Genomic DNA, 57,008 nt, shown 5'->3' with positions numbered 1-57,008 from the left:
TCGCCCACGCCAACCGGCTGGCGCATGCCAAAATCGACCAGCGGGCGGCTGATATGCCAGGCTTCACGCGCCGTGACCAGCAGCATCTCAAAGCTCTCCATGCTTTTGGCCGCACGGGCCAGGTGCTTGATCAGTACAATCTCTGGTCCCTGAGCAATCAGCTCGCGGGCAGCGGCAACCGCCTCGCTGATGTTATTAACCGGATGACCACACAGCATCTCCAGTTCAATCAGATTCGGGGCGATGATGTCGCTGGCAGGCAGCGCATAGCGAGCGTGAAACTCCGCAACGCCGGGTGCAACGATGCACCCCTTTTCAGGATGGCCCATGACTGGATCGCAGAAGTACTTCGCCTGCGGATTTGCCGCTTTAACCTGGCGCACAATGCCCAGAATATGCTCGCCCTGCTCGGCAGAGCCAAGATAGCCTGTCAGGATCGCATCGCACGTCTTGAGCTTATCGATATCAGCAATGCCCTGCACGATCTCCGTCAGGTGCGCGGGCGGCATTACGCAGCCGGTCCACTTACCATACTGGGTATGATTAGAGAACTGAACCGTATTGAGCGGCCAGACGTTTGCGCCAAGGCGGCGCATTGGGAACTCAGCGGCGCTGTTGCCAGCATGACCAAAGACGACGTGAGACTGGATGGCGAGGATATTCTTCATTTTCTTACCCGGACATAAAAATAAGGGAGTGATTTCTCACTCCCTGTGCTTAGTGCATTACTTCCAGCAGATCAGACAGTAATTTTTCTTACCACGACGCAGCAGCGTATAGCGACCAAACAGACGATCGCTGTCGGCAAAGGTGTATTCCGCATCAGACTGTTTTTCACCGTTGATGGTGACCGCATTAGAGGCGATGGTCTTGCGCGCCTGGCCACGGGATGGCTGTAGCTCAGAGTCCACCAGCGCCTGCATCAGATCCGCGCCCTTCTCCATTTCAACCATCGGAACACCGTCCTGCGCCAGCTGCTCAAAGTCAGCTTCGCTCAGATCGCTCAGGGTACCGTTAAACAGGCTGGCGGTAATGCGTTTCGCCGCTTCCAGCCCCTCTTCACCGTGCACCAGACGGGTTACCTGCTCGGCCAGTACGTACTGGGCGCGCGGCGCTTTACCACTGTTCTTGTCTTCCTCTTCCAGCGCGTTGATCTCCGCGATATCCATAAAGGTGAAGAACTTCAGGAAGCGGTAAACGTCAGCATCGGCAGTGTTGATCCAGAACTGGTAGAACTTATACGGGCTGGTTTTCTTCGGATCGAGCCATACTGCGCCGCCCTCGGTTTTACCAAACTTGGTGCCGTCGGCTTTGGTGATCAGCGGAACGGTCAGGCCGAAGACCTGGTTCTGGTGCAGGCGGCGGGTCAGGTCGATACCGGAGGTGATATTACCCCACTGATCGGAGCCGCCAATCTGCAACGCCACGCCGTGCAGCTTGTTCAGGCAGGCGAAATCGTAGCCCTGCAGCAGGTTATAGGAGAACTCGGTAAAGGAGATGCCCTGATCGTCACGGTTCAGACGCTGCTTCACCGCCTCTTTGTTGATCATCTGGTTTACAGAGAAGTGTTTCCCGATATCGCGCAGGAAGGTCAGCACGTTCATGCCACCAAACCAGTCGTAGTTATTCGCCGCAATCGCTGAGTTGTCACCGCAGTCAAAGTCGAGGAAAGGCGCAACCTGCTTGCGGATCTTATCCACCCACTCCTGGACGGTATCTTCAGTGTTCAGTTTACGCTCAGCGGCTTTAAAGCTCGGATCGCCAATCAGGCCCGTTGCGCCACCCACCAGCGCCACAGGCTTGTGGCCTGCCTGCTGGAAGCGTTTCAGGCATAACAATGGAACCAGATGCCCCAAATGCAAGCTGTCAGCGGTGGGATCGAAGCCGCAATAGAGCGCGATCGGGCCTTGCGCCAGTCGCTCTGCTAACGCATTTTCGTCCGTCACCTGGGCAACGAGGCCCCGCTCTTGCAATTGTTTAATCAAGTTACCGCTTGCCATCAAATTCTCCATGTATCAAACGCTGCACCTTTGCCGGTACACGACTTTTCGCTCGTTACGAAAGAGGGATAGAATAAAGCGCTGGAACAAGGAGTACCAGCGCTTAAATCAACATTTTTCAGCGATTAAGGCGCGAGCCGATCGATTTTCCAGTCGCTATTTTCACGCTGGTATAAAAAACGGTCATGGAGACGGTGCTCACCCCCCTGCCAGAACTCCATTTGCTCAATGCTGACGCGGAATCCGCCCCAGAAGCTGGGCAGCGGCACTTCGCCCTGCTGAAATTTCTGCTTAAGCTCAAGAAACTTGCTTTCGAGAATGCCGCGGGCGGAGATGCGGCTGGACTGCTGGGAGACCCAGGCGCCGATCTGGCTGTCGCGCGGGCGGCTGTGGAAGTACTTCACCACCTCCAGGGTAGAGAGGCGTTCTGCTTTGCCGATGACCATCACCTGGCGCTCAAGCATATGCCAGGGAAACAGCAGGCTGATTTGCGGATTGTTTTCAATATGATGCGCTTTGCGGCTGCCAAGGTTAGTGTAGAACACCATTCCTTTTTCATCGTAGTGCTTGAGCAAGACGATACGCTGGTAAGGCTGGCCTTTCTCATCAACCGTGGCGACAACCATCGCCGTCGGATCGGCAAGGCGGGCTTCACAGGCCTGGCTAAGCCAGCGCTCAAAAAGATCTAACGGCCGGGCGGGGAGATCGGCGCGACGCAGGCCGCCTTTCGTATACTCCCGGCGCAGGTGCGCGATGTGCTGCAGATCGCTATTATTTGCATCATTGTTGTCTGACATGGCGTTCGCTACGTAAAGATTCAGGTGGCGCTATTGTGCGCCGCCCAGGTAAAAATCTCAACGCTGCGGGTTTTGCAGCTGGCAGTTATTCAGGATAATGCGATCGTGCTTGTAAACTGTGGCGTTATCCCCTTTAGACCAGAAGACATAGATACCGTCAGTATAGCGTGCCCCGGAGGCGGAAAGACCCTGCTGCAGCGTCAGCGGCGTATCGTCCAGCATGAAATGCACCTCCTGACGGGTCTGGTTCAGCTTCACCTCCAGCGGTTTCTCATCGTCGCACTGGTACTCGAGCGTATCGGTGTGCATTCGCTCCACCAACTGGTTGTAGGTGGTACATCCGGCAAGCATCACTGGTAATAAGGCAATCAATAATCTTTTCATGATCCATCCTAAAACGTGTCCCGGGGCGAGGCGTAACACGCGCCTGCCCCTGCATCGTTTTAGTCTAACGTCTCGTTAAAAAAGAAAATTTAGGTTATATCTGATTATGGCGCGGATTGGCCGGGAATATGGCTCCCAGCACGCTAGCCTGCGAAGCACCGGTGACGGAGGGCAGATTACCCGGCAGACCGGCAACGGTGCGCCATGCCAGCCAGGCAAAGGCCAGTGCCTCCATGTCGTCCCCGCTAATGCCAGCCTCATCGGTGGTGCCGACTTCAATACCCGGCAGCAGGCCGGCCAGGCGCGCCATCACCAGCGGATTGCGTCCCCCGCCGCCGCAGACCAGCAGACGCTCGCAGCCGCCGCTCAACAGCACCTGCTCAGCCACGCTGACTGCCGTCAGCTCCGCCAGGGTGGCCTGGACATCACTTCCCGAGAGGCCCGGGAAGTGGGCGAGCTGGCGCTCAAGCCAGCCATAGTTAAAGTACTCCCGTCCGGTGCTTTTCGGCGCGGGCCGGGCAAACCACGGATCGCTAAGCATCTGCTGGAGCAGCGGGATAATGACTTTACCCGCGCTTGCCCACCGAGCATCTTTATCATAGGGCTGGCCCTTCTGCCGCCAGATCCACGCGTCCATCAGCATGTTACCTGGACCGGTGTCATAGCCTCTGACCGGCTGGTCCGGGAAGAGCAGCGAGAGGTTGGCGATACCGCCAATATTGAGCACCATACGCCGCTCTACCGGATGCGCAAGCAGCGCCTGATGAAAGGCGGGTACCAGCGGCGCACCCTGGCCGCCGAGGGCGATATCCCGGCGGCGGAAATCCCCCACTACCGTAATCCCCGTGCGGGCGACGATCTGGTTGTTATCGCCTATTTGCAGCGTATGCGGCGCGTCACCAACCGGCTCATGCCAGACGGTCTGCCCGTGACAACCAATGGCGACGATATCCTGCGGGCGCAGGTTCTCCTGTTTGAGCAGCGCCAGGACCGCATCGGCAAACAGTTTACCCAGCCGGCTATCAAGCTGCCCGAGCTGGGAGAGGGTAAGCTGCTGACCCTGACAGATATTGAGAATGGCCTCTTTTAGCGACACGGGTATCGGCCAGCTCAGACTGGCCTGCTGCGCCACCATGCGATCGTCAATCGCCGCGAGAACAACGTCTACCCCATCAAGACTGGTGCCTGACATGACGCCAATATAGCGACCCGATTTCATATGCCGTCCTTATCTGTCTGCGTGGCTGAAGATCTCTACCCAACCCTAAAGTGATGACCAGGGGATGTATAGCGCTATTGTGATCTTTCGGTCTGGATTTGCACAGGTAAACTTGTCCATTTTTGGCTGGTTTAGGTAAAGTTAAGCTCTGCAATCGTACTATTTTCGCATTGTTTTGGCGGAAGGTATGACCTGATATCTTTAAATGCCATATAATTTAGAGATGACGGATGCCCGTCCGAACGTATTTAGGTGAACAGGAGATTCATAGATGATTTTACGTACACTGGCAGTTTCCCTGGTTGGCTTTACTCTGGCAGGCTGCGTGAATGACAGCAGCCTCTCCGGCGACGTTTACAGCGCATCCGAAGCGAAACAGGTACAAAATGTCACTTACGGTACGATTGTTAACGCACGTCCGGTACAGATTCAGGGCGGTGATGAGAACAACGTGATTGGTGCGTTGGGTGGTGCGGTGCTGGGTGGCTTCCTCGGTAATACCGTCGGTGGTGGTTCGGGTCAATCATTGGCAACAGCCGCAGGCGCTGTGGCAGGTGGCGTGGCCGGTCAGGGCGTACAGGGTCGTTTTAATAAGAGCCAGGGTGTAGAGCTGGAGATCCGTAAAGACGACGGCAACACCATTATGGTTGTGCAGAAACAGGGCGATACCCGCTTCGCTGCGGGCCAGCGCGTCGTACTGGCCAGCAATGGCAGCCAGGTCACCGTTTCCCCGCGTTAATCATTATCGTGGCCGCCGCAGCGGCGGCCATTTGCCCTCTCCGCCATTAAAAAAGCCCTGCTTTCGCAAGGCCTTTGTCAGCGTTAGTCACGCGATTGTAACTCAATAATATTATGCTCTAGTCGGCCAATCAGGCTGATGAGCTGCTCCAGCTCGCTGGCAGAGATACCGGCGAGGATCTCACCCCGCGTTTTATTGATAACGGATTCCATCTCATCAATGATCGGGGCGGCTTTCTCAGTGAGCTTGATACGTTTCGCACGTCGGTCGCTGGCACAGGTTTGCCGGGAGATAAGCCCCTTCTCCTCCAGCTGATCGAGCGTACGCACCAGCGATGGCTGTTCAATGCCGATCGCTTTTGCCAGTTGAATTTGCGACTGTTCAGGCGGCAGCTGATGAATGTTATGCAGCGTTACCCAGTGCGTCTGCGTCAATTCCAGAGGTTTTAGGCGATGGTCAATCAGTGCACGCCAGATACGTACTAAACGTGCCAGATCAGAACCCAATGGCGATTCCAATTTCATCTCCTTATAATTAGCTTGCTAAGTTATTATGCTGATTTTAGAATAGTGTGCAATATTTATATTTCCAAAACAAACGTATTACTTATTTTTACCTAATGCTGACTCAATCAGCGTAGAGCAGAAAAAGAGTGTGTTTACGTGGTTTTTGCTAAACCTATAAACAATGATAGTTAATGCCAAGGATTACGATTTGTGACGCTTACGCTTAATACGGCAGGATTGCCCTTACGGGATCTCGTGGTCGGTGCCTCTCTCTATTTTCCTCCATTTTTCAGCGCGTTCGCCTGCGGATTCGTTCTCTGGCTGGTGGCGCATCGACTTTTGCGCGACTGGATCTATTCGGGGGAAATATGGCATCCCCAGCTGATGGATCTATCGATCTTTACGCTTTGCGTCTGCCTGAGTTTCGTATTGCTGATTGCGTGGTGAGTATGTCGCTTAAAACAGTTAAATATTTTTCTACGATTGCGATCGCCGTTGTCGCGGTGCTGGCGGGATGGTGGTTATGGAACTACTACATGCAATCCCCGTGGACCCGCGATGGCAAAATCCGCGCCGAGCAGGTGAGTATTACGCCCCAGGTTTCCGGCAGCATTACCCGGCTCACTATTAAAGACAACCAGTTCGTTAACGCTGGCGACCTGCTGCTGACCGTGGATAAAACGCCTTTTAACATAGCGATACTTGATGCGCAAGCCGGGCTGGCTAAAGCGCGATCGGATCTGGCAAAAGCGACTAACGAAGCAAGCCGCCGCCAGCATTTATCACGCAATTATATCTCCGCAGAAGATATGGATACCGCAAACCTCAACGTTAAAGCGGCCCAGGCCAGCGTCGAGGCAGCCGAAGCGGCGTTAAAACATGCGCAATGGCAGCTTGAGCAGACCGACGTTCGCGCGCCGGTCGCGGGCTGGGTAACCAATCTTTCGACCCGAACAGGGGATTACGCCACCACCGGCAAGCCACTGTTCGCTCTTGTCGACAGTCACTCTTTTTATGTCATGGGTTATTTCGAAGAGACAAAACTGCGCCATATTCGCGAAGGCGCGCCAGCCGTTATTACCCTTTATAGCGGCAACGTAAAGTTACAGGGTCACGTTTCCAGCGTGGGTCGCGCTATCTACGATCAGAGCGTAGAGAGTGATTCTGGTTTAGTGCCCGACATTAAGCCAAATGTTCCCTGGGTGCGCCTGGCTCAGCGCGTGCCGGTACGGATAGAGTTCGATTCGCTTCCCCGTGACATTACGCTGATCTCCGGTACGACATGCAGCGTTGCAATTGGTCAGCGCTGATGAATGTTTCGTGGTTAAGCTGGCGCAATATGCCCTGGTTTAAGGCGACGAGCGGTCAATGGCGATATGCATTACGTAACGCCATCGCCATGTGCCTCGCCTTAACGCTCGCCTACGGCTTTCAACTGGACGAGCCGTACTGGGCGATGACCTCCGCTGCGGTGGTAAGCTTTCCAACGGTGGGCGGCGTTATCAGTAAAAGCCTCGGTCGTATTGCTGGCAGTATGTTGGGCGCTACGGCGGCCCTGATCATCGCAGGCCACACCTTAAATGAGCCGTGGCTTTTTTTAGTCAGCATGGCAGCCTGGCTCGGCCTGTGTACCTGGGCCTGCGCATATTTTACCAATAACGCCGCTTACGCTTTTCAGCTCTCGGGCTATACCGCCGCTATTATTGCCTTCCCGACCGTTAATCTCATAGATACCGTCCAGCTGTGGGATATCGCTCAGGCCCGCGTTTGCGAGGTCGTGCTGGGTATACTTTGCGGCGGATTGATGATGATGATCCTGCCCAGCACCTCGGATGGAACCACCCTGCTTACCGCGTTGAAAAACATGCATGCGCGTTTACTGGAACATGCCGGCCTGCTCTGGCAGCCTGATACCAACGATGCCATTCGTTCCGCGCACGAAGGCATCATCAACCAGATCCTGACCATGAATCTGCTGCGCATTCAGGCGTTCTGGAGTCATTACCGCTTTCGTCGCCAGAATGCCCAGCTTAACGCGCTGCTGCACCACCAGCTACGGCTGACCAGCGTTATTTCCAGCCTTCGCCGCCTGCTGCTAAACTGGCCGAGCCCGCCGCCGCAGACGCGTGAGGTCATTGAACAGTTGCTGTCTGCGCTTGCCACTCCTCGTGTGGATCCTTACAGCATTGCACGAATTATCGCCCCGTTACGCCCCCATGACGATAGTGACTATCACCACCTCGCCTTTTGGCAACGGCTACGCTATTTTTGCGCACTTTATCTGCAAAGCAACCGCGGGCTGCGAGCGCTGGAAAACGGCTCACCCATCTCCTTGCAAACCGCCCGCCGCAGCCGTGGCCTGGCGCGTCATACCGATAGCACGGAAGCCTTGTGGAGCGGTATACGGACCTTCTGTACGTTAATGGTGGTGGGGGCGTGGAGTATTGGAACGCAATGGGAGTCCGGTTCCGGCGCTCTATCTCTGGCGGCCATTAGCTGCGTGCTCTACTCAATAGTCGCTACCCCGTTTAAATCGCTCAGCTTGTTGATGCGGACTCTCGTGCTGCTGTCATTATTCAGCTTCGTGGTGAAGTTTGGCCTGATGGTGCAAATAACTGAACTCTGGCAATTTTTGCTGTTTCTTTTTCCCCTTCTGACCTCCATGCAGTTACTGAAGCTGCAAATGACGAAGCTGGCAGGGTTATGGGGTCAGCTGATTGTGTTTATGGGGTCGTTTATCGCCGTGACCAATCCGCCTGTGTACGACTTTGCTGATTTTCTGAATGATAACTCGGCAAAAATCGTCGGGGTTGCTCTCTCGTGGCTGGCCTTCGCTATTCTGCGTCCCGGCTCGGACGCCCGTAAAAGCCGCCGCCGTATACGCGCCCTACGCCGCGACTTCGTCGATCAGCTCAGCCGTCGTCCGTCGCACAGTGAATATGAGTTTGAATCGCTGGCTTATCATCACATCAGCCAGCTCAGCAACAGTCAGGACGCGCTGGCCCGCCGCTGGCTGTTACGTTGGGGAGTGGTACTACTCAACTGCTCGCATGTTGTCTGGCAGCTTCGTGAGTGGGAAACCCGTTCCGATCCGCTTTCGCGTGTCAGAGACGTCTGCATTGCCCAGTTACGCGATGTAATGAGCGAGCGGGGAGTTGAGCAACGCCACCTGGCCAGCACGCTGCAACGGTTACAGCGTATCTGCGATACTTTATCTCATCACCATCAACCCGCCGCCCGGGAGCTGGCGGCGCTTATTTGGCGGCTACAGATATCACTGTCGCAGCTTGTACAAGCGCCACCACCGGGGATGCTAACGTGATTAGTTAATTACACCACAAGCGTAGCGCGCCCCGCCGCCGCCTAACGGCTCCGGTTTGTCGGAGTAGTTGTCGCCACCCACGTGGATCATCAGCGATCTGTTTTTCACCTCATCCAGCTTTTTCAGACGCGGGGAGACCACTGGCTGAGTGGCTTTGCCATCGTTATTGACCTGAAGCACGGGCAGATCCCCCGTATGCCCCGCGCCTTCTGGACCCTCATGTTTGCCAGTGGTGTGTGGATCAAGATGCCCACCCGCCGCTTCAGCTGCCGAAGGTTTGCCCTCCTTCATAGCAGGCTCGCAGGTCCCTTTCGCGTGCACGTGGAAACCATGATCGCCGGGCGGGAGCGCTTTCAGATCCGGCGCAAATTCCAGCCCTTTATCGGTTTCAGTGATTTTCACCGTCCCGATGGACTGACCCACGCCTTGAGACGTAACAAGGTTCATTTCAACCTCTTCACTGGCAGCCTGCGCACCGGTGCAGGCTAACAGCGTTATTACAGCCAGACTTAATCGCTTCATTTGACCTCCGGTTAGTGTCTGTTCCCCCTGAAGTTTAAAACAGGAAAGCAAATTTCACCGGAGAATCAGATAATCAGCTATTAAGGCACATCGTACCCGAGCGCGGCTTTACGGATGCGGAACCACTGTTGGCGGGTAAGCGTGAGCGCTTCAGCGGCAATCGCCGCACGCACGCGCTCGATTTTGCCAGAGCCGATAATCGGCAGCGGCTTCGACGGCAGCGTCATCACCCAGGCATAGACCACCTGTTCAATGGATTCAGCATTGATCTCCTGAGCGACCTGAGCCAGCTCGTCGCGCAGCGGCTGGAAAGCCTCATCGCTAAACAACTGTCCACCGCCGAGGCAGGACCATGCCATTGGGCGAATACGCAGCTGCTGAAGCTGATCAAGGGTACCGTCTAACAGCAGGGGCTGATGTACCGGGGAGATCTCAACCTGATTAGTTGCCAGAGTGAACGGCAGACGCGACTGCAATAGCGCAAACTGGGCCGGGGTAAAGTTAGAGACGCCAAAGTGGCGCACCTTTCCGCTCTGATGAAGCTGAAGAAACGCCTCGGCGACCTCGTCAGCATCCATCAGCGGATCGGGGCGATGAATCAACAGCAGATCGAGGCGATCGGTCGCCAGGTTGACAAGCGACTGCTCGGCGCTGCTGATAATGTGTTGCTTATCGGTAACGTAGTGGCCAATAACGTGCTCGGGACGCGCGGTAGTGGCAATACCGCATTTGGAGACGATCTCCATGCGCTCACGCAGATGGGGCGCAAGCTTAAGCGCTTCGCCAAACGCCGCTTCGCACTGATAGCCACCATAAATGTCGGCATGATCGACCGTAGTGATGCCCAGATCCAGATGCGCCTCAATAAAGCTGACCAGCTGGCGTGGAGACATGTTCCACTCCATCAGACGCCAGTAGCCCATAACGAAACGTGAAAATTCCGGCCCCTGAGGCGCGAGGGTAATACGCTGAACCATAACCGCTTCCTTTCTTTGCAAAGAGACAGGCAAAGAGTATACGGAAAATAGCGCTTAAAACAGTGAGGGCTGCTGCGGATCTTCGCCAGCCGGTTGGCTACCGGCACGCCTTTTGCGCAGGGCGCGCTGATGGCAGAGACGCAGCACGTTCTGCTTTTCGCTATCGCTCATACGCTGCCAGTTAAAACGTTCATCCCGGCTGCGCAGGCAGCCCCGGCAGTAACCCTGCTCATCGGTCTGACAAATTCCCCGGCATGGGCTTAAAATGGGGAAAAACTCCAGCTGTTCCGGCACGTCCTTCCTCCTGTTAACGATCCATACATACTATTGAAGACGCCCGTCCGCCAGAAAGCAACCCTTGCATTAGACCAAATGGTCTATTAGAGTAAAGATCATGAACAGAGATACCGAACATGATACCCGTGAACACTTACTGGCAACCGGCGAGCAGCTTTGTATCCATCGCGGGTTTACCGGCATGGGGCTAAACGAGCTATTAAAGACGGCGGAAGTGCCGAAGGGCTCGTTCTATCACTATTTTCGCTCGAAAGAGGCGTTCGGGGTGGCCATGCTTGAGCGTCACTATGTTGGCTATCACCAGCGGCTGGCGCACCACTTCGCACATGGCAACGGCAACTACCGCGATCGTTTAATCGCCTATTTTCAGGAGACGCTGAGCCAGTTCTGCCAGAAGGGAGTTATCAGCGGCTGTCTGACGGTGAAGCTCTCTGCCGAAGTGTGCGATCTCTCGGAAGATATGCGTAGCGCAATGGACAGAGGCGCAAGCCGCGTCATCGCGCTGCTGGCCGAGGCGCTGGAAAACGGGCGCGAAACCCGCTGCCTGACGTTTGAGGGCGATGCCTTCATCCAGGGGCAGGTACTCTATGCTCTGTGGCTGGGTGCCAATTTGCAGGCTAAAATTTCTCGCAGTGCCCTGCCGCTGGAGAGTGCGGTGGCACATGCTAAAACTATACTTATCACGCCTGAGTAACACAGGCGTTTTATTTGACCATTAACTAGTCGACCGGTCTATTCAGGAGAAGCTATGTCGAACAAACTGTTTACCCCGCTGAAAGTGGGTGCGATTACCGCGGCAAACCGCGTTTTTATGGCTCCGCTGACACGTCTGCGCAGCATTGAGCCGGGTGATATCCCTACCCCGCTGATGGGCGAATACTACCGTCAACGCGCCAGCGCCGGGTTAATCATCAGCGAGGCAACACAGATCTCTGCCCAGGCTAAAGGTTATGCGGGCGCCCCAGGCCTGCACAGCCCTGAGCAAGTAGCTGCCTGGAAAAAGATCACCGACGGCGTTCACGCTGAAAAGGGTCAGATCGCGGTACAGCTCTGGCATACCGGTCGTATCTCTCACGCCAGCATCCAGCCGGGTGGCAACGCACCGGTGGCCCCGTCGGCAATCAACGCCGGGACCCGCACCTCGCTGCGTGACGAAAACGGTAACTCCATTCGTGTCGATACCTCTACGCCTCGCGCGCTGGATATCAGCGAGATCCCAGGCATCGTTGACGACTTCCGCCATGCCGTCGCTAACGCCCGCGAAGCCGGTTTCGACCTGGTGGAGCTGCACTCCGCCCACGGCTACCTGCTGCACCAGTTCCTCTCCCCGTCAGCGAACCAGCGTACCGATGAGTACGGCGGCAGCGCCGAGAATCGCGCCCGCCTGGTGCTGGAAGTGGTCGATGCCGTAAGCAAAGAGTGGAGCGCGGAGCGTATCGGCATCCGTCTTTCACCGATCGGTACTTTCCAGAATACCGACAACGGCGATAACGAAGAAGCGGACGCGCTCTACCTGATCGAAGAGTTAGCCAAACGCGGCATCGCCTATCTGCACCTCTCCGAGCCGGACTGGGCCGGTGGTCAACCCTATACTGAAGAGTTCCGTGAAAAAGTGCGTGCGCGCTTCCACGGCCCGATCGTCGGTGCCGGTGCCTATACGCCTGAAAAAGCAGAAGAGCTGATCGCCAAAGGGCTGATCGACGCGGTGGCATTTGGTCGCGACTACATTGCTAACCCGGACCTGGTCGAGCGCCTGCAGCGCAAGGCCGAGCTGAACCCGCAGCGCCCGGAGAGCTTCTACGGCGGCGGCGCGGAAGGCTATACCGACTACCCGACGCTGTAACCGGTACGCCGTCACTGGCATTGATAGCGGCAGGGATCCGCCGCTATACTAAAATAGACTTTATGACTTAAATGCCTGAGCAAAAAAACGAAAGAGGATATTATGCGCTTACTTCACACCATGCTGCGCGTTGGCGACCTGCAACGCTCCATTGAGTTCTATACTAAGGTTCTGGGAATGCAGCTGCTGCGCACCAGCGAAAACACCGAATATAAGTACTCGCTGGCATTCGTTGGCTACGGCCCGGAGAGCGATGAAGCGGTGATCGAGCTGACCTACAACTGGGGCGTAGATAGCTACGAGCTGGGCACTGCCTATGGTCATATTGCCCTGAGCGTGGAGAACGCAGCAGAAGCCTGCGAGCGTATTCGTCAGAACGGCGGCAACGTGACCCGCGAAGCCGGTCCGGTTAAAGGCGGCACCACCGTTATCGCCTTTGTTGAAGATCCAGACGGTTATAAAATCGAGCTGATCGAAGAGAAAGACGCGGGCCGCGGCCTGGGTAACTGATCTCTGCGGGCGCTTTCTGCGCCCGTTGTTTCATCTGTGCTATACAATCCCTACCCAAAGTTTGCCATAATGCGCGCTGCTTTTTCCTGTATTAAGAGATCCTATGTCCGATAACGCACAGCTCACCGGTCTTTGCGACCGTTTCCGTGGTTTTTACCCTGTCGTGATTGATGTTGAAACCGCCGGGTTTAATGCCAAAACCGATGCGCTACTGGACATTGCCGCCATAACGCTAAAAATGGATAACGACGGCTGGCTGATGCCTGAGAGCACCCTGCACTTCCAGGTTGCACCCTTTGAAGGGGCCAACCTGGTGCCTGAGGCGCTGGCGTTCAACGGCATCGATCCCAGCGACCCACTGCGCGAGGCGGTAAGCGAATACGATGCTCTGCACGCGATTTTTAAGATGGTGCGCAAAGGAATTAAGGATTCCGGCTGCAACCGCGCCATTATGGTGGCCCACAATGCCACTTTCGATCACGGCTTTATGATGGCCGCTGCTGAACGTGCCTCGCTCAAGCGTAACCCGTTCCACCCCTTCGTGACTTTTGATACCGCCGCCCTGAGCGGGCTGGCGCTGGGACAAACCGTCTTGTCAAAAGCCTGTGCGGCCGCTGGCCTGCCGTTTGACAGCACCCAGGCCCACTCCGCGCTGTACGATACGCAACAGACCGCCCTGCTGTTCTGTGAAATCGTCAACCGCTGGAAACGGCTCGGCGGCTGGCCGCTGCCGATTGTCGCTGACGAGGCATAACGCCGCGCGTAAAACAAAAAAGCCGCTCGATTGAGCGGCTTTTTTTATACGGCGCGCAACGCTTACTCTGCGTCAGGCTCTTCCGTTTTGTACTTCGCCGCCGTCTCTTTGATCAGGGACTGCAGCTCGCCGCGCTGGTACATCTCGATGATGATATCGCAACCGCCAACCAGTTCACCATCTACCCACAGCTGCGGGAAGGTCGGCCAGTTAGCATATTTTGGCAGCTCGGCGCGGATATCCGGATTCTGCAGGATATCAACATAGGCAAAACGCTCACCACAGGCGGAGAGCGCCTGTACCGCCTGGGCGGAGAAGCCGCAGCTTGGCAGCTTAGGGGAGCCTTTCATATACAGAAGGATCGGGTTTTCAGCGATCTGCTGCTGAATTTTCTCTACGGTTGTGCTCATTGTCTTGCTTCCTTAACTTCTTACGGCGTGATGTGACATTCTAGCTTTTCACACCAGCGGGTAAAATAACATTTTGTTCACCAACCGTTAGTTTATCGCCTGAAGGGTAAAGTTGCCGTAAAAATTGTGCTGCTTAGCGTTTTGGCTTCACAACTGGTTATCTCGTGAGCATTAAAAATGGATAAATGGTGCTTTTTTTTGCGCTTGCTAACGAAACAGAGCTGTGATGCAAAAAGTTTATTAACCTTTTGGCATTTTATGCTTTAGAATCGACGAGTTTTGTAAATCACACGCATGTCGTATTCGTTACTTGACTCACTCAGGGGATTGCTCAGTGGCGCGGATAAATAAAATCTCGATCACGCTCTGTGCTTTAGTTTTTGCCTCGCTGACGTTCACGCCGCTGGCCGGGGCGTCCGAACAGGCGCGGCCCTCTGCCGTGCAAAAAACGCATTTGGCAAAAACATCAGAGCGAAAGAGTAAAAGCACTCATCAAAAGACATCAAAGAAAAGCAGTGGCACTGCAAAGAACACAACGAAAAAAAGCAGCACAAAGGCTAGCACCGTTAAAACCGCCTCCTCCAGCACCAAACGCGCGTCTAACAGCGCGAAAGCCAGCAAAGTCGCCTCCCGCCGCACGAAAAACAGCCCAGATAAAACGGCTTCCGTCGCTATGGCGCAAAAGTGCACCGTGCGTAAAGGCCATAAAGCGCGCTGCGTAAAAGCAAAAGAGGGCCAACCGGAGACGCTGGCGGATCTGCATAAGGCCCGGGTGCAAAAAGCCCAGAAGACAGCAATGAATAAATTGATGGATCAGATCGGCAAGCCCTATCGCTGGGGTGGCTCCTCCCCGCGTACCGGCTTCGATTGCAGCGGTCTGGTCTATTATGCTTATAAAGATTTAGTTAAGTTCCGCATTCCACGGACGGCCAATGAGATGTATCACCTGCGCGATGCTTCTCCGGTAAATACCGGTGAGTTGCAGAGCGGCGATCTGGTCTTCTTCCGTACCCAAGGCCGGGGCACCGCCGATCACGTCGGCGTCTACGTCGGTAACGGTAAATTCATTCAGTCTCCGCGCAGCGGCCAGGATATTCAGATCACCTCCCTGAGCGAAGATTACTGGCAGCGCCACTATGTGGGCGCGCGCCGGGTGATGACCTCTAAAACTCTTCGTTAATGCAGAGCCCCGCCAGCCGTGGCGGGGCTTTTCTTCAGTGTTACTCGACCGCGTATTCCCGTTCGGCCTGGCCACGCCCTGAAATCAGCACCAGCAGCAGCGCCAGAACTGCAATCAGCGCCCCGGTCACCGGAACAACGCTGTACCCTAGCCCGCTGGAGATCACTACCCCACCCGCGGCTGCGCCCAGCGCGTTACCGAGATTAAACGCACCGATATTAACGGATGACGACAGGCCTGGTGCCTCATGGGCTACGCGCATCACTCGCATCTGTAGCGGCGGCACCACGGCAAAGGTCGCGGCTCCCCAGATGACCATGCTCACCGCCGCGCCCAGCTCGTTACGCGCCAGAAGCGGGATCGCCAGCATAATCACGATCAGCAGCAGGAAAAAGCCCTTCAGGGTACCGCTTACGGAGCGATCCGCCAGCCTACCGCCCAGGTAATTACCGATGGAGAAGCCAACGCCTATCAGCACCAGCATCGCGGTAACAAACAGCGGCGTAGCATGAGTAATCTCATGCAGCACTGGCGCAATATAGGTATAGAGGGTAAACATTGCCCCTGCTCCCAGCACGGTAGTCAGCAGCGCCGACAGCACCTGCGGACGCACCAGCACAGCCAGCTCTTTACGCACCTCTGGACGCTCCCCGGCGCTGCCTTTCGGCAGGGAGAAGAAGAGGCTCAGGATTGAGATCACACCAAGGCCCGCCGTGGCAAGAAACGACATCCGCCAGCCGATGGTTTCACCCAACCAGGTCGCCGCCGGTACACCGCCGATGTTAGCGATGGTCAGCCCCATGAACATGGTGGCTACCGCGCTGGCCTGCTTCTCTTTCGGTACTACGCTTGCCGCGACCACCGAACCAAGACCAAAGAATGCGCCGTGGTTAAGGCTGGTGATAATACGCGACAGCATCAGGGTGGTGTAGTCTGGGGAGATAGCTGACAGCACATTACCCAGGGTAAAGATCGCCATCAGGAAGATCAGCGCGCTGCGGCGAGCACGATGAGAAAGCAGCAGCGTCATCAGCGGCGCACCCACCATGACGCCAATGGCATAGGCGCTAATGAGCATTCCCGCTGCCGGTATAGAGACATCTACCCCTCGGGCGATAGTCGGCAGCAGACCCATCGGAGAGAATTCGGTGGTCCCAATGCCAAATGCCCCGATCGCCAGGGCCAGCAGGGGAAAGTTGATTTTCATTTTTTTGACTCCAGAATTGCCGTGTCGAACAGGCGACACCGTCACAGAAGCCAAAAGCATGACATTTATCACAAAAAAACAGAAGTTATCAATCTAACAAAAGTTTATTGCCATTTTGATAACAATTCGCGAGTGCGAAAATAGCGGGCGGAGAGCAGAGGGAGAGCGCTCTCCCTCACGCCAAATCAATTTAACGCAGCGGTCAGTGCACCAGCAACAATCAGGCCCAGCACGACAACGGTAGTCATCAGGGAAAACTTCAGATCTGCACTCATCAATCTCTCTCCATTCTTATTACCCCACAAAAAGTGAGCCAGCTCATTTTTACACATTTATAGGCAAAAATCTTCTTTGATTTGAGATGATATGCGTTTTAACGCTTCCCCTTTTCATCAAGATAAGACAAAATTCCACGCTAAATTTATTCGCGTACCGGCCATAGACCCCTCCTGACGTTCCGTGTCGTTTTCCCGGCGAATCGCATCCCCAAAAGTTGCGTGCAGGCTGAGCAGAGGCAAACGTTTACCTACACTATTTTCAGGAGCTTACGTCGTGGTCTGGAGTGACATTGAATGGCAACTATAAAAGACGTAGCGAAACGAGCAAACGTTTCCACCACAACCGTATCACATGTTATTAACAAAACCCGCTTCGTGGCGGAAGAGACGCGTAATGCGGTGTGGGCAGCCATTAAAGAGCTGCACTATTCCCCGAGCGCCGTGGCCCGTAGCCTGAAGGTTAACCATACCAAATCGATTGGCCTGCTGGCGACCAGCAGCGAAGCGCCCTATTTTGCTGAGATTATCGAGGCGGTTGAGAAGAACTGCTTCCAGAAGGGCTATACCCTGATCCTGGGCAACGCCTGGAATAACCTCGAAAAACAGCGTGCCTATCTCTCGATGATGGCACAGAAGCGCGTCGACGGCCTGCTGGTGATGTGTTCTGAATATCCTGCCCCGCTGCTCAGCATGCTGGAAGAGTATCGCCATATCCCTATGGTCGTCATGGACTGGGGCGAAGCAAAAGCGGACTTCACCGACTCGGTGATCGATAATGCCTTTGAAGGCGGTTACATGGCGGGCCGCTATCTGGTTGAGCGCGGCCATCGCGAGATCGGCGTGATCCCTGGCCCCCTTGAGCGCAACACCGGCGCGGGTCGTCTGGCCGGCTTTATGAAAGCCATGGAAGAGGCGCTGATCAGCGTGCCGGAGAACTGGATTGTGCAGGGTGACTTTGAACCGGAATCCGGCTACCGTGCGATGCAGCAGATCCTCTCCCAGCCGCACCGCCCTACCGCCGTGTTCTGCGGTGGCGATGTAATGGCAATGGGTGCGCTCTGCGCCGTCGACGAGATGGGTCTGCGCGTGCCGCAGGATGTTTCGCTGATTGGGTATGATAACGTGCGTAATGCTCGCTTCTTCACCCCTGCACTGACGACCATCCACCAGCCTAAAGATTCGCTGGGGGAGACGGCGTTCACTATGCTGATGGACCGCATCGTCAACAAGCGTGAAGAGTCACAGTCGATTGAGGTTCATCCCCGGCTGATCGAGCGCCGCTCGGTGGCTGACGGCCCCTTCCGCGACTACCGTCGTTAATAGTCTGACGTTGATAAACTTCGGGAGCCGACTACTCTGGCTCCCGCAGCCACTCTCGATTAAGCGTTTCGCTATCCCCTAAATAGTCCAGTAGCCAGCCCAGCGCGGGTGAGTTATCGTTCTGCTGCCACGTCAGGCAGCAGGCGGCGTCCGGAAACGGCTCCTCCAGCTGTAGCTCCACCCACTCACCGCGATCGAGCCACGGCCTGGCAAAATGGCCTGGCACCATACCAACGCACAGTCCGGCAGTGAGGCACTCGGCGGAAGAGGTCCAGTCCGGCACGACCATACGCCGCTGGTTATCCAGCAGCCAGGTGATGCGTTTGGGCAGCAGCCGGGAGGTATCTTCCCATACCAGCGATGGCCAACCGCGCAGGACGTCATCGCTCAGCGGGCCATCCATATCCGCCAGCGGGTGATGGGCAGCCACGACACAGCGCCAGTTAAGCATCCCCATATCGCGGAAAGCAAAGCGCCCACCCACCGGTATAGCCTGGGTCGCTCCGATGGCCAGCTCCACGCGGCCATCGGCCAGCGCATCCCATACGCCGTTAAACACCTCTTTTTGCACCAGCAGCTCAACGTCTGAGAAATGGCGATAGAAGTCGACAATCATCTGACGGGTGCGCTCGGGTCGAACAATGTTATCCACCGCGATGGCCAGCTGACCACGCCAGCCGTTGGCAATCTGCTGGCACTGCTGACGGGTAACCTGCATTTTTTTGATGACAGAGCGCCCCTCCTGCAAAAACCAGCTCCCCGCTGGCGTAAGTACCACGTCCCGGTGACGTCTTTCGAACAGCGGTACGGCTAGCCACTCCTCCAGCTGGCGTACCGTATAGCTAATCGCCGAGGGAACCCGATGCAGCTCCTGGGCTGCGGCGCTAAAGCTACCGGTACGGGCGACGGTATCTACTACTTCGAGAGAGTAATCTGACCACATAATCTGCCTGCAAAAAATTTGAATGCAATGTGCAAATATTACCGTTTCACAACCGGTATTGCACTGCCTACACTTTGCGGCTTTGTCACCTGCGCTGTTCCACCTGTATTGTGAAAAGATAAGAAGAAGGAAAGATGATGGTACCTGGTAAAGGATTTTTAGTCTGGCTGGCAGGGTTAAGCGTGCTGGGCTTTCTGGCGACGGATATGTATCTGCCGGCGTTTACGGCCATTCAGCAGGATCTTAATACGCCTGCATCAGCGGTTAGCGCCAGCCTGAGCCTGTTTCTGGCCGGTTTCGCCCTCGCCCAGCTGGCATGGGGACCGCTCTCGGATCGCTTTGGCCGTAAGCCGATACTGCTTTGCGGGCTGGGGCTGTTTGCTTTCGGCTGCATCGGCATGCTGTGGGTTCGTGATGGCACCACGCTGCTGGTGCTGCGCTTTGTCCAGGCCGTGGGGGTCTGTGCCGCAGCGGTGACCTGGCAGACGCTGGTCACGGACTACTATCCGGCCCAGCGGGTCAACCGTATTTTTGCTACTGTTATGCCGCTGGTGGGGCTGTCTCCTGCCCTCGCTCCCCTGTTGGGCAGCTGGATCCTCGCCCACTCTCACTGGCAGACCATCTTCGCGGTGCTGTTCGTGATTACGCTAGGGCTTATGCTTCCCGCGCTGCGCCTTAAAAAACCGGCGAGGAAACACCAGCCGCAGACCGATCCCGTGACCTTCGGAGTGCTGCTGCGCTCCCGCCTTTATTGCGGGAATGTGATGATCTACGCCGCCTGTTCGGCCAGCTTTTTCGCCTGGCTTACCGGCTCGCCGTTTATTCTTAGTGCACTGGGATATGGTCCGACTGCGATTGGCTTAAGCTACGTCCCGCAGACGATGGCCTTTCTGGTGGGCGGCTACGGCTGCCGGGCGGCGCTACAGCGCTGGCAGGGCGCGCGCCTGCTGCCCTGGCTTCTGGCCCTCTACGCCCTGAGCGTGGTCACCGTCTGGCTGGTGGCCTTTATTCCACAGGTCTCGCTAACGCTGCTGCTGGCCCCGTTCTGCGTCATGGCGATGGCCAACGGTGCGATCTACCCGATTGTGGTTGCCCAGGCCCTAAGCCCGTTCTCACAGGCGGCGGGACGCGCGGCAGCGCTGCAAAATACCCTTCAGCTGGGTCTCTGCTTTATCGCCAGCCTGCTGGTCTCGACGCTTATCGCTACGCCTCTGCTTACCACCACCAGCGTGATGCTGCTGACCGTCCTGCTTGCCGGACTGGGCTATCGGCTGCAAAAACAGGCAACTAAATAATTAGCTAGCTAACCATAATAGGTTGAATGACTCATTTTTGCGGCCTATAATCAATTCGATAATTTTATTAACAAGAATATGATGTTTTCGCAGGCGCAGGAGTGCGCCTGTTCTCCCATGGAAGGCATTTTCGGCAAGGGCTATCTCCCTTCCTCTGTTCTACGTCGGATATCAAGCTCACGGCCCGTTCCGTGGGATTTCTCACAAACCATTAAAAGCGTCTACGCTGTTTGAAGGTTCTGATCACATAGGGTGATGGAGAAGCTATGAGTTCATCGTGTATAGAAGAAGTCAACATACAGAGCGATAACTGGTTCCGTATCGCAAGCGAACTGTTAGGCCGCGCGGGCATCAGCATTAACGGCACCGCCCCCTCAGATATCCGGGTTAAAAATCCCCGTTTTTTTAAGCGTGTGCTAAAGGAAGGCTCGCTTGGGCTGGGCGAGAGCTACATGGACGGCTGGTGGGAATGTGACCGGCTGGATATGTTCTTTAGCAATGTTCTCCGCGCTGGCCTGGAAAACCAGATGCCGCGCCACGTCAAAGATACCCTCCGCATTGCGGCAGCGCGGGTGTTCAACCTGCAAAGCCAGAAGCGTGCCTGGATAGTCGGTAAAGAGCACTACGATCTCGGTAACGATCTCTTCAGCCGCATGCTCGATCCCTATATGCAGTACTCCTGCGCCTACTGGAAAGAGGCGCAGACGCTGGAGGAGGCGCAGCAGGCCAAACTGCGGCTGATCTGTGAAAAATTGCAGTTGCAGCCCGGCATGCGCGTGCTGGACATCGGCTGCGGCTGGGGTGGCCTGGCTTACTTTATGGCTAAAAACTATGGCGTCAGCGTTACCGGCGTAACCATCTCAGCAGAGCAGCAAAAGATGGCCCAGGCGCGCTGCGAAGGCCTGGATGTGACTATCCTGCTGCAAGACTACCGCGATCTGAACGATCAATTCGACCGGGTGGTCTCCGTTGGCATGTTTGAGCACGTCGGCCCGAAAAACTACGCGACCTATTTTGCAGTGGTCGATCGCAACCTCAAGCCTGAGGGCCTGTTCCTGCTCCACACTATCGGCTCGAAAATAACCGATAACAACGTTGACCCGTGGATTGATAAGTATATCTTCCCAAACGGCTGCCTGCCGTCGGTGCGCCAGATTGCTAATGCCAGCGAACCCCATTTTATCATGGAGGACTGGCATAACTTTGGTGCAGATTACGATACCACGCTGATGGCCTGGCATGAGCGGTTTATGGCCACGTGGCCAGAAATTGCCGACAACTACTCTGAGCGCTTTAAGCGCATGTTCAGCTACTATCTCAACGCCTGTGCCGGCGCGTTCCGCGCAAGGGATATTCAGCTCTGGCAGGTTATGTTCAGCCGCGGCGTAGAAAACGGGTTGCGGGTGGCACGCTAATGAATGCGATCAAAAACCCCGGCGAACCGGGGTTTTTGATTTAATCACTCTTCGCTGCCGCTCACCGAGGCGGCAATCATCGCCGCTTCACGGCTGGCCAGCACGCGCTCTACCGTATCGACGATGGCCTGGGTTTGCGGGTCGATCTCAATATTCACCTTATGACCGAGCTTTTTACTGCCCAGCGTGGTGCGCTCCAGCGTTTCAGGGATCAGGTGTACGCAGAAACGCGTCGGCGTTACCTCACCTACCGTCAGGCTAATACCATCCACGCCGATATACCCTTTATAAAGAATATACTTCATCAGGCTCGCATCCTGAACTTTAAACCAGATTTGACGGTTATTTTCGGACGCAAGAATCTTAACGACTTCGGCAGTAGTAATAATGTGTCCCGACATCAAATGGCCGCCAATTTCATCGCTGAACTTCGCGGCACGCTCAACGTTCACCTCGCTGCCAACGCTCAGTTCGCCAAGGTTAGTAATACGCAGCGTCTCTTTCATCAGGTCAAAGCTCACCAGCGGGCCGTTGATGCTGGTAACGGTCAGGCAGCAGCCGTTATGCGCAACGGAGGCACCGGTCTCAAGCCCCGGCAGCATCGGCTCGGGCAGCGCAACGACATGGGTGCGGAAGTTGGGTTTTTCATCAATGGAGACGACTTTTGCCGTGCCCTGTACAATACCAGTAAACATGCCTACCACTCCTGTAACCATTAATTCGGCGCAAGCCGTTTTGATAATTGCACAATAACAGGTGGAAAAAGAGGTTGCCAGCGCTGCACCCGCCCAGGCTGTTTTTTCTCTGGCATATTCACTTTTCCCCGTTACAATGGTTTGGCTATTTATCCTGCAATCTCTTCTCGCTGCCAGTAAAGGCGGCTTTTCCATGCTTTCCTATAACAACAATATACAGGTGTTTCCGTGCAGAAGTATTTTATCGAAGCGCGCCAGCTGCTGGCGCTGGCTATCCCGGTGATCCTTGCGCAGGTCGCGCAAACCGCCATGGGATTTGTTGATACCGTCATGGCGGGGGGCTACAGCGCTACCGACATGGCGGCGGTAGCGATCGGAACCTCCATTTGGCTACCGGCGATCCTCTTTGGCCACGGCCTGCTGCTGGCTCTAACGCCGGTCATCGCGCAACTAAACGGTTCAGGCCGACGGGATCGCATTGCCCAACAGGTGCGCCAGGGGTTCTGGCTGGCGGGCTTTGTCTCCGTGTTAATTATGATCGTCCTCTGGAATGCCGGGCATATTATTCATGCTATGCATAACATCGATCCAGAGCTGGCTGACAAAGCCGTACGCTATCTTCGCGCCCTGCTCTGCGGCGCGCCTGGCTACCTCTTCTTTCAGGTGGCGCGTAACCAGTGTGAGGGGCTGGCAAAGACCAAACCCGGCATGGTCTTTGGCTTTATCGGCCTGCTGGTGAATATCCCGGTTAACTATATCTTTATCTACGGTCACTTCGGCATGCCGGAGCTGGGCGGCGTCGGCTGCGGCGTGGCTACCGCCGCGGTCTACTGGGTGATGTTTATCTGTATGCTCTCATACATTAAACGCGCCCGTTCCATGCGCGATATCCGCCAGGAACAGCACTTTGCCAAGCCTGACTTCAGCGTTCTTAAACGCCTGGTACAGCTCGGCCTGCCTATTGCGCTGGCTCTGTTCTTTGAGGTAACCCTGTTTGCCGTGGTGGCGCTGCTGGTCTCTCCGCTGGGCATTGTTGACGTGGCAGGCCACCAGATTGCCCTCAACTTTAGCTCGCTGATGTTCGTCCTGCCGATGTCGTTGGCGGCGGCAGTCACCATTCGCGTCGGTTTTCGCCTGGGTCAGGGGTCGACCCTTGACGCGCAGACCGCGGCACGCACCGGATTGGGCGTCGGCGTCTGCATGGCGGTGCTTACCGCGATCTTTACCGTGTCGCTGCGGGAGCAGATCGCCCTGCTCTACAACGATAATCCCGAGGTAGTGCACCTCGCGGCGCAGCTGATGCTGCTGGCGGCAATCTATCAGATCTCCGACTCCATTCAGGTGGTGGGCAGCGGCATTCTGCGTGGCTATAAAGATACGCGTTCGATCTTTTTCATTACCTTCATCGCCTACTGGGTGCTGGGATTGCCGAGCGGCTACGTGCTGGCGCTGACCGACCTGGTCGTCGATCGTATGGGTCCGGCAGGTTTCTGGATGGGCTTTATCATTGGCCTGACCTCGGCGGCAATCCTGATGATGCTGCGGATGCGCTTCCTGCAGCGCCAGCCCTCAAGCGTGATCCTCCAGCGCGCTGCACGATAATTCACCATTAGCCGCCTGCGGGCGGCTGTTTTATCAACGTTTTGTGCAGTTGTTCCGCAATCGCGTGAAATCAGTGATAAAAGTGCTTTTTTCTGCTTGCCACAGCCGCCGCCTGCCGCTAATATTCGTCCCCGTTGTCACACACAACGTTGCGTTCATAGCTCAGTTGGTTAGAGCACCACCTTGACATGGTGGGGGTCGTTGGTTCGAGTCCAATTGAACGCACCATCTTCTCAGTGCGTCCGTAGCTCAGTTGGTTAGAGCACCACCTTGACATGGTGGGGGTCGGTGGTTCGAGTCCACTCGGACGCACCAAATCTTAGTCGTCACCTTTTCAATATCACCTCTCTTTTATTTATCCTGCAAACTACCATCCCGCTTTGACAGGCAGACTGTAAGAATTTTATACTGTCAGCCAGGCAGCCAATGTTTATTACAGGCTGGCAATAATAATGTTGATTTTCATATGTTATTAACATTCTCTTTTGTATGGATGCAAATGAAACCAGATATTACGCATGCGACTACGTTGCAATCTTCTCTTTTTGCCAGCGCGACCAAACCTAAAAAATCAATAAAGCACCTGCATAATATATTAAAACCTTATGGTCTACCGTTCCAGCTTGCTGCATCAGAAGAGATGCCTCTTGGACGGGAACGGCGTAATACATCAGTAATATTTGTTTCAACAGGCTGTTTTTCTCTCTGTAACGCGGCAAATAATCTCTATATAGCGACTCTTTTTGCCCCGACAGTTGTTGGTCTGGTTGATGGCTATAGCCTTTTCCATAACGTAAATCGCCGCCCTACTCACTATATCCATGCTGAAACACATTGCCAGGGGTGGCAGGTCCCGGTCGATACCTTTGCTAAAAAGTGTGATGCGTTTGATCTATGGCATGATATTGCCTGCATACTGGCGCAGCGAATGATGATAATGAGCATGCGCGAAAGCGAACTGGTGGGTATTGATGCCTACGGTAAGATCCGGACATTACTGATGGAGCTTGCGCTCTATCCCAGAGAGATACGTAACCAGATTAAGGCCGCCTCATTTATTCAACGACGTACCCGACTCTCTCGTAGCCAGACGATGAAAATTCTTGCTGAACTCAAGAAAGGCAATTTCATTGAAATCAATAACGGTATTTTAATGGCTATTAATAAGCTACCCGTCGGCTTTTAATATTCACCGCGTACAAACAGGCCTACTGTTTAATACTTAAGGATCGCTCACTTTTTTTGAAACACCCTCTGCCCTTTTTTTGACCGACCACCGAACCCGATAATGAATATAGTTTCCCCGTTCCGCAGAGACTATCTGCTATCTGGAACAATTCATTAAATATGAGGGTTAATTATGTCTACTGTAAATACTGTAAATACTATTGCATCAGTTACTGCCGAGCCGCTGAGTGCCGCACCGGGAACTGAGATTACTTTAACTGCTGTTGTACTGGATGAAAACGGCGCACCGGCTTCCGGGGCAACGGTCACCTGGGTTTCACTAAACGATCAGACGTCTACTACCTCTGACACTGACGCCACTGGCGTGGCAACCTACTTCGTACAGAGCGACACCTATGCTTTTATGCCCTATGCCGTCTACGTTGATGATGATACCTCTACCGCAACGCTGACTGAAGCGCGTTTTTATGACGCCAACACTCCACGTGTATTTGTGCCTAACGGCATGGACGGCGAGCTGGATCAGTATGATGTTGCAGAGGAGGTCCAGGTTATTATTGAACCGTTTGAGGAAGTCCGTGCCCAGGATGTGTTGACCTTCTGGTGGGATGACATTCATAGTTTCACCAAACAGGTTACCGATCCAGCTACCGATTTCCCTTTAGCTATCAATATCAGTAACACCTTCCCGCCAGCCTGTCTGGCAAACGGAACCTACGAGCTGTTTTACCAGTATATTGATACCCGTAAGAACGTGCTGGTATCACCGCCGTGGACCGTTTCCGTTACCGGAGGTGTCTTGCCGCCAACCCTGCCTGCTCCAACGTTCCCGCAGGCTGCCGATGACGGCTGGATCAACAAACGTGAAGCCGACGCGGGTATCCAGATCGATATTAACTACACGGGTATGCTTGTAAATGACGAACTCGCAGTAACCTGGCAGCTGTATGATGAGAAACATATTCAGATAGATACGCTGCAAATTCCGCACACCGTTGTACAGGACGATATAGACAGAGGCTACATCGAGCTTATCCTGACAACGGATCAAGTCCCACCTGTTCAGTCTGGCTCAGCCCAGGCGTGGTATACCGTGACCCCGGCAAATCATGGCGACGTTCAGTCGTCCATCGTTGGCGAAGTCGGCGTCGATACAATTGCTTAATTAATCTCTAAGCCAATGGCTATCTTCGGATAGCCATTTTTTTCCGTGAGGTATTTATGAGCGAAACGTTGATTCCGCCCAGACTCCCCCAAATGTCTGCTGATGGCGTTATAAATCAGCAGGATCTTACCCAGGGTGAGGGTGTACTGATCGTAATTGAAGAGTCTCCTAATGCGCATCAGGGCGACTATTTGACGGCCTACTGGAACGGTATGCAGATTGGCCTGCTCTATATCGAAGATGATCCGGCGATCCAGTTTCCCTGGACGTTAGTTGTTCCTGCCAGCCTGGCGCCCGATGGCAGCTATCAGGTCTGGTATAGTCGACTTGATGAGGCGAGTAACCTTATTGCCTCATCCATTGTTACAGCGGTTGTCCAACGCAACGATACGGGCACGCTCCCTGCCCCTGACTTCCCTGAAGCCGACTCCACCAATACCATTGTTGACGCCGATACCGCCGATGGCAGCACCCTGGTACATATTCCAGCTTATAGCGGGATCGCCGTTGGCGATCATGTGTGGATCTACTGGGTCGGTGCTAATAGCAGCGGGTATACTATTCCCGAAAGCGTCGTTACCCTCACCTATAACGTCGGCTCGGCAGATATTAGCGACGGTTTCGATGTGGCTGTTGCCGCCCCCTATGTCACAATTATTAACGTGGGTAGCGCAACCGCATGGTATACCGTGACGCCTGCCGATGGCAGCACTGCCGAAAGCTCTGATAGCGCCACCGTAAACATTGATATGAGTCAGGTTACGTTGCCTCCACCTACCTTCCCGGAAGGCAACGATGGCTGGATCGATGCAACCGAAGCAACCGATGGTACCCCGGTTTCCATCCCTGCTTACCCCAATATCAGCACGGGTGATGTCGTTACCCTATACTGGCAGGGCTACAATGACGGAACCCCGGTCACCGGAACGGCCTGGTCAACATCCTATACCGTGACAAGCAGCGACCTGAGCGATGGATTCTCTGTGGTTGTTCCCTCAGCCTCAATTCTCCCTATAGGTATTGGGACTGCACAATCCTATTATGACGTGACTTTTACCGCCACCCAATCCCACGGGGCCTCCTCTGCTGCGTCAGTCAATATTGATACTTTTCATTCAACCTTACTGCCTCCTCCTGCTTTCCCTGAAGCAGGAGACGACGGCATCATCGACAGTACGGAGTACATAGATGGAACGCCCATCGTTATCACTTATCCCGGTATGAACGTTGGTGATGGCGTCAATCTTTACTGGCAGGGTTACGAAGATGATGGCATTACGCCAGTATCGGGCACCACCTGGAGCGATATTCATACCGTGACCCCACAGGAGATGACTGCCGGATCTTTTACCACAACAGTTCCAGCCAGCTTTATTACCCCCATTAAGAATGGCAAAGCCACAGGGCAATATACGGTCACCTTCTATTCTGGCGGCTACGCTGAATCCTCTACTACGCAGGTAAACATTATGACAAAATCAACGACTCAACTTTATCTGAATGCCGCAACGGGCGCGCCCTGGCGGGATAATACAAGCGCACCGGTCATTCCGGTCAATACCCTAACCGTTTCTGGTCCCGCAGGCGCAGCTATCTCAATTTCCCTCTCCCAAAATGCCTACTTCAACGAAACAGGAACAGCGGTATGGCAAAATCATCTGGATGAAAACGGAAGCGCAATTCTGCATGTGTTTAGTTTTGCGCCTGGATTGATCGGTGTTAGTGCCTATCTTACCGCTAACCCAGGCATTACGGCGACCACCAGCATGGCATTTGGCGACTATCTGCCAGGGGCGGGATCGTTGACAGGCTATGCGATTTCCACAGGCGCAGCGGCGAATGGGCGTTCTCAGGGGCATATCTATATTCGTTCCACTCCCGCTGAAGATATTACTGCCGCCCGAATCAGTCTGAACACAGGCAGCGCTACAATGGAAGGCTATCCTTTTTCGATCGCAAGTCTACCTCTCTATGACGATGGTTCCTGTAGCGTCGCAGTACTGGATAGCGTGGCCGAGATCGTGAATTTTACCATCAGTCTTCCCGAGGCCTCTGGCTCTGTAGTGAGCTCCGATATTGTTTTTATCTCATTCCCGCCAGAAGCTATTCAAACTGACGCCGCGCGCTAATCTTTAACCGCTATTAACCAGCGCTTCACTGAGTGGAGCGCTAGTAAAGCAGGTTAACGCAGACCTCCTACTACAGTTGATCACCTTCACGCTATCGGCAAGAAAACTTGATAACCAGATAAAATCGCTCTGCCATATTTTTACCGCGTCCTGATTAGGGTTGCCAAGTCCGATATGGTCACCGTGCCAGTGGCTCCCGGAGGCAATAGAACAATCAAAACCCAGTAAAATGATATTGCTGGCTCCGCAGTAACGGGCAAACAGAATAGCCCGCAGGCCAGAATTAAACGATCCGCGATAATCAGGCTGGAAATAGTTCAGGTTAAATTCCGCGCAGGCCGGTTTGCTGCAGGTCCAGCGCTGAGGGCCTGCCGGTAAATAGATTATGTTCTTCTGCCACCAGCGACGATCGGCTGCGTAGATATACGTACACTCTGGTACTAGCTGCCAGGAGGAGTTTACGGCAATAACAGGAATGCCAGCGTGGATAACCGTTTCACAGTCTTCTCTGACTAGCGAAGGACCCGATGCGCATACTGCAATGGTTTTAGTTAGCATCATAATTTGCATAGTTTATTGTTTAATATAAAAAAGCAGCCCTGCCGGGCTGCTTTTTAGAGCGCATGGGATCAGCGCGTATCAACCGTTTCTATTAACGGTGCAGATTCAACCTTCATGCCTGTACTTGGGCGCACTACCGTGCCCGCTCCGGTAGACACTAAACTATTCTCGTTACCCTCAATTGGCTGTAAGCCATCCACCTGATCCTGAGGTACCGTAAAGTCAATATCCGAGCCAACCTCATCGGCAGTCACCGTATGTACCGGGGAGGTGTAGTCCGGCAGTACCTGCAATCTGGACTCTGGCGCTATTTCACCTTTAATCACAAAATGAACCGTGGCCTGATCGCCAGCCGCCATTCCCGGCCATGCCTTCATCCGAATGAGTAGCCCACCATTGACTGCATAGTGATTGATGCCAGCGTTATGGACCCTGGGATACTCAATGGTCACCGGGCCAAAGCCAGCTTCAACAAACGAGGCGGTAGTTTGCCCTGATTGACCGCCCGCCGCTGCGGTGATGGTTAACGACTCCGCCGTCGTGTCAACAAATGACAGTTTTGCTATACCGTTTTCGTCCGTATTGACGTTCAGCGAGGTCATAGGTATGGCATTGCCCGCGCTAATTGACCAGATCACCTGCACATTTGGCATCGGCGCGCCGGCTTTGTCCGTTACCACCGCTTGCGCTTCGTCGGTAGCCTTACCGTCGGCCATTGCCCCATTGGTTAACATCGTGACGGCGACGTTGCCTACGGGCACCTCGGTGAATGTGGCAAAGACCTGACCCGATTTCCCCCCGGCGCTGGCCGTTAACGTAACAGCCTCCACGGTCGTATCGACTACGTTCAACGTCACATAGCCGTTCGCATCGGTCATCGCGGTAAGCGACGAGGTAGCTTTAGCGTTACCGCTTACGCTCCAGGTCACATTAACGCCCTGCATCGGCTGCCCTTTGTCATCGAAAACCTGCGCCTGGGCGATATTCTCTGTTTGACCATCCGCGGGAGCGCTATTAGTGGTCATCTGTACAGTAATACTGTTCACATTAACCTGGGTGAAGGTCACACTGACGCTGCCCTCCTGTCCGCCTGCGCTGGCCTTAACCTGCACGGTTTCCGCCACGGTGTCGGTAAGACTAAGGCTGGCAACCCCATTAACATCGGTAGTGACCGTGAGAGGCGTAGTTGCGCTGGCGTGACTGCTGCCTAAGCTCCATGTCAGACTGACTCCGGACATGAGATTGCCCTTAGAGTCGGTCACTATGGCCTTCACAGCGTTAGTCGATGAACCATCGTTAGGCGCATTGTTTGTGACAACACTCACGTCAATACCTTTCACATCCGCCTGAACAAAGGTCACGCTGGCGCTGCTCTGCTGGCCTCCTGCGCTGGCATTAACCGTTACGGTTTCTGCTACGGTATCGGTCAGGCTGAACGTCGCGGCCCCGTTAGCGTCAGTTGTGACCGCAAGCGGCGAAGTGGCGCTGGCGTGGCTGCTGCTTACACTCCATGTCAGGGCAACGCCGGGCATGGGATTACCCTTGGCATCGGTAACTACAGCCCGAACGGCGTTGGTCGATGTGCCATCGGCAGGTGCATTGGTCGTAGTAACGTTCACGTCGATGGCCGAGACTGGAACGGCATTAAATACCGCCTGCGTCTGACCCTGTACTCCATCCGAACTTGCCACCACCGGCTGACTTTCCGCCACCTTATCGGTTAGCGTTAACGTGGCAATACCATTCTGATCCGTTATGCTGGTCATTGGTGAGGTTGCCACGGCACTACCGCTTCCCAGACGCCAGGTCACCTCTTTTCCGGCCAGCGGATTGCCATGATCGTCCAAAGCCTGCGCCTGGGCGATGTTGGTGCTTACGCCATCTGCCATAGCATTATTTGTGGACATCGTAACGTTAAGAGTTGAAACGCCTGCTGATTGGAAGGTAGAGCTAACCGTTTCTGTTTTGCCTGCTGCCGTGGCGGTGAGCTTAACGGCACCTGGCTGCGCGCTGGTAAAATGTACGCTTGCCTGCCCGCTGCTATTGGTTGCTGCATCGCTGCTGGCAATCATGGCACCGTTATCTACTTTCCATGCAATGGCGACGCCGGACATCGCTTTACCGTTCGCATCTTCAACGGTTACCTGGGCGGCGTTTTGATCCTGCCCGTCAGCCTGGCTGTTGTTTTTGGTTAATTTAAGATTCAGTGCCGCAACGGACTGAACAAAGGTTGTTGTCGTACTGCGGACAATACCACCCGAGGTAGCGCTGACGCTATTTTGTTCAGCAGTGGTATCGGTCACGTTGACTGACGCGTTGCCGTTAGCATCGGTTACGCCCGCTGTTGAACTGAGTGTGCCCTGCCCGCTGATGCTCCAGGCAATCGATGCATTTTTCACAGCGTTGCCTTCATTATCGATCGCATGGACCGTGATGGTATTCGCCGTTTTACCATCGGCGGGGCTGCCGTCTACGGCAGAATAGATGGCGAGATCGGATAATACCGCTACGCTCTGCTTCTTCTTGTACTGTAGAACAATCTCGTTATTTCGGTCGACAAGATCGTAACGGCTACCTACAAGGCTGCGACGGAATGCCATCTGGTCAGAGGAGAGCTGTGACTGCAGGGACTGGCCGAGCGCATAGCGGAAATTCAGACTAAAACGGGTCTCATCCATGGAGTCCTGACCACGTTTATAGTCCACGCCAGCGGTAATAAGGGGCACAGGCGTGTAGTTAATGCCCAGGGTCACTGCCGACGGGTTACTTTGCAGATGATCCGTATCGAACAGAGCAACATCATCCCCATAGTACTGCTCATACATGGCCTTGACGCCCAGCTGCGGATAGACCGGTAGATAGCCTTCTGCCCTGACGTCAAACCCATCTGCGGGTTTCTCATTATAATCATCGAAATCACGAGATGAGTGCCACTCGGTCGTCCCCATATAGACGTTAGCGGCCAGTTTAAGATAGTCGGTCCAGGCCTCTGAACCAAAGCTGACGCGTCGGTTTTTACCGGTAAAGTCGTCGTCAAAGAAGACGTTTCCACCCAGCATCCACTCTTTTAAATAGAAGGTACGAACGCCAAGCCCCAGGTTACCGGTTACGCGATCGTCCGGGCTACGCAATCCCATCTGTGAAAACAGCACTGACTTTTGGTTATCATACAGTGGTGCCAGGAAGTCAAAAGCGCTGTCATCCCAGTTACCATTATCATCGACGTTTAACTGAACCCGGGCTGTACCAAACTGGTTTAACCACTCCTGCACTGAGGAGGCGGCATAGCCTGTTGCAGCGGAGGCCGCTGCGTCTGTTAACCCGGACGTCCCTGCTGATGAGAGGGTGCTGGCGACAGAACTGAAATTCGCGCTCCCGGGAACAGAAGCGGGTGCTCTGTCCATGGCAAAGGGCGAGGCTGGCACCGTTGCCGCCTGAGTCTCGGCATGTGCACTCATGCTGGCGATCGACGCCATTGGCATGGCGGTTTGTAATATAACCTGTAACCATACGACGCCGATAAAGGCGCGCTTTCTTCTCAATTTAGAAAATGATCTTTTCTCACTCATATAGATACCTATCTTGAGCGACCCGCTAATATATGGCCGTCAATTTTTTAAATTGCGTAAAAGCAAAAACACATAGAAATGCTTTGATTGCATATGAAATTAGCTTTAGTAGTTTTCGTTAAAAGGATTGCTCAGATAAATATCACAACCTTTTTGCGAAATGGGAATAGTATCAGTAATTCATTTGTCCTTTAACCTTACCCATGACTCTTTTATGAGACAATAAAAACAATTGACTCTGATTAGTCAATGCGAAAATCCTTAAGCAAGGAAACACCAAAGCAACTAATCAATTACCCTGGCTCATCTGATAAGCTAAAAATAGTTTTCTTCATAAGCAAAAAATGCACGCTTCTTTTATGTATAATTGCTCAACATGCAGGATAGCCTTATAACATCGCTTAACACCTACAGTTAACAACTCTACTTTACTTGATCTTATAATGTTTAGAAAACAGGCCAAGCATTCACAGTAAAAATATAAATCTGTTTCAAATGAGGATTGAAAATGATATATCCCGTGCTAACCTCTACCAGAGCAATCATCGTTGCTTCAGGGCCATCGGCTAAAAATTTCACTCCCCCACCGGATATAACAATAATTGCGGTCAATGGCGCGATCGGCTGGCTTCCTCGCGCCGATCACTTTTTTACCCTGGATCCGTCAGCCGATAATATTGCACGCTTACGTAAGAGACGGGATGGCGTCATTTACCATGCGGCAGGCTTAAAAAGCCCTATTAATGGGGTGAACGCTTATCATCGGCTGGCCCGGCGAGGCCCGCAGCCGCAAGTAAAAGGGACACCGGAGTGGTGGCTTTGGCGCTGGTCTGCCGTATGCGGTTTATCAGAAGATAAAAATAAGATCCATTCAGGTAACAGTGCGTATGGCGCGTTGGGTCTGGCTTACCACCTGGGCTTTAAGAAGGTCGCCCTCATTGGGGTTGATGCCACTAGCCAACCCCGTATTGAAGGAGGCACGTCAAATAACCTTTCTCACCTGCCACTGCTTTTTGCCAGTGCCCGCAGGCAGATTGATGTTGTCAGCTGCGGACAGTTAACAGGCATTCCCCAGATGTCGCTAGAGGCATGGTGTCAAAGAGGATAGGTTTGCTATCCATGGCAAACTAAGTCTCCAGGGCCTTGGTTTGCCATGGAAACAAATTATTTTTGCCTTTGCAGGTACCCTCCCATTCCCTTGAGAAAAGACCGGGCTAAATCCAACCATTCTTCGGGTGGCGATATGCGCTTTATAACTAATGATCTCATCGGGATACGCATCCTGAAGGAAATTAAAGTCTACCATAGTACGAAGCATCTCGCCGTCGCCCTTATAACCGGCCAGATCGCGACTGGACAGTGGCTTAATTTTTTGCCAGATAGCCGCTTTGGCCGCGTGCGGAATGCGCATGATGCCGGAGGCGGCCAAATTTGGGAAAAAGAAGTCCCTTAACGCCGACAAGGCGTTGTTTTGAAGCATATGATCGAAGTCGCCCACAATAACGGTGTCCAGGTCAATATAAAAGATATCATCATCGATCAACTCTGGATCAAAAAGCTCCAGTTTGGCAAACCAGCCTGGCCAGTCGGTTTTTAATGCCAGAGACCTTAAGCCCTTCACCTTCATATCTGTTAAACAGATGTGCTCATAGCGTGAACAGAGTTGTTTATCAAACCAGCGGACATGTTCAGCGGTGTACTCTCCTCCGCTGCGTAAAACCGTAACAATTTTCACTTTATTATCCTCATAAAAAGCCATCCACCAATTTACATGCCGCCGGGAGGTTGAAATCACTGAAAAACACTAACAATGAGCAATTAAAAACACACTCTTTCCTATTTCACTCCTTTTACTGCTTTATTTGCACAATTCGCCTTCCCCTTGACGCTACAGTCTCTCTGAACTTGAGGGTTCTCTCTAATTTTATTTTCTGTTTAAGGAGTTTTATCATGGAATCATCCGTAACTGGCGTTCAGGCTTCTTCGCTGGTTTTCTACTCGCTGCCCAACTACGCGGGTACTGCACTAAGCGCTACGCATGGACAAGCTGGCATCGTCGCCTCGTCTGCCAATTCATGGACAGAGCAGTCTGTCTCTGTTCCTGGCTCCGATAACATGTTCACTTTTTTGTGGAGCAGCGTTGATACTGGCAATCCTGCTATCTCTTATGCTGGACACGTTGAGCAGTACATTACCGCCAGCGTTCCTGATATTGCATTTGTTTTCTCTACCCCTCAGTACCCGCTACAATTTCTCGGCGTTGATGCCACCCTCGCGATCCCCGTTTTTGTCGAGCTTATCGGCGATTTCACCGCGCAAAATTGCTCTGCCTCAACCTATCTTGTTCCAGGCTCTGCTACTAGCGTTACTACCTTCGCGTCAACGGAACATAGCGGCCTCCTCGCTTTTGTCCAGCCCGTTAATGGGGCATCGACCCTCGCGTCCCTGACGACCGGCACGCTGGATACGGCTTCCAGCACCGTGGAGTGGTCAGGTTCTGCCTCTGCAATGCTTATCTATAATAACGACACGCTGACGCTCTCCTCTGTCTCCGGGCTGCCTGACGGCTGGTCCTTTGGCGATCCTGTACGCCAGAGTGATGGATCATGGAAAGTCATGCTTTCAAGCACCTCCCTGCCTGACACTGCCCAAATCAGCACTCTGGCCAGTGACAAAGCCACGCTTATTAATAACGGTACCGACATCGCTACCTTCTCAGCGACCGTCACCGACGCCGCCTCCGGTCAGCCGATGGTTAACGTTCCCGTTGACTGGAATACGACCCTCGGCGACCTTAGCACCAGCGTTTCTCTTACCAATGGTAGCGGCGTCGCCACGGTCACGTTGAGCGATACAGGTGATACCGGCACCGCAACAGTGATGGCACGTCTTAGCAACGGCAGCACCAAATCGTGCAGCGTTGAAATTGCCGCCCCTGAAACATTTGCCATTATCCGTGGCGCGCGCAGCAGCATCCGCGGGGCGGGCCAGGTACAGACAGGCTATCTGGTCGCGCTTCATCCGCAAACGCTTATGCCGATGCCCGTCGTCTGGCGTTATAAAAATGACGTTAATTACACCATTGATAGCTACTTTATCGATACGCAACCCGATCAATATCTCGACGTCAGTAACATTAATGGCGATACCCTTACCCTCAATGTCGCCAATATTTTGGGCAACGGCGAGTGGACCGATACAGATATTTCCTCAGGCGCATTTGCTGCACGATTAAATAGCGGCAGCTATGTGGGATGGGGTATGGCAACCAGCGGTGGTTATACGCTTCCCGCCAGCATTAATCATGATGTGCAATCACTCTACGCTGCATATGATTCTTTCGCGGCGATCCGTACCGATCGCTCTGTTTTCGCCTGGGGAGATACAGCCGAAGGTGGAAAAATTCCTGCCAGCGTAGTGCTGCTGCATAGCGTCGTAGATATTAAAGCCGCCCGGGGAACCTATGCTCTGCGTTCGCTACTCTATCCGTATATTCAAACCTGGGGGTGGGGAACAGATGGTAGTACAGAGATTATTCTCTCCGTTCCCTCTACTATTTCTGCAATGAGCGACATTAAGTCAATTGTTGCGAATGAGAATGCGTTCGCAGTAATAAATGACGCCGGTAAGCTTTTTGGCTGGGGTGATTATCAGTGTGGTGGAAGTGTACCAGGTGCCATCAGCTCTCTCAGCGTTATCGATGATTGCTGTGCCAGTCGCCGTGCTTTCGCTGTTATTGCAAACGGAACAATAAAAGCATGGGGTGACACTGATTATGGTGGTAACGCAAGTAGCGTCAATTACATTAACAATGCCTCACGGCTCATTGCAACAGAGTCTGCCTATACTGCCATGCTCTCAAACGGCGGTATAGTATGCTGGGGTAACAGTAGCTATGGCAATAGCTTACCGGAAGAGTATAAATCGAGAACTGATATTATCGATGTAAAAAGTACCTATGGTGCTTTTGCCGCACTGTGCAGAGACGGTACCGTCATTGCGTGGGGAAATGAGGCCTATGGTGGAGATATAAGCGCAGTCGAATCGTTGCTGAACAATATCGTCTCTATTAGCGCGAACGGCAGCAGCTTTGCCGCATTGACCAGAGCAGGACGGGTTATTACCTGGGGGGATCCCGATACGGGTGGCCGAAATTCATTTATTCCAGGCCTCAATGATGTCGCCGCTATTTATAGCAATACCCGCGCTTTTGCCGCATTGAAAGCCGATGATTCAATTTTTGTATGGGGTGACGCTACGTCTGGCGTGATTGATTTCCCTGCAAATGATATCAATGGCAACATCTCTTATTATGCAAAATAACGATAGAAACAGACTGGCGGTATTATTACCGCCGGTTTGATTTAATTAGAGAATATTTTATGAAAACATCCACATACCTTTATGCGTTACTGTTTATATCCTTTAATCTTCTCGCACAGAACAACATAACATTAGAGCAAAGTGGCTGGCAGGATCTGCATGGCAAACAGGTTGAGTTAAGTTTATCTACACAATATAAGAATAGTACTGCCGCCTGTAAGCAGAATAACTCACCTGCCTTTAACTGCTCTGGCGTAGAGCTAAGAGGAACCGATCATTCATCGAGCTATTTTGCATGGAATCCTAGCCCCTCTTCCGTTACCAGCGGCGGGGTGTCATTCTCTTATCTCCGAGCAGATTCAAAATATAATAAATTGGCCTATAGCTACTACAACGGTTTTTTTGTCTACCCCAACGATAATAAACCTGACGGTAAGATAGATCTCGATGTGCTCTGCTCATTCCCTATTGATGCCGCGACAAACAGCCGTGATGATGCAGGATGCGGAATGTATAATGGACAGAGTGAAAGTAAACAGTGCCAGCTACAGGGCATTACCGATGCTGATGGCTGGTACAATCACTATGTTAAATATAACTCCTCACATGGTTCGCAGTGTGGTTTTGGTCTTACAAAAGATTATACCGGTGTAACGGATGCGTTTTACCAAACGATTTTGAGCATGGGCAAGATAAGCGATGAATCATTTCAAACGCAAAATGAGTTGCGCATCGCTACGTGGCAGCAAGATATTCCTGAGCAGCTGCCTATCCAGGCCTTCTTCTATACCAATGCCAGCGGTCTGGCAGATGCCCAGGCTGACCAGCGTGATTTTTATGAGCAAACCAACGGTATGTTCGTCCCGATCATACAGCTGACCCTACCAGCCGCGAAAACCGCTGACGCCACCTTTACCTATGATCCAAGTGCCCAGGTAGAAACTGACTCTCTATCTGTAAGTGATATGCTGGCGATCCCCCCGACAATTGAAACATCCGGCGATAAAGCGGTGGCCAACTTAACAGCAAAAGTCCACGCTTCAAATGGTGAGGACATTGCAGGGGCGATGGTAACGTGGGTAACTATGTCTGCTAACGGCAAGCTGGCGCACAATATCACTTATATCGACACTGCTGGTGTTGCAACCAACTCCTTTACCGATACCAAAGCTGAAAATGCCATGGTATATGCCTATGGGCCAGATGGTAAAAGTTACCAGCTCAGGATTATTCCGGTGAAAGATAGCGCCGCTCAGGATCTCTATATCGATTCCCTGAACGTGAGTAAAACCACTATCCGCGCCGACGGGCAGGATAGCGCGACCATCACGGCCTTCGTGAAGAGCAAATCGGGTGGCTCCGTTGCAGGAGCGACCGTTTACTGGTCGACAACGCTGGGTAATCTTAATTCAGCGACATCGATCACGGATGATCAAGGTACAGCCAGCACCGTTCTCAGTAGCACTGCCTCAGGAGAAGCCGTCGTAACTGCAACGCTGGATAATGGAAGTCAACAATCAACCTGGATAGACGTTGTTAATTAACTGAATTTGCCAGGCTGGCTACCACAGCCTGGCAAACTGCTCCCCTGCCAGGGCATACTCCACTGTCTATACTGTAGTGTTCTTGCGCTATAAACTGGAGGTAAAATGGAGTATTTGGCACGGCTAAACATCGTAACGGTGTTGATGTCCCCCGCTTTCTGGATCAATCTGGCTATCGTCTTTTTTGTTACTCTGCTGACCTACTGGCTGACGAACCGTCTGCTGAGCTTTGTCTATAAAACTATCCAGCAGGCCAGCAAAAAAGAGGGTAGCAATGCGCGCCCGCACTTTATTGCTTTCGACATGTTAAAGCGAACCAATAAGGTTCTGTTGTTCATCGCGGCTTTTCTTTTCAGCCTGCGCTTCGTTGACCTGCCTGACCGCCTGTTCTCAACGGTTTCCCACATCTGGTTTTTCGTTATTGCCATTCAGGTTGCCATCTGGCTCGATCAGGGCGTGCAGTCATGGATGCGTCATCTGCTCTATGCGCCCGGATCCAATAAGAACCCGGTGACGATGGTGATCCTGGGGATGATCCTCCGCGTCGTAGTCTGGTCAATGATGCTGCTGTCGATTCTGGCGAATATCGGCGTCGATATTACCGCGCTGGTTGCCAGCCTTGGCGTTGGCGGTATTGCTATTGCGCTGGCAGTCCAGACCGTGCTGAGTGATGTTTTCGCCTCCCTGTCGATCGGTTTCGATAAGCCTTTTGAGATCGGCGACTTTGTGGTGTTTAACGATGTCGCCGGCACTATTGAGCATATAGGGCTGAAAACTACGCGCATTCGCAGCCTCAGCGGCGAGCAGATTGTCTGCGCCAACGCCCAGCTGCTGCAGCAGACCATTCACAACTATAAGCGTATGCAGACCCGCCGTATCGTCTTTACCTTTGGCGTCGCCCTCGCCACGCCGCCGGAAAAGCTGCGCCTCATTGGTGACATGGTCAAAACGATTATTACTGAGGTAGGCGAAACGAAATTCGACCGCGCCCATCTGCTGGCGTTTAATGCGGATCGCCTGACCTTTGAGGTCGTGCATATAGTGAATACGGCGGACTATAACAAGTACATGGATATTCAGCAGGAGATCAATATCCGAATTATTGAAAAGCTTAATGAAAATGAGATCGAGCTGGCGCTGCCTAGCCTGGTCGTCAGAACGCCTGCCCAGCCAGAGGCGACGCCGTTCCCTGTCGCCATGCAGCGCTGGCCTAAGGAGGCGTGATTCAGGTGCAGGTTAGCATTTCTCGCCATCCCGAACGGATGGCATATAATGCTAAAGTATCAGTTCAATCGGCTTTAAAAAGGGGTAGCTAATGGAAATTGATCTCGACAATCTGGAGTTTGCCGGGCTTGACGAAGCGCAGGAGCGCAACGCGGAACGTCTGGAAGACGCGGATAAAAAAGCGCAGGCGATCGTCGCCGACGATGACTGCGGCGACGCCTGCAAAATCTGATGCATAAACCGGCCGCTCTGGCCGGTTTTTTTATGTGTTAATGGGACAGACAGCGGCGAACTCCGGGTGCTGCTCCGGCTCTGGCTTATACTGCTCCAGCCGCTCAAAGAGCGTTTGCACCACCTCCAGCCGCTCTCTTTGCGTGGCATACTCTCTCTGCTGTAGAGCGTTCTGGGTTAAATTGTCTACCAGTATCTTCGCCTCAGCTGCCGCCGCGCTACGCATGGTGGGCGGATAGACAGGATCCAACGCGATATCAATATTCATGTCCGTCTGCAGCTGGTTGCTATTGACGACGATTGGGCTTTCAGGCGGGAACGTTGCAGAAACCAGACGGTGGCTTAGGATGACCAGCTTGATGTTGTAGTCCTGACGGGAACGATCCTGAGGTCTGGCAAGATCGACGAGCTGCACGATATCAGCAGCAAAGGCAACCGCTTCGCGATCCGGCTGGTCAAACTGGGCCTGCGCAACCGAGAGCATCAGAAAGGCCAGCCCTACCGCCTGTTTGGCCTGTGTTTCCGCACGCTCGGCTGTAGCAAAGCCCAGGCCGAGTACCACTAACCGTCGCGCCTGCCGCAGGTTAGCCTCATCCAGCCCCGTATCGCTTTTCAGCAGAGGGTAGCGTTTGATAAATTCCAACAACGCCTTCATACCGGCACCATCCTGCTGGATTTGATTCAGGCCATGTTCCAGCAGATGGATACGCTGCCGGGCAACGGTGCACATCAGTTGGGCGATATCACGCTCCACGCTGACCGTCTCTGAGTAGGGGGGAAAACAGACCTTCTGATAGTGCGCAATGGTCAGCCTGTCCGCCTCTTCACGTTGCCAATCGATAAAGACGCCATTATCCGGATCGCTGGCCCACGCCCAGGCGAAGCGTGCCTCTGTCAGCAGCCAGGCCGGAGGTGCCTTCATCTCTTCGATCTGTGCCAGCGCGGCGCCTGCCTGCTGCCGATAAGCCGTTCTGTCTAAGCCCGCTTCGGCTGATACGTCGCCCGTCAGGTAAACCTGATCCAACAGACAGCGTCCACGCCCTGCATCGTCTGGGTTACTGCTGCACTCCGCAGGGGGATCTGGCGGATAGAAGCCCCAGGCGTACTGATTTGGCAGAGAGAGGATGCAGAGCAGGAGAGGGATTACAATGTTCTGGCTTCCATGCTGAAAAGCGAAAAGACGTTCTGTTATCGACATTAAAAGAGACCCGGCGACGATCGGTCCCACGAGTATAGGCAGCCTGGGAGACGTTAAAGTATGAAATTATCCCACCCTTTTGTTTCACATTCGTGTGACATACTATCGTGTATGTCAGCACACCCGTGAACAAGGAGATAATGATGTATAACAAGGGCGAAGGTCTGACGCCGGAGCAGGCGTTGGAGAAGCTTGACGCGCTCTATGAGCAGTCGGTGAACGCACTCCGCGACGCCATCGGAGCATTTATTGAAGAGGGTACGCTACCCGATACCCTGACGCGTGCTCAGGGCAAGTTTGTCTATCCTGAGCTGTCGGTCTCCTGGGACGGCAATACCACCAATCCGCCAAAAACCCGCGCCTACGGCCGCTTTACTCACTCGGGTCGCTACACCACTACCATCACGCGCCCAGGACTGTTTCGCTCCTACCTGCTGGAGCAGTTAACCCTGCTCTACAATGACTATGGGGCCGTGATTGACGTAGGGCCATCCCAGCATGAGATCCCCTACCCCTACGTGATTGATGGCTCAGCGTTAACCCTGGATCGCTCCATGAGCGCGGGACTGACCCGCCACTTCCCGACCACTGAGCTGGCACAGATTGGCGATGAGACCGCTGACGGTCTGTTTCACCCAACCGAACTCTACCCGCTGTCACACTTTGACGCCCGTCGGGTCGATTTCTCACTGGCTCGCCTGCGTCACTATACCGGTACGCCCGTTGAGCACTTCCAGCCCTTCGTGCTGTTTACCAACTATACCCGCTACGTGGATGAGTTTGTGCGCTGGGGCTGTAGCCAGATCCTCGATCCCGACAGCCCCTATATTGCGCTCTCCTGCGCGGGCGGAGTCTGGATCACCGCCGAGACAGAAGCCCCGGAAGAGGCTATTTCCGATCTGGCCTGGAAAAAGCACCAGATGCCCGCCTGGCATCTGATCACCGCCGATGGGGAGGGTATTACGCTGGTGAATATTGGTGTTGGCCCGTCGAATGCCAAAACCATCTGCGATCACCTTGCCGTACTGCGCCCCGCTTTATGGCTAATGATTGGTCACTGTGGCGGCCTGCGTGAAAGTCAGTCTATTGGCGATTACGTGCTGGCGCATGCTTACCTGCGCGACGATCATGTGCTGGACGCCGTGCTGCCGCCGGATATCCCGATCCCGAGCATTGCCGAAGTGCAGCGCGCGCTCTATGACGCCACCAAGGTGGTCAGCGGTATGCCCGGTGAGGAGGTGAAACAGCGGCTGCGTACCGGGACGGTGGTGACCACTGACGATCGTAATTGGGAGTTGCGCTATAGCGCCTCGGCCCTGCGTTTTAACCTGAGCCGTGCGGTAGCAATCGATATGGAAAGCGCCACCATCGCCGCCCAGGGCTACCGCTTCCGCGTGCCGTACGGCACCCTGCTTTGCGTCTCCGATAAGCCGCTGCATGGCGAAATCAAGCTGCCGGGGCAGGCAAACCGTTTTTACGAAGGCGCTATTTCCGAGCACTTGCAGATTGGGATCCGGGCGATTGACCTACTGCGCGCCGAAGGCGACCGCCTGCACTCGCGTAAGCTGCGGACCTTTAACGAGCCGCCATTCCGGTAAGCAGAAAAGCAAAAAGCCCGCTAAAAAGCGGGCTTCTTAAATTTGGCTCCTCTGACTGGACTCGAACCAGTGACATACGGATTAACAGTCCGCCGTTCTACCGACTGAACTACAGAGGAATCGTGTGAACGGGGCGAATATTAACGGCGGGAATGGGGCTTGTCAAAGGGTGATTTAAAAAAATCGTCCGATTGCCCAATTATTCCCCAGACCGCACAAAAAACAGCAACGTCGCGATGATTTACTGTGCCTTTTGCCGTTTGGCACGCGGATATTTCCATAGCCAGCGGCCGCTGATCATACGCCAGTAGAAAAGCACCCCGCGCACTGCCCAGTCGAGGAACATTCCCAGCCAGACGCCGACTACGCCCATCCCCAGCACCACGCCCAGCGTATAACCTGCAACCACCCGGCAGCCCCACATACCAAGCATGGAGACCCACATTGCAAAGCGAGCGTCACGCGCGCCCTTCTGCCCTGCCGGCAGCACCCACGAGGCTGCCCAGATCGGCATAAAGGCGGCGTTAAGCCAGAGCAGAATTTTCACAACCTCTTGCACATCCGACTCCGGGGTATAAAACGAGGCCAGCAGGCCTGCAAACGGCGCGCTGAACCAGGCGATGCAGGTCAGGCCAATAGTCGAAAGCCAAAAGACATGACGTAACTGCCGTTCGGCCTGGCCGATCTGCCCTTTACCCAGCCGCCGGCCGGTGATGATCGTGGAGGCAGAGCCGAGCGCATTCCCCGGCAGGTTGATTAATGCCGCCACGGAGAAGGCGATAAAGTTACCGGCGATAACGTTAGTACCCATCCCCGCTACAAAGATCTGCGTCAGCAGTTTGCCGCTGTTAAAAAGCACTGACTCAATGCTGGCCGGAACGCCAATCCCCATCACCTCCCAGATAATGGCGAAGTTAAGCGGCTTAAAGTAGCTTTTGAGCGTGATGCGCAGCGCCGGGTTAAAACCGATCATCAGCACCCAAATGATGGCTATCGCACCGATATAGCGGGAGATGGTCAAACCCAGTCCGGCTCCAGCAAACCCCAGACCAGGCCAGGAGAAGACGCCGTAGATCAGTGCGCTACTGATAATGATGTTGAGAATGTTCATGCCGCCGTTAATCAACAGCGGGATTTTGGTATTCCCTGCCCCGCGCAGCGCCCCGCTGCCGATCAGGGCAATCGCTGCCGCCGGATAGCTAAGCACCGTCAGCTCCAGATAGGTCAGCGCCAGCGCTTTGACCTCCGGCGTCGCCTCGCCTGCGACAACGTCAATAATCTGCGCGCCAAAGTAGTGAATTACCGCCGCAAGTACCGCCGCAAAAAGGGTCATGATCACCAGCGACTGTCGCGCTGCGGCCCGTGCCCGCCGCCGATCGCGCTTGCCCAGGCTGAAGGCGACAACCACTGTGGTCCCAAGGTCAATCGCGGCGAAGAATGCCATCACTACCATATTGAAGCTATCGGCAAGGCCTACGCCTGCCATCGCCTCTTTACCCAACCAGCTGACCAGAAAGGTGCTAAGCACCCCCATCAGCAGTACGCAGGTATTTTCGAGAAAAATAGGTACCGCCAGCGGAGTGATCTCACGCCAAAAAAGAACTCGGTAACTATTACGTTTTTTATACCAGGACGTGCGCACGACGGCCTGTCGTAGAGCGGCAGTGACGTTCAAAATGGACCTTAGCGAGAGTGCGAGAGAGAAAGTTGAAACTTCATTTCAAATGATGAGGGAGAAATGCCGATCCTGCAAAGTATTTTGCGCAGATTTTGTTGCGAAAAGCATCAGAGTGGTGAGAGAAGCAGCAGACGAACCCTGTTGATTAAAATGGGGTTTGACAAAAATTTTTATGCCGCTAATATTCGCTGCGTTCACACGATTCCTCTGTAGTTCAGTCGGTAGAACGGCGGACTGTTAATCCGTATGTCACTGGTTCGAGTCCAGTCAGAGGAGCCAAATTTAAGAAGCCCGCTTTTTAGCGGGCTTTTTGCTTTTCATTCCACGCCAGATATCGCCAGAGTCTGCAACACACCTTTGAGCCAGTCTGTCGCGCCGCGCTTACCGCTTCGTTTATGGGAGTAGATCTTCACCTCAAACGGAGGCACGTTAAACGGCAGCGCGAAGATCTTAACGCCTGCCATCTGGGCAACACGCTCAGCCGCCAGCCTTGGGAGTGCCATGAGCAGATCGCTTTCAGCGACAATAAAGGGGGCGCTGAGCATCGAGGGCGTTTTAATCGTTACCTGACGCGTATGTCCCATCTGCGCCAGCTGAAGATCCAGAACCCCCTGCCTCTCATTCCACGGTGTGACGACCAGATGACGGGCAGCAAGGTAGGTCTCAAGAGTGAGTTGGGACCGTTTATGATTACTGATGACCACGTACTCATCTTCAAGCCAGCTAATCTCATCCAGCTCCGGCTGCTTTAGTTCGTCAGACGTACTGAACCCCAACGCCAGATCGACCTCCCCTGCCAGCAACTCCGTTAGCGCCGGGCTATGGGGCAGATAGCGTAGCTCAAAGCGCAGCCCGGGCGCATCGCGCTGTAGCCTGGATATCAGAATGGGAAAAATAGTGAATGCGGTAAAATCCGTGATTGCAATCTGCAAGCAGTCGGAGCTGGCAGCAGGATCGAATTTCGGCTGCGGGGTAAGCTGTAAATTAAGCGAGTTTAGTGCTGAAGCCACAGACGGAGCGAGTTGGGAGGCATATACGCTGGGGCACATGCGGTGTCCTTCCCGGTAGAAAAGCGGATCGTTTAAGGCTATCCGCAGCCGCGATAGCGCGTGACTGAGTGCTGAAGTGCTCATTGCCAGCTCATCTGCGGCCAGCCTGACCGAGCCGTGACGAAAGACGGCATCGAACACGGGCAGCAGGTTTAAATCGAGACGCCGTAAGGCAGAATGCATAATATTCAACGATCCGTGATTTCATTGCACTTAATTCTTTTTAGAATAACGCTTATGCTAGGCATCATCAATTTGACCACCTACATAAGATGACAGGAAAACGGATGAGTATCACGATTCGCCAGGCCCTCCCGACAGACGTTAACGCTATTTACGATATGATTTACGAGCTGGCAGTGTATGAGAAAGCACCTGAAGAGGTGGTGACGACCCCAGAAGAGATCGGCAAAACGCTGTTTGATACTGAAAGCAAAACCGAAGCACTGATCTGTGAAATTGACGGTAAAACGTTGGGCTATGCCGTTTTCTTCACCAGCTACTCCACCTGGCTTGGGCGTAACGGCATCTATATGGAAGATCTCTACGTTTCGCCAGAGTACCGCGGCAAAGGCGCGGGCAAAGCGCTGCTGAAATATATTGCCCAGTGCGCGGTGACGCGCCAGTGCGGACGCCTGGAGTGGAGCGTCCTTGACTGGAACCAGCCCTCTATTGATTTTTACCTCAGCATTGGTGCGCTACCGCAGAGCGAGTGGGTACGCTACCGGCTGGATGGCGATGCCTTGCTGAAATTTGCAGAAAAATAAATCTTATAGCCAGGCCTGCCTTGCAGGTCTGGCGTGAACACTGCTGCTCGTTATTCTATAAATCCTGTCAATATTATTTACCAATACAGGGTTATAATAAAGTCCAAAATGAGACACTTGAACTGACGTATTATTTGTAAGTAATTTTTTTGATGCTATTGGTGATCCCCACTGTATAACGATAAAAACTGCGATGTTCAAACTCGTTATAGAACATAATGACTGCTTCATTAGCCGCTATCTTAGTAGCATTAAATTTTCTCTCAGCCTTCTCTGGATGGTGAAAAAAATCATAGCTCACACACTCTTTAATCAGCGTTACCGGACAGTTCTCTCGTAGCGTTTTAATATCATACAGGCTAAGGCTTACCCGCCCTTTCGCAAGACTGATCTGTGACAGCAGTAAAACATTGTCAAACTGTATGACTATAGGCAACGTATTGTTTTCTACCTCTGAAAAGTCTGACTGCAACAGATCGACCCGCCTGGTAACAAAATTTTCGTCGAAGCTGAGCAGATAAGTTCCAGAATGTTTATGCCGCCCATCTAATCGCGCCAGCCATGTAATCATAATTGTGTTTGTTACCTGCTCCTGAACAAACCTGACATCCTGAATAGGGTACTCACAACAATAGATATCATGAATATACCCATTTTCGATAACCTTTATTGTTGATTGACCAGTAATCTCAGAAACATCACAAATCAGCACTAAAATGTTACCATGATGATAAAATATATCGTGATGGATATTCATTCATTTATCACCTTTATCTAAATAGTAAAACACTCGCGGATACCTAATGGTTTTATCAGGAAACATTTCTTGAATGTATACATGAAAAACATTAATTACAAAAAACCATCACTGTAAACATATAATTTAAACGCAACGCATCTTAGCGTGTCATAGCAGGAAACTTTATACATTGAAAGCAGGAGATTAAGTAGTTATCATTATGTTTTCACATAGAGTCAGGTTTCATATGTTCACTTTATTCCTTTTTCCTTTGATTAAAAAAGCCAGATCGCCATCAACAGAAAATATAGCGATGCAAAAAAGAATATTGATAACCATCTGCGCCAGCTCGGCGAGTTTGAAATGACCATGAAAGATCCATACGATAAGGGCGCTGCAGGCCACGGCCAGCGCCCATGTCATCCAGGAGTAAGCGGGGTGATGCGATGAATGAACCACACAGGTAAAGACAATTTTAGCTATAATCAGCCCTGCGGAAATAATATTAATCACGTAGCTAAAATAGAGAATGCTCATTTTTCACCTTTTCTAAAGTTATGATCAAAAATTGACCCAGCCTTTTTAGGCCGAGTAGTTAGGTACATGAGTAATCGAACCGCCGCCGCCGCGCTGACGACCGCCCCAACCACGGGCGGCACATCAAGCCCAAGTCCCAGCAGCTTACTGCTTAATTGAGATAATACCTGGGCACAGAACTCTGAACAGATCAGGCCAATCATCATCGAAGCGGCGAACAAGAGTACCCGTGCCCAGACGGCAAAATCGATAGCAGAAACCACAAAAATGATACTGCCAGCAAAAGCCGCGATAAACGTATCCGGATCATGGCTAATAATAGTTGAGAGAGCCATAAGTATTGCCACCTGTAATGGCTTTGGGCCATTGATAATGTTTAAATGCATTGTTACTGCTGTCAATTAATCCTGCCCCTTCTTAGGCTGTTGTGACCGATGATATTGCTATCCCAATTTAATAGTGTTCATAAATTACCTAAAGTTAATCGAAAAATGGTGTTATCGCGCATCGTAATTAACCTTAATTTAAAAACTATAATGGTCTGGCAAATGACATTACACCTTTTAATCAATATAGTTTCAGATGTACGGCAACCGTATTGACCTGACTCTCATTTTTCATCATCGGAGAAAACCGAATGGGCGCATTACTTGCTAAAAAAATGAAATATTTTATGGTAACGATGGAAGAGCGCAATTTTGCTAAAGCAGCAGAAGTACTCTGTATCACTCGTTCGCCCTTAAGTAAAGCCATATGCGAACTGGAAGACTATCTGGGAGGTAAACTGTTTACCCGTACCTATAACAGTCTGGAGCCTACTGAGCTTGCTTTTGACTACTATCAAAAGTGTAAGCCTATTTATGAGATGATTCTGGCCCTTGAAAACGAATGCCGCTCAATAAATGTTGATATTCCTTTAACTATCATTTTTGATATTAGTGTACCTGAACTATTGTACCAACAGATCGTTATGGCAATGAAAAGTGAAAACCTCATCTTTAATTGTGAAAGATATGTTATTAACTTGTCTGATATTGATGAAGTTACTCGGAAGCACATGCTTATTGTTTCGCTGCGTGAGATCGCCTCTAATACAAACTGCGAGGTAGATAAATGGCAGGGTGATGAAATTGTGATCTGTAGGCCAGTCAACTATCAGTCTAAAATTGATACACTACGTATCTTTATTTGGAAGGATCTAACCTCAAATTATCTACAACGTAGTTTTTCCCTGCTAGTCAAAGGTTACTGTCCCGACATGGTATTTATCGAACATAATTTCAGCTTTACCGGTCTTCTTTATAATATTCGAGCCGGTAAAGGTTGCTCACTATTAACGAGGAAGATGGCCACGATGTTTAAAGTTGATGGGGTGGAGTATCTTCCTGTAAAAGATATAAGGCCGATGATCTATATGTATCATGCAGCCGATAAAAAAATGAACAAGACTGTCCTCCAGATCAAATCCATAATAAATAATTTCATTTAAGTTCGCATCTTCAACATGAAGCGGGTTAACACTCGCTTCATTAGTGAAATTTTTACTTTGTATGCATAAGGTAAGCACTGCCCTACCAATACGCTAAAGTGTTGCACACATCAACATCCTTAAATATATCATCGCGCTCTGATGAGCACGCTGTGTACACCGCCTGGTTTTCGATAATACTTAACACCTTGATCACACTTCGTTGTGAAACTGCACAGAACACTTTTGAAACGCTGTTTTCATTTTCCTTTTGCACTTTTTTCAGCGTATAATAGGTGCCTGGTCGCTATTGAATGGTTTCAGCTCATTGAACTGTAAAATTCAACTATCACATCGCATACTCCCGTTTTGGGCTGAAACTCAAGCACACATTACTCTGCACGCTCTTTTGATGTCACCTATCCTTAGGCTGTGGCATCGCAACTTTCGCAACACAGGTTTGACTCCGCGGCGGTGCGCCCCCGGAGCGCTATTCTCCTATCCTTCACAACTTAAAGACTAAGACTGTCATGAAAAAGACCAAAATTGTTTGCACCATCGGCCCAAAAACCGAATCCGAAGAGATGTTGACCAAAATGCTGGACGCCGGGATGAACGTTATGCGTCTTAACTTCTCTCACGGTGACTATGCAGAACACGGTCAGCGCATCCAGAACCTGCGCAACGTGATGAGCAAAACCGGTAAAAAAGCCGCCATTTTGCTGGATACCAAAGGACCGGAAATCCGTACCATTAAGCTGGAAGGCGGTAATGACGTCTCCCTGAAAGCAGGCCAGACCTTCACTTTCACCACCGATAAATCCGTCGTAGGCAACAACGAAATCGTTGCGGTGACCTATGAAGGCTTCACTACCGACCTCTCCGTCGGTAACACCGTGCTGGTTGACGACGGCCTGATCGGTATGGAAGTGACCGCTATTGAAGGCAACAAGGTTGTCTGTAAGGTACTGAACAACGGCGACCTCGGCGAAAACAAAGGTGTGAACCTGCCGGGCGTCTCTATCGCCCTGCCTGCGCTGGCCGAAAAAGACAAACAGGATCTGATCTTCGGCTGCGAACAGGGCGTCGATTTCGTTGCGGCCTCCTTTATCCGTAAACGTTCTGACGTTGTTGAGATCCGCGAGCACCTGAAGGCGCACGGTGGCGAAAACATTCAGATCATCTCTAAGATCGAAAACCAGGAAGGCCTGAACAACTTCGACGAAATCCTCGAAGCGTCTGATGGCATTATGGTTGCCCGTGGCGACCTCGGCGTAGAGATCCCGGTTGAAGAGGTTATCTTCGCGCAGAAGATGATGATCGAAAAATGTATCCGCGCGCGTAAAGTGGTGATCACCGCTACTCAGATGCTGGACTCCATGATCAAGAACCCGCGCCCAACTCGTGCTGAAGCAGGCGACGTAGCCAACGCCATCCTTGACGGTACCGATGCTGTAATGCTCTCTGGTGAATCTGCTAAAGGTAAATATCCGCTGGAAGCCGTGACTATCATGGCGACCATCTGTGAGCGTACCGATCGCGTGATGACCAGCCGTCTGGACTTCAACAATGACAGCCGTAAGCTGCGTATCACCGAAGCCGTCTGCCGTGGTGCAGTAGAGACCGCTGAGAAACTGGAGGCACCGCTGATCGTTGTAGCAACCCAGGGCGGTAAATCGGCTCGTGCGGTACGTAAATATTTCCCGGATGCTACCATTCTGGCCCTGACCACCAATGAACAGACTGCCCGTCAGCTGGTGCTGAGCAAAGGCGTTGTCGCGCAGCTGGTGAACGAGATCGCTTCTACGGATGATTTCTATCTGCAGGGTAAAGAGATTGCGCTGGAGAGCGGCCTGGCACAGAAAGGCGATGTGGTTGTAATGGTATCCGGTGCCCTGGTTCCGAGCGGTACAACTAATACCGCTTCTGTACATGTACTGTAATTATTAACAGCTCTATTAATTACATTAAAAGCGCCTTCAGGGCGCTTTTTTTATTCCATCAATAGCCACTATCAATAGAAATGCAAATCGGCTTAAACTATTTAACGCCGTATTTCATAAGATATATCCGATGAAAGTGGTCTGTTTTCACACAGTTTTTTTGCCTTCCCCACAAAAGTCGATGCATCTTTGAGCGAACGATCAAATTTAGGGGTATTCCCATCAAAAAAATATTCTCAACATAAAAAACTTTGTGTAATACTTGTAACGCTACATGGAGATTAACTCAATCTAGAGGGTATTAATAATGAATCGTACTAAACTGGTACTGGGCGCGGTAATCCTGGGTTCTACTCTGCTGGCAGGTTGCTCCAGCAACGCTAAAATCGATCAGCTGTCTTCTGACGTTCAGACTCTGAACGCTAAAGTTGACCAGCTGAGCAACGACGTGAACGCAATCCGTTCTGACGTTCAGGCTGCTAAAGACGACGCAGCTCGCGCTAACCAGCGTCTGGACAACCAGGCTCACTCTTACCGTAAGTAAGAGTTCCTGTAATAAAATGGCGCACATTGTGCGCCATTTTTTTTGCCTGCGATTTATCAGCCTCTCTGACTACTGCGTCATCATCCTGCCCGAACCTTCACTTCCTGCTGCGGTCACTGCGGAAGAAGTGCTGTTGTGCGCTGAAAGCACCGCTGCCGGACCCGATTCGCTCTTTGCCACCGGCACGCTTATTGGGTAACCCGCGCGGCGTAGCATGGCTTTATCAATCGTTGATCGATCCCCGCCCGCCTGGCGAATAGTGTCGCTAAAGGTCGCCGTCAGTGAAATAGGCACGGTTTGCGTGTTCTCCTCCGGCAGCTGCGAGAGCGGGCGGTGCACCTCAATATACTGCTTGCCGTCAGGCTCTACCGAGTACTTCACAGGCTCATTGATAATGCGCACCGGCATGCCGGTCGCAGCCTGGGAAAAGAGCGCCTGAATATCCGGCGCAGCCATGCGGATACACCCGGAGCTGACGCGCAGTCCGACGCTATCAGGGGCATTGGTCCCGTGAATGAGATACTCCCCCCTGCCCTCCGCCAGGCGCAGCGCAAAGCGCCCCAGCGGGTTATTTGGCCCGGCAGGAACAACGGCGGGTAGCGTAATGCCTTTCGCCTGCGAACGCGCCCGTATGCCTGCTGGCGGTGTCCAGGTAGGATTAGGTATCTTCTGGCTTATTCGGGTCAGCGTGACGGGCGTTTCGAGCCCCTGCTGACCGATGCCGATAGGATAGACCTGCACGCTGTTTTCGCCCGGCGGATAGAAATAGAGCCTCAGCTCGGCCAGATTAATCACTATCCCCTCCCGTGGCGTATCGGGCAGCAGCATCTGCGTAGGAATAGTCACCACCGTTCCCGGCTTAGGCACTGGCGCAATGGTATTGTTTGCTTCAATAAGCAACATCGCGGGGGTATCGAAGTGGCGACCAATTGCCTGCAGGTTACGATCCTGCGGCTGCACGGTATAGGTTTGGTTTTGCCCAATGAGACGACTGCCAGGCGGCGGGAGTAAATAATCCGCCGCCTGGGCAGTTTGAATAGCGCTAAATGCGCTGATAAGGCTAACTGTTATTAGAGACGCGCGTTTCATACTGAGGTTCCCGTATTCACTGGCCCAGCGCCAGAAAGCTGAAAATTACACGAGGCGGAAAGCCACCTCGCGTAACAGGATGAAAGCTATATAAACAGTTTAGCTAATGTTGGAAGCTTTGTTACGAATTGCACGGATCATGGCTTCCAGTCCCTGGGAGCGCGAAGGGGTTAAATGCTGGGCAAGGGCCATTTTCTCAAACCAGGGCCGGACATCAAAAGCGACAATATCCTGGGCCGTCATCTGCTGATAGAGAATAAAGACCACGGCGATAAGTCCCTTAACAATGGCCGCGTCGCTATCGCCCTGCAACTCAATAATGCCGCTCTCATTTTGTTGCATAACGATCCATACCTGGCTCTGACAGCCCTGAATGGTGTTTTCGGCGCTGTGCGCCTGCTCGCTCAGTGCCGGCAGACGCTGACCCAGCTCGATAATGTAGAGATATTTCTCTTCCCAGTTAGCGCAGCGCGTAAAATTACGCAGCAGTCGCTCTTTATCGGGTAATTCAGCCATAACCGCTCCTTTGTTAGCCCAGCAGCTGATGAATACGTTTCAGCCCGGCTACCAGACGATCCACCTCTTCCTGCGTGTTGTAAATAGCCAGCGATGCACGACACATTGCCGGAACGTTATAAAACGACATCAGCGGCATTGCACAGTGGTGACCAGTACGTACTGCAACGCCGTAGTTATCCAGGAAGCTCCCCACGTCATAGGCGTGATGCTTACCTAAATTGAATGCAATGACGCCCTGGCGGTGCGCAGGTCCATACAGCGTGATATCTGGCACACTGGCCATTTCAACTAGCGCGTATTCCATTAACGACTTCTCGTAAGCCTGAATATTATCGAGGCCCAGTGCGCTGACATACTCTATTGCTGCACCGAGAGCGATAATGCCGCCCGTGTTCGGCGTCCCGGCCTCAAAGCGCCAGGGCGCTCGGGCATAGGTTGTGCCGTCCGTCAGGCTCACAGTCGCGATCATCGACCCGCCCCCTTCCCATGGCGGCATTGCCTGGAGGATATCCTCTTTGACGTAGAGTATGCCGATCCCGGTAGGCCCATAGAGCTTATGCGCGGAGAAGGTGTAGAAGTCGCAGTCCAGAGCCTGGACATCAACGGTGTGGTGCATGACAGCCTGGGCACCGTCCACCAGCACCTTCGCGCCATGCTGATGGGCAAGCGCGGTCATCTCCGCAATAGGGTTTTCGGTACCCAGCACGTTTGAGACATGGGTAATCGCCAGCAGGCGGGTGCGATCGTCGAGCAGCTCGCGCCAGACATTCATCTGCAGCGTGCCGTCCGGATTAAGTGGGATGACCCGCAGCTCTGCGCCGGTGCGCTCGCACAGCATCTGCCAGGGAACAATGTTGGCATGGTGCTCCATCATCGTGATGATAATGTTATCCCCGGCGCGAACCTGGCTGCTGCCCCAGCTGTTAGCGACAAGATTGATCCCCTCGGTCGTGCCACGTACAAAAACGATCTCTTCCGCCGTCCGGGCATTGAGGAAACCGGCCGCCTGCGCGCGCACGTTCTCCATCCGCTGCGTTGCCTCTGCGCTCAGGGTATGAATACCCCGGTGCACGGCCGCATAGCCGTGACGATAGAACTCAGCCTCGGCGTCGATAACCTGATTGGGTTTCTGCGCGCTGGCGGCGCTGTCGAGATACGCCAGCGGCACGCCGTTCACTTCACGTCCCAGAACGGGAAAATCCGCCCGAACGTCGCTCACAGAATAGGTCATGCGTTACCCCCTGCCAGGCGCTGACCGATACGACTCAGCACCTGCTGCTTTAACGCTTCGTCACTGATGGCTTCCGTCAGTTCAGCGGCAAAGGCATAGATAATCATCTGCTGCGCGGCCTGTCGATCGATACCGCGCGAGCGCAGGTAGAACATCTGTTCATCATCAATACGGCCAACGGTCGCTCCATGGCTGCATTTCACATCGTCGGCGTAGATCTCCAGCTGCGGCTTGGTATCTACCTCCGCCAGCCGACCCAGCAGCAGGTTGTTGTTGGTCATCTGCCCGTCGGTTTTGATGGCGTGCTGCGCCACGTTAATCATGCCGTTAAACACCGCCCGGCCTTTGTCGCTGACAATGGTCTTATGCAGCTGGCGGCTATTGCAGAAGCCTTTATTATGCTCAAGCCAGGTACGGGTATCGCATACCTCATTGTTAACCGGCATTGCCAGGCTGTTGATGCGCAGGGTGGTATTTTCACCATTGAGCTGGGTGCTGGTATGGTGGCGCAGCACCGCTCCGCCGAGCAGGAAGCTGTGGCTCCAGGCGGCGGCATCCGCAGCCATAAAGAGATCGTTATGGGCAAAGTGGTAGCTGCCCGCGTTTTCAAAGGCCAGCTTCACATGGTGCAGCTGCGCGTTCGCGCCAATGTTCATCGTCAGACGCGAGCCGGTAAAATGGCCCCTGTCGTTCAGGCTGACGTAGTGCTCATAGATAGTCGCCTCTGCGCTCTCGGCCAGCTCAAGGTGGTGCCGGTAGTGAGCGGTGTTCATCTCGTCACCGTCCAGCCCCTGAGTAATGTGCATTAAGAGCAACGGCTTAGAAGGCCGCTGGTTACGCGCCACGCGAATGTGCGTTACGCTCGCCGCGAGGCTTTCGGTGAGATGTAAAAACACTTCCGGCTGTACCGGCGCGGGCAGCGCGCTACGCTCGTCGCCGATCGTCACGCTATACCCGCTGTTATCAAGGCTGTCGCTCAGGTCTGCATTAAACTGTCCATCAACAAAGACCAGCCGCAGGGCATCCACCGGCAGCGCCAGGGCATCACGCTGTTCGACGCTAATATTGCTGCTTTTTGAGACAAACTGGCTCTTTAGCAGCCCGTCCAGCGAGGTATATTTCCAGTCCTCATGCTTACGCGTCGGCAGTCCCAGGCGCAGCATCTGCTGCAGGTGCTGCTGGGCCTGCTCTGAACGGTTCCCGCTCTGGGCCTCAAACAGATGATGCCACTGCTGCAACGCGTTACTGCTGTTCGGTAAGCCAGCCATAGCCCTGCTCCTCCAGCTGTTTGACCAGCGTAAAATCACCTGATTTGACAATGCGCCCCTGATAGAGAACATGCACATAGTCAGGTTTGATGTAGTCGAGGATACGCTGGTAGTGCGTCACGATGATAAAGGCACGCTTGTCGTCACGCAGAGAGTTCACGCCGTCGGCAACGATTTTCAGCGCATCGATATCCAGACCGGAGTCTGTTTCATCCAGAATACACAGCTCAGGTTCAAGCACCGCCATCTGCAGAATGTCATTACGCTTTTTCTCACCGCCAGAGAAGCCGACGTTGACCGAACGCGTTAGCAGATCTTCCGGCATCTTCAGCAGCTTGATCTTCTCTTCCATCAAGTCCTGGAAATCGAAGCGGTCTAGCTCCTCCTGGCCACGATGCTTGCGTACCGCGTTAAGGGCGGTTTGCAGGAAGAACTGATTGCTGACGCCAGGGATCTCCACCGGGTATTGAAAGGCCATAAAGACGCCTTCCCCGGCGCGCTCTTCCGGGTCCAGCTCCAGCAGGTCTTTACCTTTAAACTCAACGCTGCCGCCGGTAACCTCATAATCTTCCCGGCCGGCCAAAGTTGCTGACAGCGTACTTTTACCGGAGCCGTTGGGTCCCATAATGGCGTGTACTTCGCCGGGGCGTACCTCAAGGCTCAGGCCGCGCAGGATCTCTTTATCTTCAACGGATACCTGTAAATCTTTAATACTTAACATAGGGATTCCCTTATTCCTTAACCGACGCTGTGTTCAAGGCTAATTGCCAGCAGTTTTTGTGCTTCTACGGCAAACTCCAGCGGCAGCTCAGAGAAGACATCTTTACAGAAGCCGTTAACAATCATGGAGATCGCATCCTCTTCGCTAATGCCGCGCTGCAGGCAGTAGAAGAGCTGATCTTCGCCAATGCGCGAGGTGGTCGCCTCGTGCTCCAGCTGAGCGCTGTTATTGCGGCACTCGACGTAGGGGAAAGTATGCGCCCCACAGTCAGGCCCAATCAGCATGGAGTCACACTGGGTAAAGTTACGTGCATTGGTCGCCGTCGGCATAATTTTCACCAGCCCACGATAGCTATTCTGGCTCTGCCCCGCCGAGATCCCTTTCGAGATGATGGTCGATTTGGTGTTCTTACCAATGTGGATCATCTTGGTGCCGGTATCGGCCTGCTGATGGCCGCTGGTCAGCGCCACGGAGTAGAACTCGCCGATGGAGTTATCGCCGCGCAGGATA

56 protein-coding genes and 4 tRNA genes (1 of these 60 running past the window's edge) are annotated in these 57,008 nt (G+C 53.1%); 29 read left to right on the top strand and 31 right to left on the bottom strand.

The genetic code is table 11. The annotated features are described in order from the left end of the window. The 5 genes from pdxY to anmK form a co-directional block, all read right to left on the bottom strand. Positions 1-668, bottom strand: partial view of a pyridoxal kinase PdxY gene (pdxY, locus tag RTM13_RS16775; protein ID WP_312213435.1) — the 5' portion only. The gene continues 193 nt to the left of window position 1, outside the view; only the first 668 of its 861 coding nucleotides appear in the window; the start codon lies at positions 666-668; its stop codon lies beyond the left edge, outside the window. 57 nt (positions 669-725) lie between these two features. Beyond that, positions 726-2,000, bottom strand: coding sequence for a tyrosine--tRNA ligase (tyrS, locus tag RTM13_RS16770; protein ID WP_312213433.1), 1,275 nt, complete (start codon positions 1,998-2,000; stop codon positions 726-728). Positions 2,001-2,125: 125 nt separating this feature from the next. Next, positions 2,126-2,797 carry a pyridoxamine 5'-phosphate oxidase gene (gene pdxH, locus RTM13_RS16765; protein ID WP_312213431.1) on the bottom strand — a complete coding sequence of 224 codons (672 nt, stop codon included), beginning with the start codon at positions 2,795-2,797 and terminating at the stop codon, positions 2,126-2,128. Positions 2,798-2,854: 57 nt separating this feature from the next. Further along, a complete protein-coding gene (gene mliC / locus RTM13_RS16760; protein WP_312213429.1) occupies positions 2,855-3,181 on the bottom strand; it encodes a C-type lysozyme inhibitor in 327 nt (108 codons plus the stop codon). Between the two features lie 94 nt (positions 3,182-3,275). Continuing rightward, positions 3,276-4,400 (bottom strand): anhydro-N-acetylmuramic acid kinase, encoded by a 1,125-nt coding sequence (gene anmK, locus RTM13_RS16755; RefSeq protein ID WP_312213428.1) that lies wholly within the window; start codon positions 4,398-4,400, stop codon positions 3,276-3,278. Positions 4,401-4,671: 271 nt separating this feature from the next. On the opposite strand from anmK, the gene slyB reads away from it, so the two are divergent. Beyond that, positions 4,672-5,139 carry an outer membrane lipoprotein SlyB gene (gene slyB, locus RTM13_RS16750; protein ID WP_312213425.1) on the top strand — a complete coding sequence of 156 codons (468 nt, stop codon included), beginning with the start codon at positions 4,672-4,674 and terminating at the stop codon, positions 5,137-5,139. 83 nt (positions 5,140-5,222) lie between these two features. On the opposite strand, the gene slyA is transcribed toward slyB, so the two are convergent. Next, positions 5,223-5,663 (bottom strand): transcriptional regulator SlyA, encoded by a 441-nt coding sequence (gene slyA / locus RTM13_RS16745; protein ID WP_312213423.1) that lies wholly within the window; start codon positions 5,661-5,663, stop codon positions 5,223-5,225. A 192-nt stretch (positions 5,664-5,855) separates the two neighbouring features. Here slyA and RTM13_RS16740 point away from each other — a divergent pair, with 192 nt between their 5' ends. The 3 genes from RTM13_RS16740 to RTM13_RS16730 are packed head-to-tail and all read left to right on the top strand — an operon-like array spanning position 5,856 to position 8,967. Continuing rightward, on the top strand, positions 5,856-6,092 hold the full coding sequence (locus RTM13_RS16740) for a DUF1656 domain-containing protein (protein ID WP_312213421.1): 237 nt from the start codon (positions 5,856-5,858) through the stop codon (positions 6,090-6,092). Positions 6,093-6,094: 2 nt separating this feature from the next. Next, complete coding sequence (locus RTM13_RS16735) at positions 6,095-6,955, top strand: HlyD family secretion protein (RefSeq protein ID WP_312213419.1); 861 nt, start codon at positions 6,095-6,097, stop codon at positions 6,953-6,955. Then, complete coding sequence (locus RTM13_RS16730; protein WP_312213578.1) at positions 6,955-8,967, top strand: FUSC family protein; 2,013 nt, start codon at positions 6,955-6,957, stop codon at positions 8,965-8,967. Before RTM13_RS16735 ends, RTM13_RS16730 begins: the two co-directional genes overlap by 1 nt. On the opposite strand, the gene sodC is transcribed toward RTM13_RS16730, so the two are convergent. From sodC to RTM13_RS16715, 3 genes are all read right to left on the bottom strand, one after another. Further along, on the bottom strand, positions 8,968-9,489 hold the full coding sequence (gene sodC / locus RTM13_RS16725) for a superoxide dismutase [Cu-Zn] SodC (protein ID WP_312213417.1): 522 nt from the start codon (positions 9,487-9,489) through the stop codon (positions 8,968-8,970). Between the two features lie 80 nt (positions 9,490-9,569). Beyond that, positions 9,570-10,466, bottom strand: a complete 897-nt coding sequence (locus tag RTM13_RS16720) for an aldo/keto reductase family oxidoreductase (protein ID WP_312213415.1) — start codon at positions 10,464-10,466, stop codon at positions 9,570-9,572. A gap of 54 nt (positions 10,467-10,520) precedes the next feature. Next, positions 10,521-10,760, bottom strand: a complete 240-nt coding sequence (locus tag RTM13_RS16715) for a DUF1289 domain-containing protein (RefSeq protein WP_312213413.1) — start codon at positions 10,758-10,760, stop codon at positions 10,521-10,523. Positions 10,761-10,860: 100 nt separating this feature from the next. On the opposite strand from RTM13_RS16715, the gene RTM13_RS16710 reads away from it, so the two are divergent. From RTM13_RS16710 to rnt, 4 genes are all read left to right on the top strand, one after another. After that, positions 10,861-11,457 (top strand): TetR/AcrR family transcriptional regulator, encoded by a 597-nt coding sequence (locus RTM13_RS16710; protein WP_312213411.1) that lies wholly within the window; start codon positions 10,861-10,863, stop codon positions 11,455-11,457. A gap of 54 nt (positions 11,458-11,511) precedes the next feature. Then, a complete protein-coding gene (locus RTM13_RS16705; protein ID WP_312213409.1) occupies positions 11,512-12,606 on the top strand; it encodes an alkene reductase in 1,095 nt (364 codons plus the stop codon). Between the two features lie 102 nt (positions 12,607-12,708). Next, the gene (gloA, locus tag RTM13_RS16700) at positions 12,709-13,116 is read left to right on the top strand and encodes a lactoylglutathione lyase (RefSeq protein ID WP_312213407.1); all 408 of its coding nucleotides are present in this window, start codon (positions 12,709-12,711) and stop codon (positions 13,114-13,116) included. 103 nt (positions 13,117-13,219) lie between these two features. Further along, on the top strand, positions 13,220-13,870 hold the full coding sequence (gene rnt / locus RTM13_RS16695; RefSeq protein WP_312213406.1) for a ribonuclease T: 651 nt from the start codon (positions 13,220-13,222) through the stop codon (positions 13,868-13,870). A 62-nt stretch (positions 13,871-13,932) separates the two neighbouring features. Here the strand turns inward: rnt and grxD are convergent, their stop codons facing one another. Further along, positions 13,933-14,280, bottom strand: a complete 348-nt coding sequence (gene grxD, locus RTM13_RS16690) for a monothiol glutaredoxin 4 (protein ID WP_312213405.1) — start codon at positions 14,278-14,280, stop codon at positions 13,933-13,935. Positions 14,281-14,614: 334 nt separating this feature from the next. On the opposite strand from grxD, the gene RTM13_RS16685 reads away from it, so the two are divergent. Then, entirely contained in the window at positions 14,615-15,460 is an 846-nt protein-coding gene (locus RTM13_RS16685; protein ID WP_312213404.1) for an NlpC/P60 family protein, read from the top strand. Between the two features lie 40 nt (positions 15,461-15,500). On the opposite strand, the gene RTM13_RS16680 is transcribed toward RTM13_RS16685, so the two are convergent. Further along, the gene (locus RTM13_RS16680; RefSeq protein ID WP_312213402.1) at positions 15,501-16,667 is read right to left on the bottom strand and encodes an MFS transporter; all 1,167 of its coding nucleotides are present in this window, start codon (positions 16,665-16,667) and stop codon (positions 15,501-15,503) included. Positions 16,668-16,852: 185 nt separating this feature from the next. Beyond that, entirely contained in the window at positions 16,853-16,942 is a 90-nt protein-coding gene (locus RTM13_RS16675; protein ID WP_103820868.1) for a YnhF family membrane protein, read from the bottom strand. 297 nt (positions 16,943-17,239) lie between these two features. Here RTM13_RS16675 and purR point away from each other — a divergent pair, with 297 nt between their 5' ends. Continuing rightward, complete coding sequence (gene purR, locus RTM13_RS16670) at positions 17,240-18,265, top strand: HTH-type transcriptional repressor PurR (RefSeq protein WP_312213400.1); 1,026 nt, start codon at positions 17,240-17,242, stop codon at positions 18,263-18,265. Positions 18,266-18,296: 31 nt separating this feature from the next. Here purR and punR read toward each other — a convergent pair whose 3' ends face one another. Continuing rightward, entirely contained in the window at positions 18,297-19,208 is a 912-nt protein-coding gene (punR, locus tag RTM13_RS16665) for a DNA-binding transcriptional activator PunR (RefSeq protein ID WP_312213398.1), read from the bottom strand. 137 nt (positions 19,209-19,345) lie between these two features. Here punR and punC point away from each other — a divergent pair, with 137 nt between their 5' ends. Beyond that, on the top strand, positions 19,346-20,503 hold the full coding sequence (punC, locus tag RTM13_RS16660; RefSeq protein WP_312213576.1) for a purine nucleoside transporter PunC: 1,158 nt from the start codon (positions 19,346-19,348) through the stop codon (positions 20,501-20,503). A gap of 266 nt (positions 20,504-20,769) precedes the next feature. Beyond that, a complete protein-coding gene (gene cfa / locus RTM13_RS16655) occupies positions 20,770-21,918 on the top strand; it encodes a cyclopropane fatty acyl phospholipid synthase (RefSeq protein ID WP_312213396.1) in 1,149 nt (382 codons plus the stop codon). Positions 21,919-21,962: 44 nt separating this feature from the next. On the opposite strand, the gene RTM13_RS16650 is transcribed toward cfa, so the two are convergent. Continuing rightward, positions 21,963-22,613, bottom strand: coding sequence for a riboflavin synthase subunit alpha (locus tag RTM13_RS16650; RefSeq protein ID WP_312213394.1), 651 nt, complete (start codon positions 22,611-22,613; stop codon positions 21,963-21,965). Between the two features lie 228 nt (positions 22,614-22,841). Between RTM13_RS16650 and mdtK the strand changes: the two genes are divergently transcribed. The 6 genes from mdtK (at position 22,842) to RTM13_RS16620 (ending at position 28,697) form a co-directional block, all read left to right on the top strand. Then, complete coding sequence (mdtK, locus tag RTM13_RS16645) at positions 22,842-24,215, top strand: MdtK family multidrug efflux MATE transporter (protein ID WP_312213392.1); 1,374 nt, start codon at positions 22,842-22,844, stop codon at positions 24,213-24,215. A gap of 151 nt (positions 24,216-24,366) precedes the next feature. Then, a tRNA-Val gene (locus RTM13_RS16640) sits at positions 24,367-24,443 on the top strand. A 10-nt stretch (positions 24,444-24,453) separates the two neighbouring features. Next, a tRNA-Val gene (locus tag RTM13_RS16635) sits at positions 24,454-24,530 on the top strand. Between the two features lie 184 nt (positions 24,531-24,714). Further along, on the top strand, positions 24,715-25,401 hold the full coding sequence (locus RTM13_RS16630; RefSeq protein ID WP_312213390.1) for a helix-turn-helix domain-containing protein: 687 nt from the start codon (positions 24,715-24,717) through the stop codon (positions 25,399-25,401). Between the two features lie 174 nt (positions 25,402-25,575). Then, entirely contained in the window at positions 25,576-26,568 is a 993-nt protein-coding gene (locus RTM13_RS16625; RefSeq protein WP_312213388.1) for a hypothetical protein, read from the top strand. 56 nt (positions 26,569-26,624) lie between these two features. Next, complete coding sequence (locus RTM13_RS16620) at positions 26,625-28,697, top strand: hypothetical protein (protein ID WP_312213386.1); 2,073 nt, start codon at positions 26,625-26,627, stop codon at positions 28,695-28,697. Between the two features lie 3 nt (positions 28,698-28,700). Here the strand turns inward: RTM13_RS16620 and RTM13_RS16615 are convergent, their stop codons facing one another. Both RTM13_RS16615 and RTM13_RS16610 read right to left on the bottom strand, forming a co-directional pair. Beyond that, the gene (locus RTM13_RS16615; RefSeq protein WP_312213384.1) at positions 28,701-29,258 is read right to left on the bottom strand and encodes a hypothetical protein; all 558 of its coding nucleotides are present in this window, start codon (positions 29,256-29,258) and stop codon (positions 28,701-28,703) included. 68 nt (positions 29,259-29,326) lie between these two features. Next, positions 29,327-32,716 carry an Ig-like domain-containing protein gene (locus tag RTM13_RS16610; RefSeq protein WP_312213382.1) on the bottom strand — a complete coding sequence of 1,130 codons (3,390 nt, stop codon included), beginning with the start codon at positions 32,714-32,716 and terminating at the stop codon, positions 29,327-29,329. A gap of 619 nt (positions 32,717-33,335) precedes the next feature. On the opposite strand from RTM13_RS16610, the gene RTM13_RS16605 reads away from it, so the two are divergent. Beyond that, positions 33,336-33,935 (top strand): hypothetical protein, encoded by a 600-nt coding sequence (locus tag RTM13_RS16605; RefSeq protein ID WP_312213380.1) that lies wholly within the window; start codon positions 33,336-33,338, stop codon positions 33,933-33,935. On the opposite strand, the gene RTM13_RS16600 is transcribed toward RTM13_RS16605, so the two are convergent. After that, positions 33,909-34,562 (bottom strand): hypothetical protein, encoded by a 654-nt coding sequence (locus RTM13_RS16600; RefSeq protein WP_312213378.1) that lies wholly within the window; start codon positions 34,560-34,562, stop codon positions 33,909-33,911. The two genes, RTM13_RS16605 and RTM13_RS16600, sit on opposite strands and share 27 nt — an antisense overlap. 215 nt (positions 34,563-34,777) lie before the next feature. Here RTM13_RS16600 and RTM13_RS16595 point away from each other — a divergent pair, with 215 nt between their 5' ends. The 4 genes from RTM13_RS16595 to RTM13_RS16580 all read left to right on the top strand — a co-directional run bounded on the left by RTM13_RS16595 (position 34,778) and on the right by RTM13_RS16580 (position 40,150). Then, a complete protein-coding gene (locus RTM13_RS16595) occupies positions 34,778-37,150 on the top strand; it encodes an Ig-like domain-containing protein (RefSeq protein ID WP_312213376.1) in 2,373 nt (790 codons plus the stop codon). A gap of 59 nt (positions 37,151-37,209) precedes the next feature. Beyond that, entirely contained in the window at positions 37,210-38,694 is a 1,485-nt protein-coding gene (locus RTM13_RS16590) for an Ig-like domain-containing protein (RefSeq protein WP_312213374.1), read from the top strand. Between the two features lie 105 nt (positions 38,695-38,799). Further along, the gene (locus RTM13_RS16585) at positions 38,800-39,918 is read left to right on the top strand and encodes a mechanosensitive ion channel family protein (RefSeq protein WP_312213372.1); all 1,119 of its coding nucleotides are present in this window, start codon (positions 38,800-38,802) and stop codon (positions 39,916-39,918) included. 91 nt (positions 39,919-40,009) lie between these two features. Continuing rightward, positions 40,010-40,150: a hypothetical protein gene (locus RTM13_RS16580; protein WP_144811972.1), complete on the top strand. Its 141-nt coding sequence runs from the start codon at positions 40,010-40,012 to the stop codon at positions 40,148-40,150. Between the two features lie 30 nt (positions 40,151-40,180). Here RTM13_RS16580 and RTM13_RS16575 read toward each other — a convergent pair whose 3' ends face one another. Then, on the bottom strand, positions 40,181-41,347 hold the full coding sequence (locus RTM13_RS16575) for a hypothetical protein (RefSeq protein WP_312213370.1): 1,167 nt from the start codon (positions 41,345-41,347) through the stop codon (positions 40,181-40,183). Between the two features lie 143 nt (positions 41,348-41,490). Between RTM13_RS16575 and RTM13_RS16570 the strand changes: the two genes are divergently transcribed. After that, positions 41,491-42,945: an AMP nucleosidase gene (locus RTM13_RS16570; protein WP_312213574.1), complete on the top strand. Its 1,455-nt coding sequence runs from the start codon at positions 41,491-41,493 to the stop codon at positions 42,943-42,945. A 43-nt stretch (positions 42,946-42,988) separates the two neighbouring features. Here the strand turns inward: RTM13_RS16570 and RTM13_RS16565 are convergent. The 3 genes from RTM13_RS16565 to RTM13_RS20245 form a co-directional block, all read right to left on the bottom strand. Further along, positions 42,989-43,064: transfer RNA gene (locus RTM13_RS16565), tRNA-Asn, on the bottom strand. Positions 43,065-43,186: 122 nt separating this feature from the next. Then, positions 43,187-44,623 (bottom strand): EmmdR/YeeO family multidrug/toxin efflux MATE transporter, encoded by a 1,437-nt coding sequence (locus RTM13_RS16560; RefSeq protein WP_312213572.1) that lies wholly within the window; start codon positions 44,621-44,623, stop codon positions 43,187-43,189. Between the two features lie 42 nt (positions 44,624-44,665). Next, complete coding sequence (locus RTM13_RS20245; protein WP_409456059.1) at positions 44,666-44,821, bottom strand: DUF5951 family protein; 156 nt, start codon at positions 44,819-44,821, stop codon at positions 44,666-44,668. 5 nt (positions 44,822-44,826) lie between these two features. Between RTM13_RS20245 and RTM13_RS16555 the strand changes: the two genes are divergently transcribed. Continuing rightward, positions 44,827-44,902 (top strand) — tRNA-Asn (locus RTM13_RS16555). A gap of 38 nt (positions 44,903-44,940) precedes the next feature. On the opposite strand, the gene RTM13_RS16550 is transcribed toward RTM13_RS16555, so the two are convergent. Next, positions 44,941-45,855: a LysR family transcriptional regulator gene (locus RTM13_RS16550; RefSeq protein WP_312213368.1), complete on the bottom strand. Its 915-nt coding sequence runs from the start codon at positions 45,853-45,855 to the stop codon at positions 44,941-44,943. Between the two features lie 104 nt (positions 45,856-45,959). On the opposite strand from RTM13_RS16550, the gene RTM13_RS16545 reads away from it, so the two are divergent. Next, on the top strand, positions 45,960-46,439 hold the full coding sequence (locus tag RTM13_RS16545) for a GNAT family N-acetyltransferase (protein WP_312213366.1): 480 nt from the start codon (positions 45,960-45,962) through the stop codon (positions 46,437-46,439). A 130-nt stretch (positions 46,440-46,569) separates the two neighbouring features. On the opposite strand, the gene RTM13_RS16540 is transcribed toward RTM13_RS16545, so the two are convergent. The 3 genes from RTM13_RS16540 to RTM13_RS16530 all read right to left on the bottom strand — a co-directional run bounded on the left by RTM13_RS16540 (position 46,570) and on the right by RTM13_RS16530 (position 48,050). Next, positions 46,570-47,196 (bottom strand): hypothetical protein, encoded by a 627-nt coding sequence (locus RTM13_RS16540; protein WP_312213364.1) that lies wholly within the window; start codon positions 47,194-47,196, stop codon positions 46,570-46,572. A gap of 225 nt (positions 47,197-47,421) precedes the next feature. Next, positions 47,422-47,715: a phage holin family protein gene (locus RTM13_RS16535; RefSeq protein ID WP_312213362.1), complete on the bottom strand. Its 294-nt coding sequence runs from the start codon at positions 47,713-47,715 to the stop codon at positions 47,422-47,424. Continuing rightward, the gene (locus RTM13_RS16530; protein ID WP_312213361.1) at positions 47,712-48,050 is read right to left on the bottom strand and encodes a putative holin; all 339 of its coding nucleotides are present in this window, start codon (positions 48,048-48,050) and stop codon (positions 47,712-47,714) included. Before RTM13_RS16530 ends, RTM13_RS16535 begins: the two co-directional genes overlap by 4 nt. 302 nt (positions 48,051-48,352) lie before the next feature. Between RTM13_RS16530 and RTM13_RS16525 the strand changes: the two genes are divergently transcribed. The 3 genes from RTM13_RS16525 to RTM13_RS16515 all read left to right on the top strand — a co-directional run bounded on the left by RTM13_RS16525 (position 48,353) and on the right by RTM13_RS16515 (position 51,670). After that, positions 48,353-49,204, top strand: a complete 852-nt coding sequence (locus RTM13_RS16525) for a LysR family transcriptional regulator (protein WP_312213360.1) — start codon at positions 48,353-48,355, stop codon at positions 49,202-49,204. A 509-nt stretch (positions 49,205-49,713) separates the two neighbouring features. Next, positions 49,714-51,126 carry a pyruvate kinase PykF gene (pykF, locus tag RTM13_RS16520; protein WP_312213359.1) on the top strand — a complete coding sequence of 471 codons (1,413 nt, stop codon included), beginning with the start codon at positions 49,714-49,716 and terminating at the stop codon, positions 51,124-51,126. A gap of 307 nt (positions 51,127-51,433) precedes the next feature. Further along, positions 51,434-51,670 carry a major outer membrane lipoprotein gene (locus tag RTM13_RS16515; protein WP_007374746.1) on the top strand — a complete coding sequence of 79 codons (237 nt, stop codon included), beginning with the start codon at positions 51,434-51,436 and terminating at the stop codon, positions 51,668-51,670. A 69-nt stretch (positions 51,671-51,739) separates the two neighbouring features. On the opposite strand, the gene RTM13_RS16510 is transcribed toward RTM13_RS16515, so the two are convergent. The 6 genes from RTM13_RS16510 to RTM13_RS16485 form a co-directional block, all read right to left on the bottom strand. After that, positions 51,740-52,759, bottom strand: a complete 1,020-nt coding sequence (locus RTM13_RS16510) for a L,D-transpeptidase family protein (protein WP_312213357.1) — start codon at positions 52,757-52,759, stop codon at positions 51,740-51,742. A gap of 99 nt (positions 52,760-52,858) precedes the next feature. After that, positions 52,859-53,275: a cysteine desulfuration protein SufE gene (gene sufE / locus RTM13_RS16505; RefSeq protein ID WP_312213355.1), complete on the bottom strand. Its 417-nt coding sequence runs from the start codon at positions 53,273-53,275 to the stop codon at positions 52,859-52,861. Positions 53,276-53,288: 13 nt separating this feature from the next. Beyond that, positions 53,289-54,509 (bottom strand): cysteine desulfurase SufS, encoded by a 1,221-nt coding sequence (sufS, locus tag RTM13_RS16500; RefSeq protein ID WP_312213354.1) that lies wholly within the window; start codon positions 54,507-54,509, stop codon positions 53,289-53,291. Continuing rightward, positions 54,506-55,777 (bottom strand): Fe-S cluster assembly protein SufD, encoded by a 1,272-nt coding sequence (gene sufD / locus RTM13_RS16495; RefSeq protein WP_312213353.1) that lies wholly within the window; start codon positions 55,775-55,777, stop codon positions 54,506-54,508. Before sufD ends, sufS begins: the two co-directional genes overlap by 4 nt. Further along, on the bottom strand, positions 55,752-56,498 hold the full coding sequence (sufC, locus tag RTM13_RS16490) for a Fe-S cluster assembly ATPase SufC (RefSeq protein ID WP_312213352.1): 747 nt from the start codon (positions 56,496-56,498) through the stop codon (positions 55,752-55,754). Before sufC ends, sufD begins: the two co-directional genes overlap by 26 nt. Before the next feature lie 17 nt (positions 56,499-56,515). Beyond that, positions 56,516-57,008 (bottom strand): SufD family Fe-S cluster assembly protein (locus RTM13_RS16485; RefSeq protein ID WP_312213350.1); only part of this gene is annotated, 493 nt, incomplete at its 5' end.

The sequence above is a fragment of the Pseudescherichia sp. genome (assembly GCF_031979925.1).
Lineage (GTDB): Bacteria > Pseudomonadota > Gammaproteobacteria > Enterobacterales > Enterobacteriaceae > Pseudescherichia.
Note: the sequence above shows the minus strand (reverse complement) of the source record. Positions and strands in the feature narration are given on the sequence as shown.

Bases quoted from the DNA above. Each gene is read 5' to 3' on its own strand.
- tyrS (WP_312213433.1), bottom strand. From the start codon at position 2,000: ATGGCAAGCGGTAACTTGATTAAACAATTGCAAGAGCGGGGCCTCGTT.
- pdxH (WP_312213431.1), bottom strand. From the start codon at position 2,797: ATGTCAGACAACAATGATGCAAATAATAGCGATCTGCAGCACATCGCG.
- mliC (WP_312213429.1), bottom strand. From the start codon at position 3,181: ATGAAAAGATTATTGATTGCCTTATTACCAGTGATGCTTGCCGGATGT.
- anmK (WP_312213428.1), bottom strand. From the start codon at position 4,400: ATGAAATCGGGTCGCTATATTGGCGTCATGTCAGGCACCAGTCTTGAT.
- slyB (WP_312213425.1), top strand. From the start codon at position 4,672: ATGATTTTACGTACACTGGCAGTTTCCCTGGTTGGCTTTACTCTGGCA.
- slyA (WP_312213423.1), bottom strand. From the start codon at position 5,663: ATGAAATTGGAATCGCCATTGGGTTCTGATCTGGCACGTTTAGTACGT.
- RTM13_RS16735 (WP_312213419.1), top strand. From the start codon at position 6,095: ATGTCGCTTAAAACAGTTAAATATTTTTCTACGATTGCGATCGCCGTT.
- RTM13_RS16730 (WP_312213578.1), top strand. From the start codon at position 6,955: ATGAATGTTTCGTGGTTAAGCTGGCGCAATATGCCCTGGTTTAAGGCG.
- sodC (WP_312213417.1), bottom strand. From the start codon at position 9,489: ATGAAGCGATTAAGTCTGGCTGTAATAACGCTGTTAGCCTGCACCGGT.
- RTM13_RS16720 (WP_312213415.1), bottom strand. From the start codon at position 10,466: ATGGTTCAGCGTATTACCCTCGCGCCTCAGGGGCCGGAATTTTCACGT.
- RTM13_RS16710 (WP_312213411.1), top strand. From the start codon at position 10,861: ATGAACAGAGATACCGAACATGATACCCGTGAACACTTACTGGCAACC.
- RTM13_RS16705 (WP_312213409.1), top strand. From the start codon at position 11,512: ATGTCGAACAAACTGTTTACCCCGCTGAAAGTGGGTGCGATTACCGCG.
- gloA (WP_312213407.1), top strand. From the start codon at position 12,709: ATGCGCTTACTTCACACCATGCTGCGCGTTGGCGACCTGCAACGCTCC.
- rnt (WP_312213406.1), top strand. From the start codon at position 13,220: ATGTCCGATAACGCACAGCTCACCGGTCTTTGCGACCGTTTCCGTGGT.
- grxD (WP_312213405.1), bottom strand. From the start codon at position 14,280: ATGAGCACAACCGTAGAGAAAATTCAGCAGCAGATCGCTGAAAACCCG.
- RTM13_RS16680 (WP_312213402.1), bottom strand. From the start codon at position 16,667: ATGAAAATCAACTTTCCCCTGCTGGCCCTGGCGATCGGGGCATTTGGC.
- RTM13_RS16675 (WP_103820868.1), bottom strand. From the start codon at position 16,942: ATGAGTGCAGATCTGAAGTTTTCCCTGATGACTACCGTTGTCGTGCTG.
- purR (WP_312213400.1), top strand. From the start codon at position 17,240: ATGGCAACTATAAAAGACGTAGCGAAACGAGCAAACGTTTCCACCACA.
- punR (WP_312213398.1), bottom strand. From the start codon at position 19,208: ATGTGGTCAGATTACTCTCTCGAAGTAGTAGATACCGTCGCCCGTACC.
- punC (WP_312213576.1), top strand. From the start codon at position 19,346: ATGGTACCTGGTAAAGGATTTTTAGTCTGGCTGGCAGGGTTAAGCGTG.
- cfa (WP_312213396.1), top strand. From the start codon at position 20,770: ATGAGTTCATCGTGTATAGAAGAAGTCAACATACAGAGCGATAACTGG.
- RTM13_RS16650 (WP_312213394.1), bottom strand. From the start codon at position 22,613: ATGTTTACTGGTATTGTACAGGGCACGGCAAAAGTCGTCTCCATTGAT.
- RTM13_RS16630 (WP_312213390.1), top strand. From the start codon at position 24,715: ATGAAACCAGATATTACGCATGCGACTACGTTGCAATCTTCTCTTTTT.
- RTM13_RS16625 (WP_312213388.1), top strand. From the start codon at position 25,576: ATGTCTACTGTAAATACTGTAAATACTATTGCATCAGTTACTGCCGAG.
- RTM13_RS16620 (WP_312213386.1), top strand. From the start codon at position 26,625: ATGAGCGAAACGTTGATTCCGCCCAGACTCCCCCAAATGTCTGCTGAT.
- RTM13_RS16615 (WP_312213384.1), bottom strand. From the start codon at position 29,258: ATGATGCTAACTAAAACCATTGCAGTATGCGCATCGGGTCCTTCGCTA.
- RTM13_RS16610 (WP_312213382.1), bottom strand. From the start codon at position 32,716: ATGAGTGCACATGCCGAGACTCAGGCGGCAACGGTGCCAGCCTCGCCC.
- RTM13_RS16605 (WP_312213380.1), top strand. From the start codon at position 33,336: ATGATATATCCCGTGCTAACCTCTACCAGAGCAATCATCGTTGCTTCA.
- RTM13_RS16595 (WP_312213376.1), top strand. From the start codon at position 34,778: ATGGAATCATCCGTAACTGGCGTTCAGGCTTCTTCGCTGGTTTTCTAC.
- RTM13_RS16590 (WP_312213374.1), top strand. From the start codon at position 37,210: ATGAAAACATCCACATACCTTTATGCGTTACTGTTTATATCCTTTAAT.
- RTM13_RS16585 (WP_312213372.1), top strand. From the start codon at position 38,800: ATGGAGTATTTGGCACGGCTAAACATCGTAACGGTGTTGATGTCCCCC.
- RTM13_RS16580 (WP_144811972.1), top strand. From the start codon at position 40,010: ATGGAAATTGATCTCGACAATCTGGAGTTTGCCGGGCTTGACGAAGCG.
- RTM13_RS16575 (WP_312213370.1), bottom strand. From the start codon at position 41,347: ATGTCGATAACAGAACGTCTTTTCGCTTTTCAGCATGGAAGCCAGAAC.
- RTM13_RS16570 (WP_312213574.1), top strand. From the start codon at position 41,491: ATGTATAACAAGGGCGAAGGTCTGACGCCGGAGCAGGCGTTGGAGAAG.
- RTM13_RS16550 (WP_312213368.1), bottom strand. From the start codon at position 45,855: ATGCATTCTGCCTTACGGCGTCTCGATTTAAACCTGCTGCCCGTGTTC.
- RTM13_RS16545 (WP_312213366.1), top strand. From the start codon at position 45,960: ATGAGTATCACGATTCGCCAGGCCCTCCCGACAGACGTTAACGCTATT.
- RTM13_RS16540 (WP_312213364.1), bottom strand. From the start codon at position 47,196: ATGAATATCCATCACGATATATTTTATCATCATGGTAACATTTTAGTG.
- RTM13_RS16535 (WP_312213362.1), bottom strand. From the start codon at position 47,715: ATGAGCATTCTCTATTTTAGCTACGTGATTAATATTATTTCCGCAGGG.
- RTM13_RS16530 (WP_312213361.1), bottom strand. From the start codon at position 48,050: ATGGCTCTCTCAACTATTATTAGCCATGATCCGGATACGTTTATCGCG.
- RTM13_RS16525 (WP_312213360.1), top strand. From the start codon at position 48,353: ATGGGCGCATTACTTGCTAAAAAAATGAAATATTTTATGGTAACGATG.
- pykF (WP_312213359.1), top strand. From the start codon at position 49,714: ATGAAAAAGACCAAAATTGTTTGCACCATCGGCCCAAAAACCGAATCC.
- RTM13_RS16515 (WP_007374746.1), top strand. From the start codon at position 51,434: ATGAATCGTACTAAACTGGTACTGGGCGCGGTAATCCTGGGTTCTACT.
- RTM13_RS16510 (WP_312213357.1), bottom strand. From the start codon at position 52,759: ATGAAACGCGCGTCTCTAATAACAGTTAGCCTTATCAGCGCATTTAGC.
- sufE (WP_312213355.1), bottom strand. From the start codon at position 53,275: ATGGCTGAATTACCCGATAAAGAGCGACTGCTGCGTAATTTTACGCGC.
- sufS (WP_312213354.1), bottom strand. From the start codon at position 54,509: ATGACCTATTCTGTGAGCGACGTTCGGGCGGATTTTCCCGTTCTGGGA.
- sufD (WP_312213353.1), bottom strand. From the start codon at position 55,777: ATGGCTGGCTTACCGAACAGCAGTAACGCGTTGCAGCAGTGGCATCAT.
- sufC (WP_312213352.1), bottom strand. From the start codon at position 56,498: ATGTTAAGTATTAAAGATTTACAGGTATCCGTTGAAGATAAAGAGATC.